General features: G+C 59.7%; 59 protein-coding genes, 4 tRNA genes and 1 rRNA gene (1 of these 64 only partly in view). 59 read left to right on the top strand and 5 right to left on the bottom strand.

All coding sequences use genetic code 11. The features are described from left to right. From rrf to dsbD, 50 genes are all read left to right on the top strand, one after another. A 5S ribosomal RNA gene (gene rrf, locus P3T25_RS21700) occupies positions 1–86 on the top strand; the annotation flags it as partial. A gap of 156 nt (positions 87–242) precedes the next feature. Next, positions 243–328, top strand: a tRNA-Tyr gene (locus P3T25_RS21695). 41 nt (positions 329–369) lie between these two features. Continuing rightward, positions 370–443, top strand: a tRNA-Gly gene (locus tag P3T25_RS21690). A gap of 16 nt (positions 444–459) precedes the next feature. Then, positions 460–534 (top strand) — tRNA-Thr (locus tag P3T25_RS21685). A 63-nt stretch (positions 535–597) separates the two neighbouring features. Further along, positions 598–1788 carry an elongation factor Tu gene (tuf, locus tag P3T25_RS21680; protein WP_063497539.1) on the top strand — a complete coding sequence of 397 codons (1191 nt, stop codon included), beginning with the start codon at positions 598–600 and terminating at the stop codon, positions 1786–1788. A 65-nt stretch (positions 1789–1853) separates the two neighbouring features. Further along, a tRNA-Trp gene (locus P3T25_RS21675) sits at positions 1854–1929 on the top strand. 36 nt (positions 1930–1965) lie between these two features. Further along, positions 1966–2346, top strand: a complete 381-nt coding sequence (gene secE / locus P3T25_RS21670) for a preprotein translocase subunit SecE (RefSeq protein WP_046567533.1) — start codon at positions 1966–1968, stop codon at positions 2344–2346. Between the two features lies 1 nt (position 2347). Further along, positions 2348–2905, top strand: a complete 558-nt coding sequence (gene nusG / locus P3T25_RS21665; RefSeq protein ID WP_007180147.1) for a transcription termination/antitermination protein NusG — start codon at positions 2348–2350, stop codon at positions 2903–2905. A 165-nt stretch (positions 2906–3070) separates the two neighbouring features. Beyond that, positions 3071–3502: a 50S ribosomal protein L11 gene (rplK, locus tag P3T25_RS21660; RefSeq protein WP_025496715.1), complete on the top strand. Its 432-nt coding sequence runs from the start codon at positions 3071–3073 to the stop codon at positions 3500–3502. Continuing rightward, complete coding sequence (gene rplA, locus P3T25_RS21655; protein ID WP_011490061.1) at positions 3503–4201, top strand: 50S ribosomal protein L1; 699 nt, start codon at positions 3503–3505, stop codon at positions 4199–4201. Positions 4202–4503: 302 nt separating this feature from the next. Beyond that, entirely contained in the window at positions 4504–5007 is a 504-nt protein-coding gene (gene rplJ / locus P3T25_RS21650) for a 50S ribosomal protein L10 (RefSeq protein ID WP_054043370.1), read from the top strand. Between the two features lie 63 nt (positions 5008–5070). Next, complete coding sequence (gene rplL / locus P3T25_RS21645) at positions 5071–5445, top strand: 50S ribosomal protein L7/L12 (RefSeq protein WP_054043372.1); 375 nt, start codon at positions 5071–5073, stop codon at positions 5443–5445. A 370-nt stretch (positions 5446–5815) separates the two neighbouring features. Then, the gene (gene rpoB, locus P3T25_RS21640) at positions 5816–9922 is read left to right on the top strand and encodes a DNA-directed RNA polymerase subunit beta (RefSeq protein ID WP_054043374.1); all 4107 of its coding nucleotides are present in this window, start codon (positions 5816–5818) and stop codon (positions 9920–9922) included. Between the two features lie 21 nt (positions 9923–9943). After that, positions 9944–14182 (top strand): DNA-directed RNA polymerase subunit beta', encoded by a 4239-nt coding sequence (rpoC, locus tag P3T25_RS21635; RefSeq protein ID WP_093647725.1) that lies wholly within the window; start codon positions 9944–9946, stop codon positions 14180–14182. Positions 14183–14434: 252 nt separating this feature from the next. Then, the gene (gene recQ, locus P3T25_RS21630; protein ID WP_154566893.1) at positions 14435–16282 is read left to right on the top strand and encodes a DNA helicase RecQ; all 1848 of its coding nucleotides are present in this window, start codon (positions 14435–14437) and stop codon (positions 16280–16282) included. A gap of 221 nt (positions 16283–16503) precedes the next feature. Next, on the top strand, positions 16504–16884 hold the full coding sequence (gene rpsL, locus P3T25_RS21625; protein ID WP_006998493.1) for a 30S ribosomal protein S12: 381 nt from the start codon (positions 16504–16506) through the stop codon (positions 16882–16884). Positions 16885–17078: 194 nt separating this feature from the next. Next, positions 17079–17549 carry a 30S ribosomal protein S7 gene (rpsG, locus tag P3T25_RS21620; RefSeq protein WP_006053291.1) on the top strand — a complete coding sequence of 157 codons (471 nt, stop codon included), beginning with the start codon at positions 17079–17081 and terminating at the stop codon, positions 17547–17549. Positions 17550–17683: 134 nt separating this feature from the next. Next, a complete protein-coding gene (gene fusA, locus P3T25_RS21615; protein WP_054043378.1) occupies positions 17684–19786 on the top strand; it encodes an elongation factor G in 2103 nt (700 codons plus the stop codon). A 47-nt stretch (positions 19787–19833) separates the two neighbouring features. Then, positions 19834–21024, top strand: coding sequence for an elongation factor Tu (gene tuf, locus P3T25_RS21610; RefSeq protein WP_063497539.1), 1191 nt, complete (start codon positions 19834–19836; stop codon positions 21022–21024). 165 nt (positions 21025–21189) lie between these two features. Then, positions 21190–21501 carry a 30S ribosomal protein S10 gene (gene rpsJ / locus P3T25_RS21605; RefSeq protein WP_006998489.1) on the top strand — a complete coding sequence of 104 codons (312 nt, stop codon included), beginning with the start codon at positions 21190–21192 and terminating at the stop codon, positions 21499–21501. A 201-nt stretch (positions 21502–21702) separates the two neighbouring features. Continuing rightward, positions 21703–22362: a 50S ribosomal protein L3 gene (gene rplC, locus P3T25_RS21600; RefSeq protein WP_007180137.1), complete on the top strand. Its 660-nt coding sequence runs from the start codon at positions 21703–21705 to the stop codon at positions 22360–22362. Beyond that, the gene (gene rplD, locus P3T25_RS21595; RefSeq protein ID WP_007180136.1) at positions 22362–22982 is read left to right on the top strand and encodes a 50S ribosomal protein L4; all 621 of its coding nucleotides are present in this window, start codon (positions 22362–22364) and stop codon (positions 22980–22982) included. The genes rplC and rplD overlap by 1 nt, the downstream gene beginning before the upstream one ends. Further along, the gene (rplW, locus tag P3T25_RS21590) at positions 22979–23293 is read left to right on the top strand and encodes a 50S ribosomal protein L23 (protein ID WP_007180135.1); all 315 of its coding nucleotides are present in this window, start codon (positions 22979–22981) and stop codon (positions 23291–23293) included. Before rplD ends, rplW begins: the two co-directional genes overlap by 4 nt. Before the next feature lie 2 nt (positions 23294–23295). Beyond that, complete coding sequence (gene rplB, locus P3T25_RS21585) at positions 23296–24123, top strand: 50S ribosomal protein L2 (RefSeq protein WP_063497538.1); 828 nt, start codon at positions 23296–23298, stop codon at positions 24121–24123. A 10-nt stretch (positions 24124–24133) separates the two neighbouring features. Next, complete coding sequence (gene rpsS, locus P3T25_RS21580) at positions 24134–24409, top strand: 30S ribosomal protein S19 (protein WP_054036552.1); 276 nt, start codon at positions 24134–24136, stop codon at positions 24407–24409. Positions 24410–24416: 7 nt separating this feature from the next. Continuing rightward, positions 24417–24749: a 50S ribosomal protein L22 gene (gene rplV / locus P3T25_RS21575; RefSeq protein WP_197070230.1), complete on the top strand. Its 333-nt coding sequence runs from the start codon at positions 24417–24419 to the stop codon at positions 24747–24749. A gap of 11 nt (positions 24750–24760) precedes the next feature. After that, positions 24761–25567, top strand: a complete 807-nt coding sequence (gene rpsC, locus P3T25_RS21570; RefSeq protein ID WP_011490053.1) for a 30S ribosomal protein S3 — start codon at positions 24761–24763, stop codon at positions 25565–25567. Positions 25568–25569: 2 nt separating this feature from the next. After that, positions 25570–25986, top strand: coding sequence for a 50S ribosomal protein L16 (gene rplP, locus P3T25_RS21565; protein WP_007180131.1), 417 nt, complete (start codon positions 25570–25572; stop codon positions 25984–25986). Between the two features lie 10 nt (positions 25987–25996). Next, positions 25997–26191, top strand: a complete 195-nt coding sequence (gene rpmC, locus P3T25_RS21560; protein WP_007180130.1) for a 50S ribosomal protein L29 — start codon at positions 25997–25999, stop codon at positions 26189–26191. Beyond that, positions 26188–26460: a 30S ribosomal protein S17 gene (gene rpsQ / locus P3T25_RS21555; RefSeq protein WP_007180129.1), complete on the top strand. Its 273-nt coding sequence runs from the start codon at positions 26188–26190 to the stop codon at positions 26458–26460. Before rpmC ends, rpsQ begins: the two co-directional genes overlap by 4 nt. Positions 26461–26750: 290 nt before the next feature. Further along, a complete protein-coding gene (gene rplN / locus P3T25_RS21550; RefSeq protein ID WP_006052212.1) occupies positions 26751–27119 on the top strand; it encodes a 50S ribosomal protein L14 in 369 nt (122 codons plus the stop codon). A 9-nt stretch (positions 27120–27128) separates the two neighbouring features. Next, the gene (gene rplX, locus P3T25_RS21545; RefSeq protein WP_028199569.1) at positions 27129–27437 is read left to right on the top strand and encodes a 50S ribosomal protein L24; all 309 of its coding nucleotides are present in this window, start codon (positions 27129–27131) and stop codon (positions 27435–27437) included. A gap of 17 nt (positions 27438–27454) precedes the next feature. After that, on the top strand, positions 27455–27994 hold the full coding sequence (gene rplE / locus P3T25_RS21540) for a 50S ribosomal protein L5 (protein ID WP_006052214.1): 540 nt from the start codon (positions 27455–27457) through the stop codon (positions 27992–27994). A gap of 7 nt (positions 27995–28001) precedes the next feature. Continuing rightward, entirely contained in the window at positions 28002–28307 is a 306-nt protein-coding gene (rpsN, locus tag P3T25_RS21535; protein WP_006052215.1) for a 30S ribosomal protein S14, read from the top strand. A gap of 14 nt (positions 28308–28321) precedes the next feature. Beyond that, a complete protein-coding gene (gene rpsH, locus P3T25_RS21530; protein ID WP_006052216.1) occupies positions 28322–28717 on the top strand; it encodes a 30S ribosomal protein S8 in 396 nt (131 codons plus the stop codon). 18 nt (positions 28718–28735) lie between these two features. Then, positions 28736–29266: a 50S ribosomal protein L6 gene (gene rplF, locus P3T25_RS21525; protein WP_028199570.1), complete on the top strand. Its 531-nt coding sequence runs from the start codon at positions 28736–28738 to the stop codon at positions 29264–29266. A gap of 12 nt (positions 29267–29278) precedes the next feature. After that, the gene (rplR, locus tag P3T25_RS21520; RefSeq protein ID WP_006052218.1) at positions 29279–29644 is read left to right on the top strand and encodes a 50S ribosomal protein L18; all 366 of its coding nucleotides are present in this window, start codon (positions 29279–29281) and stop codon (positions 29642–29644) included. A 14-nt stretch (positions 29645–29658) separates the two neighbouring features. Continuing rightward, complete coding sequence (gene rpsE, locus P3T25_RS21515; protein ID WP_006052219.1) at positions 29659–30177, top strand: 30S ribosomal protein S5; 519 nt, start codon at positions 29659–29661, stop codon at positions 30175–30177. A gap of 10 nt (positions 30178–30187) precedes the next feature. Continuing rightward, on the top strand, positions 30188–30370 hold the full coding sequence (rpmD, locus tag P3T25_RS21510) for a 50S ribosomal protein L30 (RefSeq protein WP_007180126.1): 183 nt from the start codon (positions 30188–30190) through the stop codon (positions 30368–30370). A 29-nt stretch (positions 30371–30399) separates the two neighbouring features. Beyond that, entirely contained in the window at positions 30400–30834 is a 435-nt protein-coding gene (gene rplO, locus P3T25_RS21505; protein WP_054036556.1) for a 50S ribosomal protein L15, read from the top strand. Positions 30835–30880: 46 nt separating this feature from the next. Continuing rightward, positions 30881–32227 carry a preprotein translocase subunit SecY gene (gene secY / locus P3T25_RS21500; protein WP_063497536.1) on the top strand — a complete coding sequence of 449 codons (1347 nt, stop codon included), beginning with the start codon at positions 30881–30883 and terminating at the stop codon, positions 32225–32227. An 8-nt stretch (positions 32228–32235) separates the two neighbouring features. Then, entirely contained in the window at positions 32236–32454 is a 219-nt protein-coding gene (gene infA / locus P3T25_RS21495; RefSeq protein ID WP_004521905.1) for a translation initiation factor IF-1, read from the top strand. 20 nt (positions 32455–32474) lie between these two features. Further along, positions 32475–32591, top strand: coding sequence for a 50S ribosomal protein L36 (gene rpmJ / locus P3T25_RS21490; protein ID WP_004199844.1), 117 nt, complete (start codon positions 32475–32477; stop codon positions 32589–32591). A 41-nt stretch (positions 32592–32632) separates the two neighbouring features. After that, the gene (rpsM, locus tag P3T25_RS21485; RefSeq protein WP_006052223.1) at positions 32633–32998 is read left to right on the top strand and encodes a 30S ribosomal protein S13; all 366 of its coding nucleotides are present in this window, start codon (positions 32633–32635) and stop codon (positions 32996–32998) included. Between the two features lie 28 nt (positions 32999–33026). Further along, complete coding sequence (rpsK, locus tag P3T25_RS21480) at positions 33027–33431, top strand: 30S ribosomal protein S11 (protein WP_006052224.1); 405 nt, start codon at positions 33027–33029, stop codon at positions 33429–33431. 156 nt (positions 33432–33587) lie between these two features. After that, on the top strand, positions 33588–34211 hold the full coding sequence (rpsD, locus tag P3T25_RS21475) for a 30S ribosomal protein S4 (protein ID WP_007180123.1): 624 nt from the start codon (positions 33588–33590) through the stop codon (positions 34209–34211). A gap of 124 nt (positions 34212–34335) precedes the next feature. Then, positions 34336–35313, top strand: coding sequence for a DNA-directed RNA polymerase subunit alpha (locus tag P3T25_RS21470; protein WP_006052226.1), 978 nt, complete (start codon positions 34336–34338; stop codon positions 35311–35313). Between the two features lie 182 nt (positions 35314–35495). After that, positions 35496–35888 carry a 50S ribosomal protein L17 gene (gene rplQ / locus P3T25_RS21465; protein WP_006052227.1) on the top strand — a complete coding sequence of 131 codons (393 nt, stop codon included), beginning with the start codon at positions 35496–35498 and terminating at the stop codon, positions 35886–35888. Between the two features lie 190 nt (positions 35889–36078). Beyond that, the gene (gene cutA / locus P3T25_RS21460) at positions 36079–36411 is read left to right on the top strand and encodes a divalent-cation tolerance protein CutA (protein WP_168435997.1); all 333 of its coding nucleotides are present in this window, start codon (positions 36079–36081) and stop codon (positions 36409–36411) included. After that, positions 36404–38308, top strand: a complete 1905-nt coding sequence (dsbD, locus tag P3T25_RS21455; RefSeq protein ID WP_154567039.1) for a protein-disulfide reductase DsbD — start codon at positions 36404–36406, stop codon at positions 38306–38308. The genes cutA and dsbD overlap by 8 nt, the downstream gene beginning before the upstream one ends. A gap of 147 nt (positions 38309–38455) precedes the next feature. Here dsbD and hemB read toward each other — a convergent pair whose 3' ends face one another. Together hemB and yihA are read right to left on the bottom strand one after the other, a co-directional pair. Further along, a complete protein-coding gene (gene hemB / locus P3T25_RS21450) occupies positions 38456–39454 on the bottom strand; it encodes a porphobilinogen synthase (protein ID WP_093643376.1) in 999 nt (332 codons plus the stop codon). Between the two features lie 251 nt (positions 39455–39705). Next, positions 39706–40359, bottom strand: a complete 654-nt coding sequence (yihA, locus tag P3T25_RS21445) for a ribosome biogenesis GTP-binding protein YihA/YsxC (RefSeq protein WP_429358921.1) — start codon at positions 40357–40359, stop codon at positions 39706–39708. Between the two features lie 216 nt (positions 40360–40575). Between yihA and P3T25_RS21440 the strand changes: the two genes are divergently transcribed. The 5 genes from P3T25_RS21440 (at position 40576) to msrQ (ending at position 46690) form a co-directional block, all read left to right on the top strand. Then, a complete protein-coding gene (locus tag P3T25_RS21440; RefSeq protein WP_154567036.1) occupies positions 40576–41229 on the top strand; it encodes a c-type cytochrome in 654 nt (217 codons plus the stop codon). A 114-nt stretch (positions 41230–41343) separates the two neighbouring features. After that, positions 41344–43566 (top strand): cytochrome c biogenesis protein ResB, encoded by a 2223-nt coding sequence (locus tag P3T25_RS21435; protein WP_154567035.1) that lies wholly within the window; start codon positions 41344–41346, stop codon positions 43564–43566. A 4-nt stretch (positions 43567–43570) separates the two neighbouring features. After that, positions 43571–44782 carry a c-type cytochrome biogenesis protein CcsB gene (ccsB, locus tag P3T25_RS21430; RefSeq protein ID WP_171926350.1) on the top strand — a complete coding sequence of 404 codons (1212 nt, stop codon included), beginning with the start codon at positions 43571–43573 and terminating at the stop codon, positions 44780–44782. A gap of 199 nt (positions 44783–44981) precedes the next feature. Continuing rightward, positions 44982–45977, top strand: coding sequence for a protein-methionine-sulfoxide reductase catalytic subunit MsrP (gene msrP, locus P3T25_RS21425; protein ID WP_429358920.1), 996 nt, complete (start codon positions 44982–44984; stop codon positions 45975–45977). A 14-nt stretch (positions 45978–45991) separates the two neighbouring features. Then, a complete protein-coding gene (msrQ, locus tag P3T25_RS21420; RefSeq protein WP_429358919.1) occupies positions 45992–46690 on the top strand; it encodes a protein-methionine-sulfoxide reductase heme-binding subunit MsrQ in 699 nt (232 codons plus the stop codon). 82 nt (positions 46691–46772) lie between these two features. Here the strand turns inward: msrQ and lysA are convergent, their stop codons facing one another. Continuing rightward, entirely contained in the window at positions 46773–48035 is a 1263-nt protein-coding gene (gene lysA / locus P3T25_RS21415; RefSeq protein WP_266239769.1) for a diaminopimelate decarboxylase, read from the bottom strand. Between the two features lie 9 nt (positions 48036–48044). Continuing rightward, positions 48045–48380: an LPS translocon maturation chaperone LptM gene (lptM, locus tag P3T25_RS21410; RefSeq protein ID WP_154560930.1), complete on the bottom strand. Its 336-nt coding sequence runs from the start codon at positions 48378–48380 to the stop codon at positions 48045–48047. Positions 48381–48415: 35 nt separating this feature from the next. Between lptM and cyaY the strand changes: the two genes are divergently transcribed. Then, the gene (gene cyaY, locus P3T25_RS21405; RefSeq protein ID WP_429358918.1) at positions 48416–48733 is read left to right on the top strand and encodes an iron donor protein CyaY; all 318 of its coding nucleotides are present in this window, start codon (positions 48416–48418) and stop codon (positions 48731–48733) included. 79 nt (positions 48734–48812) lie between these two features. On the opposite strand, the gene P3T25_RS21400 is transcribed toward cyaY, so the two are convergent. Then, the gene (locus P3T25_RS21400; RefSeq protein ID WP_429358917.1) at positions 48813–51212 is read right to left on the bottom strand and encodes a penicillin-binding protein 1A; all 2400 of its coding nucleotides are present in this window, start codon (positions 51210–51212) and stop codon (positions 48813–48815) included. Positions 51213–51465: 253 nt separating this feature from the next. Here P3T25_RS21400 and pilM point away from each other — a divergent pair, with 253 nt between their 5' ends. The 3 genes in view from pilM to P3T25_RS21385 are tightly spaced (each overlapping or abutting the next) and all read left to right on the top strand, a layout consistent with a single transcriptional unit that may run on beyond the window. Beyond that, positions 51466–52458: a type IV pilus biogenesis protein PilM gene (gene pilM / locus P3T25_RS21395; RefSeq protein ID WP_171926355.1), complete on the top strand. Its 993-nt coding sequence runs from the start codon at positions 51466–51468 to the stop codon at positions 52456–52458. After that, positions 52455–53183 (top strand): fimbrial assembly protein, encoded by a 729-nt coding sequence (locus P3T25_RS21390; protein WP_429358916.1) that lies wholly within the window; start codon positions 52455–52457, stop codon positions 53181–53183. The genes pilM and P3T25_RS21390 overlap by 4 nt, the downstream gene beginning before the upstream one ends. Next, positions 53180–53955 carry the 5' portion of a hypothetical protein gene (locus tag P3T25_RS21385; RefSeq protein ID WP_429358915.1) on the top strand. It continues 148 nt past the right edge of the window, so the window shows 776 of its 924 coding nt (coding positions 1–776); its start codon is at positions 53180–53182; its stop codon lies beyond the right edge, outside the window. The genes P3T25_RS21390 and P3T25_RS21385 overlap by 4 nt, the downstream gene beginning before the upstream one ends.

The following is a 53955-nucleotide window of genomic DNA, read 5'->3' as shown; positions in this document are numbered from 1 at the left end:
CCCCTTCCCATCCCGAACAGGACCGTGAAACGACTCCACGCCGATGATAGTGCGGATTCCCGTGTGAAAGTAGGTAATCGTCAGGCTCCCCTGCAGCATCAGAAACCCCACCCCACAAAGGTGGGGTTTCTGCGTTTACGGTCGGAGCTGGACTCACTATATAAGTGAGAGCTATGAGTTTGGAACGGTCAAGCAAGCCTTGACAGCAAGCGGTTGTTCCCTCATAATCATCAGTTCTCTGCGGAGGGGTGCCCGAGTGGCTAAAGGGGGCAGACTGTAAATCTGTTGGCTTACGCCTACGTTGGTTCGAATCCAACCTCCTCCACCAGAATGCAAGCTGTAGCAGTAGTTGGGAATCCATGGATCCTTGCGGGTGTAGCTCAATGGTAGAGCAGAAGCCTTCCAAGCTTACGACGAGGGTTCGATTCCCTTCACCCGCTCCAGTAACAAAGAAGTAGCGCCCATGTGGCTCAGTGGTAGAGCACTCCCTTGGTAAGGGAGAGGTCGGCAGTTCGATCCTGCCCATGGGCACCAGAAGTACTCGGTGATTGTTTGCGCGCGGCGCAACGTACGGATAAATCCTCTTAGGAGTCGAAAATGGCCAAGGGTAAGTTTGAGCGGACCAAGCCGCACGTGAACGTCGGCACGATCGGTCACGTTGACCACGGCAAGACCACGCTGACGGCAGCGATCACGACGGTGCTGACCAAGAAGTTTGGCGGCGAAGCGAAGGCATACGACCAGATCGACGCGGCGCCGGAAGAAAAGGCACGTGGTATCACGATCAACACGGCACACGTCGAGTACGAAACGGCTAACCGCCACTACGCCCACGTCGACTGCCCGGGCCACGCTGACTATGTGAAGAACATGATCACGGGCGCAGCGCAGATGGACGGCGCGATCCTGGTGTGCTCGGCTGCAGACGGCCCGATGCCGCAAACGCGTGAGCACATCCTGCTGGCGCGTCAGGTTGGCGTTCCGTACATCATCGTGTTCCTGAACAAGTGCGACATGGTGGACGACGCTGAGCTGCTGGAACTCGTCGAGATGGAAGTTCGCGAACTTCTGTCGAAGTACGACTTCCCGGGCGACGACACGCCGATCATCAAGGGTTCGGCCAAGCTGGCGCTGGAAGGCGACACGGGCGAGCTGGGCGAAGTGGCGATCATGAATCTGGCCGACGCGCTGGACACGTACATCCCGACGCCGGAGCGCGCAGTTGACGGTGCGTTCCTGATGCCGGTGGAAGACGTGTTCTCGATCTCGGGTCGCGGCACGGTGGTGACGGGGCGCGTTGAGCGCGGCGTCGTGAAGGTTGGCGAGGAAATCGAAATCGTCGGTATCAAGCCGACGGTGAAGACGACCTGCACGGGCGTGGAAATGTTCCGCAAGCTGCTCGACCAGGGTCAGGCAGGCGACAATGTGGGTATCCTGCTGCGCGGCACGAAGCGTGAAGACGTGGAGCGTGGCCAGGTTCTGGCGAAGCCGGGTTCGATCAACCCGCACACGCACTTCACGGCTGAAGTGTACGTGCTGAGCAAGGACGAAGGCGGCCGCCACACGCCGTTCTTCAACAACTATCGTCCGCAGTTCTACTTCCGTACAACGGACGTGACGGGCTCGATCGAGTTGCCGAAGGACAAGGAAATGGTCATGCCGGGCGACAACGTGTCGATCACGGTGAAGCTGATCAACCCGATCGCGATGGAAGAAGGTCTGCGCTTCGCAATCCGCGAAGGTGGCCGTACGGTCGGCGCAGGTGTGGTCGCTAAGATCCTCGAGTAACGCCAGAAAGTTCTCGTTGATCGGTAGTTTCGGGGTTGGCGGTGTCGTCAACCCCAAAATGGTTTAGGGGTATAGCTCAACTGGCAGAGCGTCGGTCTCCAAAACCGAAGGTTGGGGGTTCGATTCCCTCTGCCCCTGCCAACTCTCGCGCCGTATATGGCGCTTCGTTAAGGTGTTATGGCGAATCCTTCCGTCGAAACTGTAAATACATCCGGCGACAAGCTGATGCTCGTCGCGGGCGTATTGTTGGTCTTGGCCGGGTTCGTGGGGTTCTTCTGGCTCAGCGGCCAGGAATGGTACGTCCGCGGAGCCGCCTTGGCTGTTGGCGCTATCGCGGGTGTTGCAGTCGGTCTTCTCTCCGCGCCTGGCAAGGGTTTCATCGCTTTCGCCAAAGACTCGTACAAAGAAGTTCGCAAGGTTGTCTGGCCGACTCGTAAAGAGGCCACCCAGACGACGCTCGTAGTGTTCGGCTTTGTGTTCGTTATGGCGATCTTTCTTTGGATTAGCGACAAATCCATCGAATGGGCGATTTTCTCGGTGATTCTGGGTTGGAAATGATATGAGCGATACTCCGGCATCCCCGAGCGGCAAACGTTGGTACGTGGTGCACGCCTACTCCGGCATGGAGAAGAGCGTGCAACGTGCGCTTCAAGAGCGCATCGAACGTGCCGGCATGCAAGACCAGTTTGGTCAAATCCTCGTTCCGACTGAAGAAGTGGTCGAGGTGAAAGGCGGTCACAAATCGGTGACCGAGCGTCGTTTCTTCCCGGGCTATGTGCTTGTGGAAATGGAAATGACAGACGAAACGTGGCACCTCGTGAAGAACACGGCCAAGGTGACGGGTTTCGTAGGCGGTGCGCGTAATCGTCCGAGCCCGATTTCCCCGCGGGAAGTCGAGAAGATCATGTCGCAAATGCAGGAAGGCGTGGAAAAGCCGCGTCCGAAGACCCTGTTCGAAGTGGGCGAGATGGTGCGGGTGAAGGACGGTCCGTTCACGGATTTCAACGGCAGCGTCGAAGAAGTGAACTACGAAAAGTCGCGCGTCCGTGTTTCCGTTACAATCTTCGGCCGCGCAACGCCGGTCGAGCTGGAATTCGGCCAGGTCGAAAAGTTGTAATCCAGAATTCTACGGGGCGCACCGGTCGGTGCGTTCCGTATTTCGCGCTTACGGTCCGCGTAATGGCCGTTGAGGAGCGTAAGTAGTCTGTTTTTCGGCGAACGCGCGCTACTACTCACTGAATGTCCGCTTGTACTAGGGCGGCGTTCCTAAGAGGTTTTCAAAATGGCAAAGAAAATCATCGGCTTTATCAAGCTGCAGATTCCTGCAGGTAAAGCCAACCCGTCGCCGCCGGTCGGTCCGGCACTGGGCCAGCGCGGCCTGAACATCATGGAGTTCTGCAAGGCGTTCAACGCGCAGACTCAAGCTATGGAACCGGGTCTGCCGATTCCGGTCGTGATCACCGCGTTCGCGGACAAGAGCTTCACGTTCGTTCTGAAGACGCCGCCGGCTACGGTTCTGATCAAGAAGGCAGCGAAGATCGACAAGGGTTCAGCCAAGCCGCATACCGACAAGGTCGGCAAGATCACCCGCGCTCAAGCTGAAGACATCGCCAAGACCAAGATGCCCGACCTGACGGCAGCTGATCTGGACGCAGCGGTTCGTACGATCGCTGGTAGCGCCCGCTCGATGGGCATCACCGTGGAGGGCGTGTAAATGGCTAAGCTTTCAAAACGTCTGCAAGCATTTGCAGCCAAGGTTGATCGTCAAAAGCTGTACGCGATCGACGAAGCTCTGTCGCTCGTCAAGGAATGCGCAAGCGCGAAGTTCGACGAGTCGATCGACGTTGCAGTGCAACTCGGCATCGACGCGAAGAAGTCGGACCAAGTGGTTCGCGGCTCGGTCGTGCTGCCGGCAGGTACCGGTAAGTCGGTTCGCGTGGCTGTGTTCGCACAAGGCGAAAAGGCTGAGCAAGCTCGTGCAGCCGGCGCAGAAGTCGTCGGTATGGAAGACCTGGCTGAACAAGTCAAGGCTGGCAAGCTGGACTTCGACATCGTGATCGCTTCACCGGACACGATGCGCGTTGTCGGTACGCTCGGTCAGATCCTCGGCCCGCGCGGCCTGATGCCGAACCCGAAGGTTGGCACGGTTACGCCGGACGTCGCGACTGCAGTCAAGAACGCCAAGGCTGGTCAGGTGCAATTCCGTGTCGACAAGGCCGGTATCATCCACGCCACGATTGGCCGTGCTTCGTTCGAGCCGACGGCTCTGCGTAGCAACCTGAACGCTCTCGTCGACGCGCTGCAAAAGGCGAAGCCGGCAACGAGCAAGGGCGTGTACCTGCGTAAGGTTGCACTGTCGAGCACGATGGGCGTTGGCGTTCGCGTCGACCAGGCATCGCTCGCAGCACAGTAATAAATTTCATCGCCTCGATGTGAGTCGAGGCGGTTTTATGGGCTTTGGGCGGTCGCAAGATGGCAGTCTGCATCGAGCGACCGGTTGTCAAAGACCGTTGGCGGGAACGCAGCAGGTAGGCGAACCCTTAATGCAAAGCCAACGCAGATGGCGAACCCGAAAAGGTTTTGTAGTGATGAAACCGTTTGATGTCCGCAGCAATGTGGCCATCGGGCGGTCGAAATACTCCTGACTGGTCGGACGCCGTTATTGAACGCGGTACACAAGGCGCACGCTGCGTGTATCGAATCTGGAGGTTAACCGTGCCACTCAATAAAGAAAGCAAGCAGGCCGTCGTTGCTGAGGTTGCCGCGCAAGTCGCGAAAGCCCAGACCGTGGTTCTGGCTGAGTATCGTGGGATCACGGTTGGCGATCTGACCAAGCTGCGCGCGAAAGCGCGTGAGCAACAGGTTTACCTTCGCGTGTTGAAAAACACGCTGGCGCGTCGCGCTGTTGAAGGTACCCCGTTTGCTTCTTTGGCAGAGCAGATGACCGGTCCCCTGATCTACGGCATCTCGGAAGATGCCATTGCAGCTGCTAAGGTCGTCAACGACTTCGGCAAGAGCAATGACAAGTTGATCATCAAGGCTGGTTCCTACGAAGGCAAGGTGATGGACAAGGCTGGCGTGCAAGCGCTGGCAAACATCCCGAGCCGCGAAGAACTGCTCTCCAAGCTGTTGTACGTTATGCAAGCACCTGTTTCCGGCTTTGCGCGCGCTCTGGCCGCGCTGGCAGAAAAGAAACAAGGCGAAGAAGCTGCTGCGTAACGCACTTCAGTCGAGCGTGATTGATCGCTGGCTGTATCCGAATTCAATTTAGGAGTATTTCAAATGGCAATCGCAAAAGATGACATCCTCGAGGCAGTAAGCTCGATGTCGGTTCTGGAACTGAACGAGCTGGTCAAGGCGTTCGAAGAAAAGTTTGGCGTGTCGGCAGCTGCTGTTGCAGTGGCAGGCCCGGCAGGCGGCGGCGCTGCTGCTGCTGCTGAAGAGCAAACCGAATTCACGGTCAACCTGACGGAAGTCGGCGCGAACAAGGTTTCGGTCATTAAGGCTGTTCGTGAACTGACGGGTCTCGGCCTGAAGGAAGCGAAGGACCTGGTCGACGGTGCACCGAAGCCTGTTAAGGAATCGGTACCGAAGGCTGCTGCTGAAGAAGCCAAGAAGAAGTTGGAAGAAGCCGGCGCGAAGGCTGAAATCAAGTAAGTTTCGGCGCGTTGTGCGAAGGCTGGCGGTTTTCCACCGCCGGCCTTTTTGTGCTTTGTGGGAACCATGTTTTTGTCAGCCGGTTTCGGCAAGAACAGGGGTCCCAGAAGCCAAAGAAAATCGCCTATCGGCAATATTGACCGGCGCTTCTCTTTGTCTTCTGAAGCGACTGCAGAAGGCAAGTTTGGTCGGGTAGCGGGCAACATAGGCATCCGCTGCCGTCAGCCAGCGGTTGGTAGCGGCCAACCACCAAGCTTCTAGGCTCGTTCAAGCCATCGGACGGCCATCGGGTCTCAGTCGGTGAACACTCGGGTTGTCTCATCAAGGTATCCTGCCTCGACAACAATGCCCGCCGTGATTCGGAGATCGTATGCAATATTCCTTCACCGAGAAGAAGCGCATTCGCAAGAGTTTTGCGAAGCGCCCCATCGTTCACCAAGTACCTTTCCTGCTGGCTACCCAGCTTGAATCATTCAGCACGTTTCTGCAAGCAGACACGTCGTCCACGCAACGCAAGCCGGAAGGCCTGCAAGCTGCGTTTACATCCGTTTTCCCGATCGTTTCGCACAACGGTTTTGCGCGTCTCGAGTTCGTCAGCTACATGCTGTCGCCGCCGGCATTCAACATCAAGGAATGTCAGCAGCGCGGTTTGACGTACTGCTCAGCACTGCGCGCGAAGGTGCGCCTGGTGCTGCTCGACAAGGAATCGCCGAGCAAGCCGGTCGTCAAGGAAGTGAAGGAACAGGAAGTGTACATGGGCGAAATTCCGCTCATGACGCCGACGGGTTCGTTCGTCATCAACGGCACGGAACGCGTGATCGTTTCGCAGTTGCATCGCTCGCCTGGCGTGTTCTTCGAACACGACAAGGGCAAGACGCACAGCTCGGGCAAGCTCCTGTTCTCGGCCCGTATCATTCCTTACCGCGGCTCGTGGCTCGACTTCGAATTCGATCCGAAGGACGTGCTGTACTTCCGCGTTGACCGCCGTCGCAAGATGCCGGTCACGATCCTGCTGAAGGCTATTGGCCTGACGCCGGAACAGATCCTCGCAAACTTCTTCGTGTTCGACAATTTCACGCTGATGCCGGAAGGCGCGCAGATGGAATTCGTGCCGGAGCGTCTGCGTGGTGAAGTCGCACGTTTCGACATTACGGACCGTGATGGCAACGTGATCGTCCAGAAGGACAAGCGGATCAACGCCAAGCACATTCGCGATCTCGACAACGCGAAGACGAAGTTCATCTCGGTGCCGGAAGACTATCTGCTCGGCCGCGTGCTCGCGAAGAACGTTGTCGACGGCGACACGGGTGAAGTCATCGCTAACGCGAACGACGAAATCACCGAAACCGTCCTCGAAAAGCTCCGCGAATCGAAGATCAAAGACATCCAGACGCTCTACACGAACGATCTGGATCAAGGTCCGTACATCTCGTCGACGCTGCGTATCGACGAAACCGCGGACAAGATGGCTGCACGCATTGCGATCTACCGCATGATGCGTCCGGGCGAACCGCCGACCGAAGAAGCGGTCGAGGCGCTGTTCAACCGTCTGTTCTACAGCGAAGACGCATACGACCTGTCCAAGGTGGGTCGTATGAAGTTCAACCGCCGTGTCGGTCGCGACGAAATCGTCGGCCCGATGACGCTGCAAGACGACGACATCCTCGCAACGATCAAGATCTTGGTCGAACTGCGTAACGGCAAGGGCGAAGTGGACGACATCGACCACTTGGGCAATCGTCGTGTGCGTTGCGTCGGCGAACTGGCGGAAAACCAGTTCCGCGCAGGTCTCGTGCGTGTCGAACGCGCTGTGAAGGAACGCCTCGGCCAGGCCGAAAGCGAAAACCTGATGCCGCACGACCTGATCAACTCGAAGCCGATTTCGTCGGCGATTCGCGAGTTCTTCGGTTCGTCGCAGCTGTCGCAGTTTATGGACCAGACCAACCCGCTGTCGGAAATCACCCACAAGCGCCGTGTATCGGCACTTGGCCCGGGCGGTTTGACGCGTGAGCGCGCTGGCTTTGAAGTCCGCGACGTGCACCCGACCCACTACGGCCGTGTGTGCCCGATTGAAACGCCGGAAGGTCCGAACATCGGCCTGATCAACTCGCTCGCACTGTACGCGCACCTGAACGAATACGGCTTCCTCGAAACGCCGTATCGCAAGGTTGTGGACAGCAAGGTGACGGATCAGATCGATTACCTGTCGGCGATCGAAGAAGGCCGTTACGTGATCGCTCAGGCGAACGCGGCGGTTGCTGCTGATGGCTCGCTGACCGACGAACTGGTGTCGTCGCGTGAAGCAGGCGAAACGCTGATGGTGACGCCGGACCGCATCCAGTACATGGACGTGGCGCCGTCGCAGATCGTCTCGGTGGCAGCATCGCTGATTCCGTTCCTCGAGCACGATGACGCGAACCGCGCATTGATGGGTTCGAACATGCAGCGTCAGGCTGTGCCGTGTCTGCGTCCTGAAAAGGCCGTGGTCGGTACGGGTATCGAACGCACGGTGGCAGTCGACTCGGGTACGACGGTTCAGGCATTCCGCGGTGGTGTGGTCGATTACGTCGACGCAGGCCGTATGGTGATCCGCGTGAACGATGATGAAGCTGTTGCTGGCGACGTCGGCGTGGACATCTACAACCTGATCAAGTACACGCGTTCGAACCAGAACACGAACATCAACCAGCGCCCGATCGTGAAGGTCGGCGATATCGTGTCGCGTGGCGACGTGCTGGCTGACGGTGCATCGACCGACCTCGGCGAACTGGCTCTCGGCCAGAACATGCTGGTCGCGTTCATGCCGTGGAACGGCTACAACTTCGAAGATTCGATCTTGATCTCGGAGAAGGTGGTTGCGGACGACCGTTATACGTCGATCCACATCGAAGAACTGAACGTCGTAGCTCGCGATACGAAGCTCGGACCGGAAGAAATCACGCGCGACATCTCGAACCTGGCTGAAGTGCAACTCGGCCGTCTCGACGAGTCGGGCATCGTCTACATCGGCGCTGAAGTCGAAGCAGGCGACGTGCTGGTCGGTAAGGTCACGCCGAAGGGCGAAACCCAACTGACGCCGGAAGAAAAGCTGCTGCGCGCGATCTTCGGTGAAAAGGCTTCGGACGTGAAGGATACGTCGCTGCGCGTGCCGTCGGGCATGAGCGGCACGGTCATCGACGTGCAAGTGTTCACGCGTGAAGGCATTCAGCGCGACAAGCGTGCGCAACAGATCATCGACGATGAACTGAAGCGTTATCGCCTCGACCTGAACGACCAGCTGCGTATCGTGGAAGGCGATGCATTCCAGCGTCTCGCACGTATGCTGACCGGCAAGGTCGCAAACGGTGGTCCGAAGAAGCTCGCGAAGGGCACGAAGATCGAACAGGCTTACCTGGAAGATCTCGACCATTACCATTGGTTCGACATCCGCCTCGCGGACGAAGAAGCAGCGGCACAGCTCGAGGCTATCAAGGACTCGATCGAACAGAAGCGTCACCAGTTCGATCTGGCGTTCGAAGAAAAGCGCAAGAAGCTCACGCAAGGCGACGAACTGCCGCCGGGCGTGCTGAAGATGGTCAAGGTGTATCTGGCTGTTAAGCGTCGTCTGCAGCCTGGCGACAAGATGGCCGGCCGTCACGGTAACAAGGGCGTGGTGTCGAAGATCGTTCCGATCGAAGACATGCCGTACATGGCCGATGGCCGTCCGGCTGACGTCGTTTTGAACCCGCTCGGCGTGCCGTCGCGGATGAACGTGGGTCAGGTTCTCGAAGTGCATCTGGGTTGGGCCGCGAAGGGTCTCGGCTGGCGTATTGCAGAAATGCTGCAACGTCAGGCGAAGATCGCTGAACTGCGCGAATTCCTGACCAAGATCTACAACGAGTCGGGCCGCGCTGAAGAGCTGGACAGCTTCACGGACGACGAAATCGTCGAACTGGCGAAGAACCTGCGCGAAGGCGTGCCGTTTGCCACGCCGGTGTTCGACGGTGCGACGGAAGAAGAAATGTCGCGCGCGCTGGATCTGGCATTCCCGGACGACATCGCGAAGAACCTCGGCATGACGCCGTCGAAAAACCAGGTGCGTCTGTATGACGGCCGCACGGGTGAGATGTTCGAACGTACGGTGACTGTCGGCTACATGCACTACCTGAAGCTGCACCACTTGGTCGACGACAAGATGCACGCGCGTTCCACGGGCCCGTACTCGCTCGTGACGCAGCAGCCGTTGGGCGGTAAGGCGCAGTTCGGTGGCCAGCGTTTCGGTGAAATGGAAGTGTGGGCGCTCGAAGCGTACGGCGCATCGTACGTGTTGCAAGAAATGCTGACGGTGAAGTCGGACGACGTGGCGGGCCGGACCAAGGTGTATGAGAACCTGGTCAAGGGCGATCACGTGATCGACGCCGGCATGCCGGAATCCTTCAACGTGCTCGTGAAGGAAATCCGCTCGCTCGGTATCGATATCGACCTCGACCGCAACTAATCGGACTACGGAGAGAAAGCAATGAAAGCTCTGCTCGATCTATTCAAGCAAGTCCAACAGCCTGAAGTTTTTGACGCGATCAAGATCGGTCTGGCCTCGCCAGACAAGATCCGTTCGTGGTCGTTCGGTGAAGTCAAGAAGCCGGAAACCATCAACTACCGGACGTTCAAGCCGGAACGCGATGGTCTGTTCTGCGCGAAGATTTTCGGGCCGATCAAAGACTACGAATGCCTTTGCGGCAAGTACAAGCGCCTGAAGCATCGTGGCGTGATCTGTGAAAAGTGCGGCGTCGAAGTGACGCTCGCGAAGGTGCGTCGCGAACGGATGGGCCACATTGAGCTGGCCTCGCCGGTCGCTCACATCTGGTTCCTGAAGTCGCTGCCGTCGCGTCTGGGCATGGTGCTCGACATGACGCTGCGCGACATCGAACGCGTGCTGTACTTCGAAGCATACGTGGTGATCGATCCGGGCATGACGCCGCTGAAAGCGCGGCAGATCATGACGGAAGAGGATTACTACAACAAGGTCGAAGAGTACGGTGACGAATTCCGTGCCGAGATGGGCGCGGAAGGCGTTCGCGAACTGCTGCGCGCGATCAACATCGACGAACAGGTCGAGATGCTGCGCACTGAACTCAAGAACACGGGTTCGGAAGCGAAGATCAAGAAGTACGCGAAGCGCCTGAAGGTGCTCGAGGCCTTCCAGCGTTCGGGCATCAAGCCTGACTGGATGGTGCTCGAAGTGTTGCCGGTGCTGCCGCCGGAACTGCGTCCGCTGGTGCCGCTGGATGGCGGCCGCTTTGCGACGTCGGACCTGAACGACCTGTATCGCCGCGTGATCAACCGTAACAACCGGTTGAAGCGTCTGCTCGAACTGAAGGCGCCTGAAATCATCGTCCGCAATGAAAAGCGGATGCTGCAGGAAGCCGTCGATTCGCTGCTCGACAACGGTCGTCGCGGTAAGGCAATGACCGGCGCGAACAAGCGTCCGCTGAAGTCGCTCGCTGACATGATCAAGGGTAAGGGCGGTCGTTTCCGTCAGAACTTGCTCGGTAAGCGCGTCGACTACTCGGGCCGTTCGGTGATCGTGGTCGGCCCGACGCTCAAGCTGCATCAGTGCGGTCTGCCGAAGCTGATGGCGCTCGAACTGTTCAAGCCGTTCATCTTCAACAAGCTCGAAGTGATGGGTGTCGCTACCACCATCAAGGCTGCGAAGAAGGAAGTCGAGAACCAGACTCCGGTGGTGTGGGACATCCTCGAAGAGGTGATCCGCGAGCATCCGGTCATGCTGAACCGTGCGCCGACGCTTCACCGTCTTGGCATTCAGGCTTTCGAGCCGGTGCTGATCGAAGGTAAGGCTATCCAGCTGCACCCGCTCGTTTGCGCGGCGTTCAACGCCGACTTCGACGGTGACCAGATGGCTGTGCACGTGCCGCTGTCGCTCGAAGCGCAGATGGAAGCGCGTACGCTGATGCTGGCGTCGAACAACATCCTGTTCCCGGCCAACGGCGATCCGTCGATCGTGCCGTCGCAGGATATCGTGCTCGGCCTGTACTACGCGACGCGTGAAGCAGTGAACGCCAAGGGCGAAGGCCTGACGTTCACCGGCGTGTCGGAAGCACTGCGTGCTTACGAGAACAAGGAAGTCGAGCTGGCCTCGCGCGTCAACGTGCGGATCACGGAAATGGTCCACAACGAAGACAAGTCGGAAGGCGCGCCGGCGTTCGTGCCGAAGATCTCGCTGTACGCGACGACCGTCGGCCGTGCAATCCTGTCGGAAATCCTTCCGCCGGGCCTGCCGTTCTCGGTGCTGAACAAGCCGTTGAAGAAGAAGGAAATCTCGCGCCTCATCAACACCGCATTCCGCAAGTGCGGTCTGCGTGAAACGGTGATTTTCGCCGACCAGTTGATGCAGTCGGGTTTCCGTCTGGCAACGCGCGCCGGTATTTCGATTTGCGTCGACGACATGCTCGTGCCGCCGCAGAAAGAACAGATCGTCGGCGACGCCGCGAAGAAGGTGAAGGAATACGACCGTCAGTACATGTCGGGTCTCGTCACGTCGCAAGAACGTTACAACAACGTGGTCGACATCTGGTCGGCAACGTCGGAAGCGGTCGGCAAGGCGATGATGGAACAGCTGTCGACGGAACCGGTGGTCGATCGCGACGGCAACGAAACGCGTCAGGAATCGTTCAACTCCATCTACATGATGGCTGACTCGGGTGCTCGTGGTTCCGCGGTTCAGATTCGTCAGCTAGCCGGTATGCGTGGCCTGATGGCGAAGCCGGACGGCTCGATCATCGAAACGCCGATTACGGCGAACTTCCGTGAAGGCCTGAACGTGTTGCAGTACTTCATCTCGACCCACGGTGCACGTAAGGGTCTGGCTGATACGGCACTGAAGACGGCAAACTCGGGTTACCTGACGCGTCGTCTGGTCGACGTGACGCAGGATCTGGTGGTGGTCGAGGACGATTGCGGTACGTCCAACGGCGTCGCCATGAAGGCGTTGGTCGAAGGCGGTGAAGTCGTCGAAGCGCTGCGTGACCGTATCCTGGGTCGCGTGACGGTGGCTGACGTCGTCAATCCGGAAACGCAGGAAACGCTGTACGAAACGGGCACGTTGCTCGACGAAGACGCGGTCGAAGAAATCGAACGCCTCGGCATCGACGAAGTGCGCGTGCGTACGCCGCTGACTTGCGAAACGCGTTACGGTCTGTGCGCAGCCTGCTATGGCCGCGACCTGGGTCGTGGCTCGTCGGTCAACGTTGGTGAAGCAGTTGGCGTGATCGCTGCTCAGTCGATCGGTGAACCGGGCACGCAGCTCACGATGCGTACGTTCCACATCGGTGGTGCGGCATCGCGTGCAGCAGTGGCCTCGTCGGTTGAAGCCAAGTCGAACGGTACGGTGCGTTTCACGGCGACCATGCGTTACGTCACCAACGCGAAGGGCGAGCAGATCGTCATCTCGCGTTCGGGCGAAGCGATGATCACCGACGACCATGGCCGCGAGCGTGAGCGTCACAAGGTGCCGTACGGCGCGACGCTGTTGCAACTGGACGGCGCGCAGATCAAGGCCGGCACGCAACTGGCGACGTGGGATCCGATGACGCGTCCGATCATCACCGAGTACGGTGGTACGGTGAAGTTCGAAAACGTCGAAGAAGGCGTGACGGTTGCCAAGCAGATCGACGATGTGACGGGTCTCTCGACGCTGGTCGTGATCGACGTGAAGCGCCGCGGTTCGCAAGCGTCGAAGACGGTGCGCCCGCAGGTCAAGCTGCTCGACGCGAACGGCGAAGAAGTCAAGATCCCGAACACCGAGCACTCGGTGCAGATCGGCTTCCAGGTCGGCGCTCTGATCACCGTGAAGGACGGTCAGCAAGTGCAGGTCGGTGAAGTGCTGGCACGTATCCCGGTTGAATCGCAAAAGACTCGCGACATTACCGGTGGTCTGCCGCGTGTGGCCGAACTGTTCGAAGCGCGCTCGCCGAAGGACGCCGGCATTCTGGCGGAAGTCACGGGCACGACGTCGTTCGGTAAGGACACGAAGGGCAAGCAGCGTCTCGTTATCACGGACCTCGAAGGCAATCAGCACGAGTTCCTGATCGCGAAGGAAAAGCAGGTTCTGGTGCACGATGGTCAGGTCGTCAACAAGGGCGAAATGATTGTCGATGGTCCGGCTGATCCGCACGACATTCTGCGTTTGCAGGGCGTCGAAGCGCTGGCGCGCTACATCGTTGACGAAGTGCAGGACGTGTACCGTCTGCAGGGCGTGAAGATCAATGACAAGCACATTGAAGTGATCGTCCGTCAGATGCTGCGCCGCGTGCAGATCGTCGACAACGGTGACACGCGCTTCATCATGGGCGAACAAGTCGAGCGCTCGGATATGCTCGACGAGAACGACCGGATGGCTGCGGAAGGCAAGATCCCGGCAACCTACGACAACGTGCTGCTCGGTATTACGAAGGCATCGCTGTCGACCGATTCGTTCATCTCCGCGGCGTCGTTCCAGGAAACGACCCGCGTGCTGACCGAAGCGGCGATCATGGGCAAGCGCGACGATTTGCGCGGGCTGAAGGAAAACGTGATCGTTGGTCGTCTGATTCCGGCTGGTACGGGTCTCGCGTTCCACAAGGCACGCAAGAGCAAGGAACTGTCCGACCGCGAGCGTTTCGATCAGATCGCAGCAGAAGAGTCGTTCGAATTCGGTACGCCGGAAACCCCGGCTGCCGAACAGCAGCACTCAGGCGAGTAAGTCCGGGCGGCGCAAGCCGCTTGGGCTGACAAGCCAGCGAAGCCGCTCAGTTTCGACTGAGCGGCTTTTTTTTGTCGACAGGAGTTAGTGCTTTAGCACTTACTCCTGTCCCATGCACCGCGGGCGCCTCATTTTTGTGCGTTTTTTGTGGATTCGTCGGCCGAACGGCTAACGTTGTCGCAAAGCGCGGGCGCAGCACGAATGCGTTGGTAAAATTCGTGTCACCGGCATCACGCTGCTTCTCTCCAATTCATGTCCCGTTCGCTCGAAATCCTCAACGAAGTTTTTGGCTACCCCGCATTCCGAGGACAGCAAGGCGAAATTGTCGAACACGTCGCTGGCGGAGGCGATTGTCTCGTGTTGATGCCAACGGGCGGCGGCAAATCGTTGTGCTATCAGATCCCGTCGCTGGTGCGGCGGGAGGCAGGCTGCGGAGCGGGGATCGTCGTGTCCCCACTGATCGCATTGATGCAAGACCAGGTCGCCGCGCTGAAGGAAGTGGGCGTTAGGGCCGCGTATCTGAATTCGACGCTGTCGAGCGCCGAAGCGATGGCCACTGAGCGCGCGCTGCGCGAAGGCGAAATCGATTTGCTGTACGTGGCGCCGGAACGGTTGATGACGCCCCGTTTCCAGGAATTGCTCGAGCGTACGCGCATCGGGCTGTTCGCCATCGACGAAGCGCATTGCGTGTCGCAATGGGGTCACGATTTCCGTCCTGAGTATATTCAGCTGTCGGTGCTGCACGAGCGCTTTCCGAACGTGCCGCGCATCGCGCTCACCGCGACCGCCGACGCGATCACGCGCGACGAAATCATCCACCGTCTCGCGCTGGATGACGCGCGCATCTTTGTATCAAGCTTCGATCGCCCGAACATCCGCTATCGCATCGTCGAAAAGGACAATGCGCGCACGCAATTGCTCGACTTCATTCGCGCTGAACACTCGAAACCGGACGGTACGACCGACGCCGGCGTTGTCTATTGCCTGTCGCGGCGCAAGGTCGAAGAAACGGCGGAGTGGCTGAAAGAGAAGGGAATGCGCGCGTTGCCGTACCACGCCGGCATGGAGTTCGAAATTCGCCAGAAGCATCAGGAGATGTTCCAGCGCGAGGAGGGCATCGTGATGTGCGCGACGATCGCGTTCGGCATGGGGATCGACAAGCCGGACGTGCGTTTCGTGGCTCACCTTGATTTGCCGAAGAGTGTCGAAGGTTACTACCAGGAAACCGGGCGTGCCGGTCGCGACGGCATGCCGGCGAACGCCTGGATGGCGTACGGTCTGGGCGACGTCGTGCAGCAGCGCAAGATGATCGACGAGTCCGACGCCGACGACGCGCATAAACGCGTGCAGACCGGCAAGCTCGACGCGTTGCTCGGACTGTGCGAAGCGGCGACCTGCCGCCGGGTGCGGCTGCTTGCGTACTTTGGCGAGTCGAGCAAGCCGTGCGGCAACTGCGATAACTGCATCGAACCGCCCGACACGTGGGACGCGACGCGCGAAGCGCAGATGGCGTTGTCATGTGTGTTCCGCGCGCAGCGGGCGAGTGGCTTTCACTTTGGCGCGGGGCACCTGATCGATATTCTGCGTGGCAACCGTAGCGAGAAGATACTGCAGCGAGGCCACGAGAAGCTCACTACTTTCGGGATCGGGGCGGCACTCGGCGAGCCGGAGTGGCGCGCCATTTTTCGCCAGCTCGTCGCATTTGGCTACCTCGCCGTCGACCACGAAGGCTTCGGCTCGCTGGTGCTGACCGAAGCCGCCAAAGCAGTGCTGAAGAGCGAGCAGAACGTAACAATGCGCCGTTACGTGAAGCCGACGCGTACCCGCCAGTCATCCAGCCGCACCAGCGAACGCGCCGACCCGACGATCGGCATGGGCCCGCGCGAGCGCGCCCGCTGGGAGCGCCTGCGCGCCTGGCGCACGGAGACTGCGAAAAGCGACGGCGTGCCGGCCTACGTCATCTTCCACGACGCCACGTTGGCCGAAATTGCCCGCAACGGCCCTGATTCCATTGAGGATTTGCGTGGCATTCCGGGCATGGGCGCCCGCAAACTGGACCGTTTCGGCGACGAATTGCTGGAAGTCGTCGGCGCCGACTAAGCGCCGGCGAGCGCAGTTTGAGGTCGGCAGGCGTGCGAAACATCGCAACCTGTTGACTCCCTTAGCATTTTCGGAATATTATGCTAGGTTCCGGTTCTTGGAATGCCTGTGTGCGAAGTCAATTCGTGCGCCGATCCCTCGGTCCGGAAGTTCGATGCGCAATCGTTTCTGCTTTGCCCGGAAACAGATGCGTCGATTTTGTTCAATTTCAGGAATAAACAATGCCAACCATCAATCAACTGGTTCGCAAAGGCCGCGCGTCGGAAACGACGAAGAGCAAGAGCCCGGCTTTGCAGGACTGCCCCCAGCGTCGCGGCGTGTGCACCCGTGTGTACACCACGACGCCGAAGAAGCCTAACTCGGCACTGCGTAAGGTTGCCAAGGTTCGTCTGACGAACGGCTTCGAAGTTATTTCGTATATCGGTGGTGAAGGCCACAACCTGCAGGAACACTCGGTCGTGCTGATTCGCGGCGGCCGTGTTAAGGACTTGCCGGGTGTGCGTTACCACATGGTTCGTGGCTCGCTGGATACCCAGGGCGTCAAGGATCGTAAGCAGGCTCGCTCGAAGTACGGTGCGAAGCGTGCAAAAGCAGGCAAATAAGCTGGCAAGTAATTAGCCGGCCAGTGTAGTTTCAGGTCGCCTGTAAAGGCGGTAATAGCGGTGGTGCCGGAATCGCCGGTGCTGTCGAGTAAGTGGTCACCCGACCAGGCTGGTAAGTCGTTAGAGATGAATCGGGTTAGTTGGTGGCCGCGGGGCTAAAAAATAGCTCCAACTGAAAAGTTAAAGGAAGAAACATGCCGCGTCGTCGCGAAGTCCCCAAGCGGGAAGTGTTGCCGGATCCGAAGTTCGGTAACGTAGATGTAGCTAAGTTCATGAACGTGCTGATGCTCTCCGGCAAGAAGTCGGTTGCTGAGCGCATCGTGTACGGCGCTTTCGAACAGATCCAGACCAAGGGTGGCAAGGACCCGCTGGAAGTGTTCACGGTAGCGCTCAACAACGTCAAGCCGGTGGTGGAAGTTAAGAGCCGCCGCGTTGGTGGTGCGAACTATCAGGTTCCGGTCGAAGTGCGTCCGTCGCGTCGTATGGCATTGGCGATGCGTTGGTTGCGTGAAGCCGCGAAGAAGCGCAGCGAGAAGTCGATGGCCCTGCGTCTGGCAGGTGAACTCTCCGAAGCGGCCGAAGGCCGTGGCGGCGCGATGAAGAAGCGCGACGAAGTTCACCGGATGGCAGAAGCCAACAAGGCGTTCTCGCACTTCCGTTTCTAAGCTTCCCGAACCCGGGTTTAGCAGAAAAAGCGGAAAGAAATTCCGGGCGGGTGCGCTTACAAAGCGCCTCGCCCGTTTGTGTTACAGCGCGATGGGTATTTTCTCGCATCGCGTCATCCCAATAGAGGATCAAAGTGGCTCGCAAGACACCTATCGAGCGCTACCGTAACATCGGTATTAGCGCTCACATCGACGCCGGCAAAACGACGACGACCGAGCGCATCCTGTTCTACACCGGCGTGAACCACAAGATTGGTGAAGTTCACGACGGCGCTGCCACCATGGACTGGATGGAGCAGGAGCAGGAACGCGGCATCACGATCACGTCCGCTGCTACCACGGCATTCTGGAAAGGCATGGCCGGCGACCGCGCTGAGCACCGCATCAACATCATCGACACCCCGGGCCACGTTGACTTCACGATTGAAGTTGAGCGCTCGATGCGCGTGCTCGACGGCGCATGCATGGTGTATTGCGCAGTGGGCGGCGTGCAGCCCCAGTCGGAAACCGTGTGGCGTCAGGCTAACAAGTACAAGGTTCCCCGTCTCGCGTTCATCAACAAGATGGACCGCACCGGCGCGAACTTCTTCAAGGTCTACGACCAGCTCAAGCTGCGTCTGAAGGCGAACCCGGTTCCGGTCGTGGTGCCTATCGGCGCTGAAGAATCGTTCACGGGCGTGGTCGATCTGCTGAAGATGAAAGCGATCATTTGGGACGAAGCGTCCCAAGGCACGAAGTTCTCGTACGAAGAAATCCCGGCAGAACTCGTCGACACGTGCAATGAATGGCGCGAGAAGATGGTCGAAGCTGCGGCTGAATCGAGCGAAGACCTGATGAACAAGTACCTCGAAGAAGGTGAGTTGACGGAAGCAGAAATCGTCAAGGGTCTGCGCGACCGTACGATCGCTTGCGAAATCCAGCCGATGCTGTGCGGTACCGCGTTCAAGAACAAGGGCGTGCAACGCATGCTGGACGCCGTGCTCGACTTCCTGCCGTCGCCGATCGACATTCCGCCGGTTACGGGCGAACTCGAAAACGGTGAAAAGGCTGAACGTCGCGCGGCTGACGACGAGAAGTTCTCGTCCCTCGCATTCAAGATCATGACCGACCCGTTTGTCGGCCAGCTGATCTTCTTCCGTGTGTACTCCGGCACGACGAAGTCGGGCGACACGCTGCTGAACGCGACCAAGGACAAGAAGGAACGTCTCGGTCGTATTCTGCTGATGCACGCAAACCAGCGTGAAGAAATCAAGGAAGTGCACGCAGGCGACATCGCTGCGGCTGTCGGCCTGAAAGACGCAACCACGGGCGACACGCTGTGCGATCCGCTGCACCCGATCGTGCTCGAACGCATGATTTTCCCGGAGCCGGTGATTTCGCAGGCTGTTGAGCCGAAGACGAAGCCGGACCAGGAAAAGATGGGTCTGGCCCTGAACCGTCTGGCTCAGGAAGATCCGTCGTTCCGCGTTCAAACGGACGAAGAATCGGGTCAAACCATTATTTCGGGCATGGGCGAGCTCCACCTGGAAATTCTGGTCGACCGGATGAAGCGTGAATTCGGCGTCGAAGCAACCGTCGGCAAGCCGCAAGTGGCGTATCGTGAAACGATCCGCGGCAAGGCGGAAGACGTTGACGGTAAGTTCGTCAAGCAGTCGGGTGGTCGCGGCCAGTACGGTCACGCGGTCATTACGCTCGAGCCGAATGAGCAGGGCAAGGGCTACGAGTTCCTGGACGAGATCAAGGGCGGTGTGATTCCGCGTGAATACATCCCGGCAGTCGACAAGGGTATCCAGGAAACGCTGAAGGCTGGCGTGCTGGCAGGCTTCCCGGTCGTTGACGTGAAGGTTCACCTGACGTTCGGTTCGTACCACGACGTCGACTCGAACGAAAATGCGTTCCGCATGGCCGGTTCGATGGCGTTCAAGGAAGCAATGCGCAAGGCTCAACCGGTCATCCTCGAACCGATGATGGCTGTGGAAGTCGAAACGCCTGAAGATTACATGGGCAACGTGATGGGCGATCTGTCGGGTCGTCGCGGCATCGTTCAGGGCATGGACGACATGGTTGGCGGCGGCAAGATCGTTCGCGCCGAAGTCCCGCTGTCGGAAATGTTCGGCTACTCGACCTCGCTGCGTTCGCTGACCCAAGGTCGTGCAACGTACACGATGGAGTTCAAGCATTACTCCGAAGCACCGCGTAACGTGTCGGAAGCGATCATCAACGCCAAGTCGAAGTAATCGCGCGGCAAGTCATTCAACGATTAACTTTTTGAAAGAAGAGAAACATGGCTAAAGGTAAATTCGAACGGACCAAGCCGCACGTGAACGTCGGCACGATCGGTCACGTTGACCACGGCAAGACCACGCTGACGGCAGCGATCACGACGGTGCTGACCAAGAAGTTTGGCGGCGAAGCGAAGGCATACGACCAGATCGACGCGGCGCCGGAAGAAAAGGCACGTGGTATCACGATCAACACGGCACACGTCGAGTACGAAACGGCTAACCGCCACTACGCCCACGTCGACTGCCCGGGCCACGCTGACTATGTGAAGAACATGATCACGGGCGCAGCGCAGATGGACGGCGCGATCCTGGTGTGCTCGGCTGCAGACGGCCCGATGCCGCAAACGCGTGAGCACATCCTGCTGGCGCGTCAGGTTGGCGTTCCGTACATCATCGTGTTCCTGAACAAGTGCGACATGGTGGACGACGCTGAGCTGCTGGAACTCGTCGAGATGGAAGTTCGCGAACTTCTGTCGAAGTACGACTTCCCGGGCGACGACACGCCGATCATCAAGGGTTCGGCCAAGCTGGCGCTGGAAGGCGACACGGGCGAGCTGGGCGAAGTGGCGATCATGAATCTGGCCGACGCGCTGGACACGTACATCCCGACGCCGGAGCGCGCAGTTGACGGTGCGTTCCTGATGCCGGTGGAAGACGTGTTCTCGATCTCGGGTCGCGGCACGGTGGTGACGGGGCGCGTTGAGCGCGGCGTCGTGAAGGTTGGCGAGGAAATCGAAATCGTCGGTATCAAGCCGACGGTGAAGACGACCTGCACGGGCGTGGAAATGTTCCGCAAGCTGCTCGACCAGGGTCAGGCAGGCGACAATGTGGGTATCCTGCTGCGCGGCACGAAGCGTGAAGACGTGGAGCGTGGCCAGGTTCTGGCGAAGCCGGGTTCGATCAACCCGCACACGCACTTCACGGCTGAAGTGTACGTGCTGAGCAAGGACGAAGGCGGCCGCCACACGCCGTTCTTCAACAACTATCGTCCGCAGTTCTACTTCCGTACAACGGACGTGACGGGCTCGATCGAGTTGCCGAAGGACAAGGAAATGGTCATGCCGGGCGACAACGTGTCGATCACGGTGAAGCTGATCAACCCGATCGCGATGGAAGAAGGTCTGCGCTTCGCAATCCGCGAAGGTGGCCGTACGGTCGGCGCAGGTGTGGTCGCTAAGATTCTCGAGTAAAATCGAGGGTTGAAGTTGCAGTAAGTGGTGCCCGGAGCCGGGCGCCAGCACCATGGCGTGTCGATAGGAGTTGGCGCTTCAGCGCTTACTCCTATCCCAGCCCGGCTCTACGTTCTTTTACTATCTGGCGGCGCAATACCGCCTCGCTCTTTCCAAGGAATTGTCATGCAGAACCAGAAAATCCGCATTCGCCTGAAGGCTTTCGACTATCGCCTGATCGATCAATCGGCAGCCGAAATCGTCGACACGGCAAAGCGGACTGGCGCAATCGTTCGTGGTCCGGTGCCCCTGCCGACCCGCATTCAACGTTTCGACATCCTGCGTTCGCCGCACGTCAACAAGACGTCGCGCGATCAGCTCGAAATCCGTACGCACCAACGTCTGATGGACATCGTCGATCCGACGGACAAGACCGTTGACGCACTGATGAAGCTGGACCTGCCGGCTGGCGTGGACGTGGAAATCAAGCTGCAATAAGGCTTCCAGAGGTTGCCTGGCGTGCCGGGCAACGCTAAGTCATTGATTGCTTGCGGAAAACGAAAAGCCTCGCTATAATGCAAGGCTTTTCGCGCATTTGCGCAAAAAAGTCGGTGTGCTGCAGCGTGATTTCACGCCCGAAACGGCACCGGCATTTTGTAAATTAGCCCCGACCAATCGCAGTCGGGAATGGAGAAAACGATGAGCCTTGGACTCGTAGGTCGCAAGGTTGGCATGACCCGTATCTTCACGGCAGAAGGGGATTCGATTCCCGTTACCGTGCTGGACGTGTCCGACAACCGCGTGACGCAGATCAAGACTGTTGAAACCGACGGCTACACCGCCGTGCAGGTTGCATTCGGTACGCGCCGTGCATCGCGCGTGACGAAGCCGTTGGCCGGTCATCTCGCCAAAGCCGGTGTTCAAGCCGGTGAAATCCTCAAAGAATTCCAGATCGATGCTGCCAAGGCTGCCGAGTTGTCGAACGGCACCGTGGTCGGTCCCGACCTGTTCGAAGTAGGCCAGAAGGTCGACGTGCAAGGCGTGTCGATCGGTAAGGGCTACGCCGGTACCATCAAGCGTTACAACTTCGCATCCGGCCGTGCATCGCACGGTAACTCGCGCTCGCACAACGTGCCGGGTTCGATCGGTATGGCGCAGGATCCGGGTCGTGTTTTCCCGGGTAAGCGCATGACCGGTCACATGGGTGACGATACGGTAACCGTGCAAAACCTCGAAATCGCTCGTATCGACGCTGACCGCAAGCTGTTGCTGGTCAAGGGCGCCGTTCCGGGTGCGAAGGGTGGCAAGGTATTCGTTACGCCGGCCGTGAAGACGCGTGCCGTGAAAGGAGCGAAATAATGGAACTTAAGCTCCTGAATGCCAATGGTCAGGAAGGTGCAGGCGTTAGCGCGTCGGACGTAGTGTTCGGCCGCGATTACAACGAAGCCCTGATTCACCAGGTTGTGGTGGCGTATCAAGCGAATGCCCGTAGCGGCAACCGCGCGCAGAAAGACCGTGAGCAAGTCAAGCACACGACCAAGAAGCCGTGGCGCCAGAAGGGTACGGGCCGCGCCCGTGCCGGTATGTCGTCGAGCCCGTTGTGGCGCGGCGGTGGCCGGATTTTCCCGAATTCGCCCGAGGAAAACTTTTCGCACAAGGTCAACAAGAAGATGCATCGCGCAGGTCTCTGCTCGATCTTCTCGCAGCTGGCCCGCGAAGGCCGCATCTCGGTGGTCGACGAGCTGACGCTCGAAGCGCCGAAGACGAAGCTGCTGGCCGAAAAATTCAAGGCGATGGGTCTCGACTCCGTGCTGGTGATTACCGACACGGTTGACGAAAACCTGTACCTCGCGTCGCGCAACCTCGCCCATGTGGCAGTTGTCGAGCCGCGTTACGCCGACCCGCTGTCGCTGATCTACTTCAAGAAGATCCTGATCACGAAGGCTGCGGTCGCCCAGATCGAGGAGTTGCTGTCATGAGCGAGATTCGCAAGAACGATCATCGTTTGATGCAGGTCCTGCTCGCGCCGGTGATCTCCGAAAAGGCGACGCTGGTGGCCGACAAGAACGAGCAAGTTGTGTTCGAAGTCGCGCCCGATGCCACGAAGCAGGAAGTGAAAGCTGCAGTCGAGCTGCTGTTCAAGGTGGAAGTCAATTCCGTCAACGTGCTGGTCTCGAAGGGCAAAGCCAAGCGCTTTGGCCGCTTCATGGGCAAGCGCAAGGACGTGAAGAAGGCGTACGTCTGCCTGAAGCCCGGCCAGGAAATCAACTTTGAAGCGGAGGCCAAGTAATCATGGCAATCGTTAAAGTTAAGCCGACTTCGCCGGGTCGCCGTGCGATGGTCAAGGTGGTCAACAAGGATCTGCATAAGGGCAAGCCGTTCGCACCGCTGCTCGACTCGCAATCCACGACCGCCGGCCGTAACAACAACGGCCACATCACCACGCGTCACAAGGGTGGTGGTCACAAGCATCACTACCGTGTCGTCGATTTCCGTCGCAACAAGGACGGCATTCCGGCAAAGGTCGAACGTCTTGAGTACGATCCGAACCGTAGCGCGAACATCGCGCTGGTTCTGTACGCAGACGGCGAGCGCAAGTACATCATCGCTCCGAAGGGTGTGACGGTTGGCCAGCAACTGATGTCGGGTTCGGAAGCTCCGATCCGGGCAGGCAACACGCTGCCGATCCGCAACATTCCGGTCGGTACGACGATCCACTGCATCGAAATGCTGCCGGGCAAGGGCGCGCAAATGGCGCGTTCGGCTGGCACGTCGGCGATGTTGCTGGCTCGTGAAGGCATCTACGCACAGGTCCGCCTGCGCTCTGGTGAAATCCGCCGCGTTCACGTTGAATGCCGCGCGACGATTGGTGAAGTTGGCAACGAAGAGCACAGCCTCCGTCAAATCGGTAAGGCTGGCGCGAACCGCTGGCGCGGTATCCGCCCGACGGTGCGTGGCGTTGCAATGAACCCGGTCGATCACCCGCACGGTGGTGGTGAAGGCAAGACGGCTGCAGGTCGCGATCCGGTGAGCCCGTGGGGCACGCCTGCTAAGGGCTATCGCACCCGCAGCAACAAGCGCACGACGAGCATGATCGTCCAGCGCCGTCACAAGCGTTAAGGAGTAGGCAATGGCACGTTCTGTAAAAAAAGGTCCGTTCTGCGACGCCCATTTGCTGAAGAAAGTTGAGTCGGCAGCCGCTGCGCGTGACAAGAAGCCGATCAAAACATGGTCGCGTCGTTCGACGATTCTGCCGGATTTCATCGGTTTGACGATTGCTGTGCACAACGGCCGTCAACACGTTCCGGTGTACATCTCGGAAAATATGGTCGGCCACAAGCTTGGCGAGTTTGCATTGACCCGGACGTTCAAGGGTCACGCAGCCGACAAGAAGGCTAAGAAATAAGGGGCTCATGATGGAAGTGAAAGCAATTCATCGCGGTGCCCGCATCTCGGCGCAGAAAACGCGCCTTGTGGCTGACCAGATCCGCGGTTTGCCGGTCGACAAGGCGCTGAACGTTCTGACGTTCTCGCCGAAGAAGGCTGCGGGAATCGTGAAAAAGGTCGTGCTGTCGGCGATCGCGAATGCGGAGCATAACGAAGGCGCCGATATCGACGAGCTCAAGGTAACGAGCATCATGGTCGACAAGGCTGCATCGCTCAAGCGTTTTACTGCGCGCGCTAAAGGCCGCGGTAACCGCATCGAGAAGCAATCCTGTCACATCACTGTGACGGTCGGGAATTAAGGGGTCATACGATGGGACAGAAAATTCATCCGACTGGCTTCCGTTTGGCCGTCAGCCGCAATTGGGCGTCGCGTTGGTACGCGAACAACAACAATTTCGCGGCGATGTTGCAGGAAGACATCGGTGTTCGTGAATACCTGAAGAAGAAGTTGAAAAACGCTTCGGTTGGTCGCGTCGTTATCGAGCGTCCGGCGAAAAACGCGCGCATCACGATTTATAGCTCGCGTCCGGGTGTCGTCATCGGTAAGAAGGGCGAGGATATCGAGCTGCTGAAGTCGGAACTGCAACGCCGCATGGGCGTTCCGGTCCACGTCAACATCGAAGAAATCCGCAAGCCGGAAACCGATGCACAACTGATCGCTGACTCGATCACGCAACAACTCGAGCGTCGGATTATGTTCCGCCGCGCGATGAAGCGTGCGATGCAAAACGCAATGCGTCTGGGTGCTCAAGGCATCAAGATCATGAGCGCTGGCCGCCTGAACGGTATCGAAATCGCTCGTACGGAATGGTATCGCGAAGGTCGCGTGCCCCTTCATACGCTGCGTGCTGATATCGACTACGCAACTTCGGAAGCGAAGACGACGTACGGCATCATCGGCGTGAAGGTGTGGGTCTACAAGGGCGACACGCTCGGCCGCAACGACGCACCGGTGGTTGAAGAAGTCGCCGAAGAAAAGCGTCCGCGCCGCAACGCACGTCCGGGTGGCGATCGTCGTCCGCGTCGGGATGGTGAAGGTGGTGGCCCGGCAGGTGCACGCCGTGGCGCTCCCCGTCGTGCTGGCGGTGCCGGCGACGGCGGGAAGACTGGAGAATAACGATGCTGCAACCGAAACGCAGAAAATATCGCAAAGAGCAGAAGGGTCGTAACACCGGTATCGCTACCCGCGGCAACGCGGTGTCGTTCGGTGAGTTCGGCCTGAAGGCTATCGGTCGTGGTCGCTTGACCGCGCGCCAGATTGAAGCGGCACGTCGTGCAATGACGCGTCACATCAAGCGTGGTGGCCGCATCTGGATCCGCATCTTCCCGGACAAGCCGATCTCGCACAAGCCGGCTGAAGTACGTATGGGTAACGGTAAAGGTAACCCTGAGTACTACGTCGCGGAGATTCAACCGGGCAAGATGCTGTACGAAATGGACGGCGTAACCGAAGAGCTGGCACGCGAAGCGTTCCGTCTGGCTGCAGCTAAGCTGCCGCTCAAGACGACGTTTATCGTGCGTCAGCTCGGCGCCTAAGGAGTAAATGATGAAGGCTTCCGAACTTCACCAGAAAGATCAGGCCGCGCTCAACAAGGAGCTGTCGGACCTGTTGAAGGCGCAATTCGGCCTGCGCATGCAACTCGCGACCCAGCAGCTCACGAACACGAGCCAACTGAAGAAGGTTCGTCGCGACATCGCACGTGTGCGGACCGTCCTGACTGAGAAGGCGAACCAGAAATGAACGATAGCGTAAAAACCTCGCTCAAGCGGACGCTGGTCGGCAAGGTCGTCAGCAACAAGATGGACAAGACGGTCACCGTGCTGGTTGAGCACCGCGTGAAGCACCCGATCTACGGCAAGTACGTTGTGCGTTCGAAGAAGTACCACGCGCACGACGATGCGAACACGTACAACGAGGGTGACCTCGTTGAAATCCAGGAAACGCGTCCGATTTCGAAGACGAAAGCTTGGGTTGTGGCTCGCCTGGTCGAGGCTGCTCGCGTCATCTGACGCCGCAAAGTTGTAGGAATAGTTGAAATCGCAGTAAGTTTCGCTTGCAAGACCGAGATTATCAGTTATAATCTCGGTCTTCCCTCTTTTATGGGAGCCCCGTCGCGGGCGAAGTTGGTGGGGGAAGCGGTTCAGGCGCCAGTCTGTTCCGAAGGATTCACCGGATTGCGATGGCGGGTTTCGTTTGCCGTCGCTGCTGTTCATACCCAAGCAGCCGATTGGCTGACGGGACCAAGACTGACCGGGTACGCCATGGTGGTGTGACCGGATTAAGTTGGGATAGATAAACCATGATCCAGACCGAAACTCGGCTTGAAGTGGCCGACAACACCGGTGCGCGTGAAGTCATGTGCATCAAGGTTCTCGGCGGCTCGAAGCGTCGTTATGCCAGCATTGGCGACATCATCAAGGTGACCGTCAAAGAAGCAACGCCGCGCGGGCGCGTGAAGAAAGGCGAAATTTACAACGCCGTGGTGGTTCGCACCGCCAAGGGCGTGCGCCGTCAGGACGGCTCGCTGATCAAGTTCGATGGCAATGCTGCAGTGCTGTTGAATGCCAAGCTCGAACCTATTGGCACCCGTATTTTCGGGCCTGTTACGCGCGAGTTGCGCAGCGAACGATTCATGAAGATCGTTTCGTTGGCACCTGAAGTGCTGTAAGGAGTCGCGATGAACAAGATTCGCAAAGGTGACGAAGTTATCGTCATCACCGGCAAAGATAAAGGCAAGCGCGGCGTCGTGCTGTCCGTTGGCGAAGACAAGGTAATTGTCGAGGGCATCAACCTCGTCAAGAAGCACGTCAAGCCGAACCCGATGAAGGGTACGACGGGTGGTGTGGAAGCCAAGACGATGCCGCTGCAAATTTCGAACGTCGCATTGGTCGACGCGAATGGCAAGGCGTCGCGTGTAGGCATCAAGGTCGAGGGAGACAAGAAAGTCCGTTTCCTTAAGACGACCGGTGCCGTGCTGAGCGCCTGACGCTGCGGAGTAAAAAAATGGCTCGTTTGCAAGAGTTTTACAAAGAGAAGGTTGTACCCGGCCTCATCGAGAAGTTCGGTTACAAGTCCGTGATGGAAGTGCCGCGCATCACCAAGATCACCCTGAACATGGGCCTTGGCGAAGCGGTTGCTGACAAGAAGATCATCGAAAACGCCGTTGGCGACCTGACGAAGATCGCAGGCCAGAAGCCGGTGATCACGAAGGCACGCAAGGCAATCGCTGGCTTCAAGATCCGTCAGGGCTATCCGATCGGTGCAATGGTCACGTTGCGTGGTCAGGCAATGTACGAATTTCTGGACCGTTTCGTGACGGTTGCGCTCCCCCGTGTGCGCGACTTCCGTGGCGTGTCGGGTCGTGCGTTCGATGGTCGCGGCAACTACAACATCGGTGTGAAAGAGCAGATCATTTTCCCCGAAATCGACTACGACAAGATCGACGCACTGCGTGGGCTGAACATCAGCATCACGACAACTGCGAAGACCGACGACGAAGCAAAGGCTCTGCTCGCCAGCTTCAAGTTCCCGTTCAGAAACTGAGGTTACCGTGGCTAAACTGGCACTGATCGAACGTGAAAAGAAGCGTGCTCGCCTGGCCGCTAAGTACGCTCCCAAGCGTGCTGAGCTGAAAGCGATCATTGGCGATATGAGCAAGTCGGACGAAGAGCATTACGCAGCACGTCTGGAACTGCAACAACTGCCGCGCAACTCTAACCCGACCCGTAAGCGCAATCGTTGCGCAATTACCGGTCGCCCACGTGGCACGTTCCGTAAATTCGGGCTGGCGCGTAACAAGATTCGCGAAATCGCGTTCCGCGGCGAGATCCCTGGCCTGACCAAGGCGAGCTGGTAATAGGAGAAACGTAAATGAGCATGAGTGATCCTATCGCCGATATGCTGACTCGCATCCGCAATGCGCAGATGGTTGAGAAAGTTTCGGTGACAATGCCCTCGTCGAAAGTCAAGGTTGCGATTGCGCAGGTCCTGAAGGACGAAGGCTATATCGATGATTTCGCAGTGAAGTCCGAAGGTGCGAAGTCTGAATTGAACATCGTGTTGAAGTACTACGCTGGCCGTCCGGTGATCGAGCGCATTGAACGCGTTTCGAAGCCTGGTCTGCGTGTGTACCGCGGCCGTAACGACATCCCCGTGGTCATGAATGGCCTCGGCGTGGCAATCGTGTCGACGCCGAAGGGCGTGATGACGGACCGCAAGGCGCGTGCAACGGGCGTTGGCGGCGAAGTCATCTGCTACGTCGCTTAAGGCCGAAAGGAGAGAAACATGTCTCGAGTAGGTAAAAGCCCGATCGCGCTGCAAGGCGCAGAAGTGGCCCTGAGCGACGAACGCATTACCGTCAAGGGCCCGCTGGGTACGATTTCGCAGGCTGCAAACAGCCTCGTGAAGGTGGTGAACGACAACGGCACGCTGAAGTTCGAGCCGGTGGACGAAAGCCGCGAAGCGAATGCGATGTCGGGCACGATGCGCGCACTGGTTGCGAACATGGTGAACGGCGTGACGAAGGGTTTCGAGCGCAAGCTGACGCTGGTTGGCGTCGGTTACCGCGCACAGGCGCAAGGCGACAAGCTGAACCTGTCGCTGGGTTTCTCGCACCCCGTGGTGCACCAGATGCCGGAAGGCGTCAAGGCTGAAACCCCGACGCAAACCGAAATCGTGATCAAGGGGATCAATAAGCAACAAGTTGGCCAGGTCGCTGCAGAAGTGCGCGGCTATCGCCCGCCGGAGCCCTACAAGGGCAAGGGTGTGCGTTACGCCAACGAGGTTGTGATCCTCAAAGAAACGAAGAAGAAGTAAGGGTGCGCAATCATGGATAAGACTCAATCTCGCCTGCGCCGCGCTCGTCAGACGCGTATCAAGATCGCTGAGCTGCAGGTCGCGCGTCTCGCCGTGCATCGCACGAACACGCACATCTATGCGCAAGTGTTCTCGCCGTGCGGCACCAAGGTGCTCGCCAGCGCGTCGACGCTCGAAGCCGAAGTGCGTGCGCAACTGGCTGATCAGACTGGCAAGGGCGGCAACGTCGCTGCTGCGACCCTGATCGGTAAGCGCATTGCAGAAAAGGCTAAGGCTGCCGGCATCGAATCCGTCGCCTTCGACCGTTCGGGTTTCCGTTACCACGGCCGCGTGAAAGCGCTGGCTGATGCGGCGCGCGAAGCCGGACTCAAGTTCTAAGGGAAGAATTCGTCATGGCAAAGATGCAAGCGAAAGTTCAGGCTGACGAACGCGACGACGGCCTGCGCGAAAAGATGATTTCGGTCAACCGCGTGACCAAGGTTGTGAAGGGCGGCCGGATTCTCGGTTTTGCCGCACTGACCGTGGTTGGTGACGGTGATGGCCGCGTCGGTATGGGCAAGGGCAAGGCGAAGGAAGTGCCGGTCGCTGTTCAGAAGGCGATGGAACAGGCTCGCCGCAACATGTTCAAGGTGCCGCTTAAGAACGGTACCCTGCAACACGAAGTGCACGGTAAGCACGGCGCATCGATGGTCCTCCTCGCTCCGGCGAAGGACGGTACCGGTGTGATCGCTGGTGGCCCGATGCGCGCAGTGTTCGACGTGATGGGCGTGCAGAACGTTGTGGCCAAGAGCCACGGTTCGACGAACCCGTACAACCTCGTTCGTGCAACGCTCGACGGTCTGCGTAAGCAGTCGACGCCGGGTGATATCGCGGCGAAGCGCGGCAAGTCCGTCGAAGATATTCTGGGCTAAGGTGGACACCATGTCTGATAAAACTGTCAAGGTCCAGCTCGTCAAGAGCCTGATCGGCACCCGTGAAACGCACCGTGCAACGGTGCGTGGCTTGGGCCTGCGCCGACTCAACTCGGTTAGCGAGTTGCAGGACACGCCGGCTGTGCGCGGCATGATCAACAAGGTTTCGTACCTCGTTAAGGTCATCAGCTAAGCGGCTGACCAGGACTCAAGGAGTTGATAATGGAATTGAATAACCTGAAGCCGGCTGAAGGTTCGAAGCACGCTAAGCGTCGCGTCGGCCGTGGCATCGGCTCCGGTCTGGGCAAGACGGCTGGCCGCGGTCACAAGGGTCAGAAGTCGCGTTCGGGCGGCTTTCACAAGGTTGGCTTCGAAGGCGGTCAAATGCCGCTGCAACGTCGCCTGCCGAAGCGTGGCTTCACCTCGCTGACGAAGGAATTCGTCGGTGAAGTGCGTCTCTCTGATCTGGAAAAGCTGCCGGTCGACGAAATCGATCTGTTGGCTCTGAAGCAAGCCGGCCTGCTCGGCGAGCTGATCAAGAGCGCCAAGATCATCGCGACGGGCGAGCTTAAGCGCAAGATCGTTGTGAAGGGTCTGGGTGCGACGAAGGGTGCGCGCGCTGCTATTGAAGCAGCCGGCGGCTCTTTTGCCGAGTAACGCGCAAGTTATTTGCCGTCACTAGCATTTGCATCGGAGAAGGTACTTGGCTAACAGTCCGAGTCTCGCAAAACCCGGTCGCAGCGCGGCGAAGTTTGGCGATCTGCGTCGGCGTGCAGTGTTCCTGCTGCTGGCGTTGATCGTCTACCGTATCGGCGCGCACATTCCGGTGCCGGGTATTGACCCGGACCAGCTGGCAAAGTTGTTCCAAAGCCAGTCGGGCGGCATCCTTGGCATGTTCAACATGTTCTCGGGTGGTGCACTTTCGCGGTTCACGATTTTTGCGCTGGGGATCATGCCGTACATTTCGGCGTCGATCATCATGCAGTTGCTGGCGATTGTCTCGCCGCAACTCGAAGCGCTGAAAAAGGAAGGGCAGGCGGGGCAACGGAAGATTACGCAGTACACGCGTATCTTTACGGTCCTGCTGGCGACGTTCCAGGCGTTCGGCATCGCCGTCGCACTGGAAAATCAGCCGGGCCTGGTGATCGATCCGGGGATGGTATTTCGGCTGACGACGGTCGTGACGCTGGTGACCGGCACGATGTTCCTGATGTGGCTGGGTGAGCAGATCACGGAACGCGGGCTTGGTAACGGTATCTCGATCATCATTTTCGGCGGTATTGCGGCGGGTTTCCCGAACGCAATCGGTGGTCTTTTCGAACTGGTGCGAACTGGCTCGATGAGCATCATCTCGGCGATTATCGTGGTCGCGCTGATTGCCGGTGTGACGTATCTGGTGGTGTTCATCGAACGCGGCCAGCGCAAGATTCTTGTGAATTACGCCAAGCGGCAAGTCGGTAACAAGATTTACGGCGGACAGTCTTCACATCTGCCGCTGAAGTTGAATATGTCGGGCGTGATTCCGCCGATCTTTGCATCGTCGATCATTCTCTTCCCGGCAACCATCCTGAACTGGTTTAGTTCGGGGTCGCGTACCAGCTGGTTCGCAGACACGTTGCACAACGTGGCCGAAGCCCTTAAGCCCGGTCAACCCGTGTACGTGTTGCTGTACGCGTTGGCGATCGTCTTCTTCTGCTTCTTCTACACCGCACTGGTGTTCAACAGCAGAGAAACGGCCGACAACCTGAAAAAGAGTGGCGCTTTCGTCCCAGGCATCCGCCCGGGCGATCAAACGGCGCGATACATCGACCGCATCCTGACGCGTCTGACGCTGGCTGGTGCGATCTACATCGTGTTTGTTTGTCTGCTGCCTGAATTTTTGGTACTGCGCTGGAACGTGCCGTTTTATTTTGGTGGAACGTCGCTGCTGATCATTGTCGTCGTCACAATGGATTTCATGGCGCAGGTGCAGTCGTACGTTATGTCGCAACAGTATGAATCGCTGCTGAAGAAAGCTAATTTCAAAGGCGGCGGCGTCCCGATGCGTTGAAAGGACTTATGGCCAAAGACGATGTTATCCAGATGCAGGGTGAAGTCATCGAAAACCTGCCTAACGCTACCTTTAGGGTGAAGCTGGAAAACGGCCATGTCGTATTGGGACACATATCCGGCAAGATGCGGATGCACTACATCCGAATCTTGCCGGGCGACAAGGTAACGGTTGAATTGACGCCTTACGATCTGTCGCGTGCGCGGATCGTGTTCCGGGCGAAGTGATTTGAAAAAAGGGTAATATCATGAAAGTGATGGCATCGGTTAAGCGCATTTGCCGCAATTGCAAGATCATCAAGCGCAAAGGCGTTGTGCGCGTGATTTGCAGCTCTGATCCGCGCCACAAACAGCGTCAAGGCTGAACGCCGCGCTTTTTGCTGCGCTTTTTGTTTGAGGAAAAACAATGGCTCGTATCGCAGGGGTTAACATCCCGAATCACCAGCATACCGAAATCGGCCTGACGGCAATTTACGGTATCGGCCGCACGCGCTCGCGCGACATCTGCGTCGCTGCTGGTGTGGCATTTTCGAAGAAGGTCAAGGACCTGAACGACGCAGACCTCGAAAAGCTGCGTGAAGAAGTCGGCAAGTTCATCGTTGAAGGCGATCTGCGCCGTGAAACGACGATGAACATCAAGCGCCTGATGGATCTCGGCTGCTACCGTGGCGTGCGTCATCGCAAGGGCCTGCCCCTGCGTGGCCAACGCACGCGTACGAATGCCCGTACGCGCAAGGGTCCGCGTCGTGCAGCGCAATCGCTGAAGAAGTAAGCGGAACTGACAGTTACAGGAAAACGTAATGGCTAAGGCTTCGAACAACTCCGCGGCGCAACGCGTTCGCAAGAAGGTCAAGAAGAACGTCGCCGAGGGCGTGGTTCACGTTCACGCGTCGTTCAACAACACCATCATCACGATCACCGATCGTCAAGGCAATGCACTTGCCTGGGCAACGTCGGGTGGTCAGGGCTTCAAGGGTTCGCGTAAATCGACCCCGTTTGCAGCCCAGGTGGCAGCCGAATCGGCTGGCCGCGTGGCGATGGAATACGGCGTGAAGAACCTCGAAGTGCGTATCAAGGGCCCCGGCCCTGGCCGCGAATCGGCGGTGCGCGCGTTGCATGGTCTTGGCATCAAGATCACCGCGATCTCCGACGTGACGCCGGTCCCGCACAACGGCTGCCGTCCGCCGAAGCGTCGTCGTATCTAAGACGCTGTTTTCGCTAGCGCCTGTCGCCGCCGGGGTTCAAGCCGGCGACCACAGGCTGCTTGCGCTATTGAATTGACTAAGCCCACCGTTCGACCCAAAGGGTTCGGACTAGCGCGAGTGCATGCATTCGTGTGATCAATCATAGAAGGAATCAACGTGGCACGTTATATCGGCCCTAAGGCCAAGCTGTCCCGCCGTGAAGGCACTGACCTCTTCCTGAAGAGCGCCCGTCGTTCGCTCGCTGACAAGTGCAAGCTTGACAGCAAGCCTGGCCAGCACGGCCGCACGTCGGGTGCACGTACGTCCGACTACGGCACGCAGCTGCGCGAAAAGCAAAAAGTGAAGCGCATCTACGGTGTCCTCGAGCGTCAATTCCGCCGTTACTTCGCTGAAGCCGACCGCCTGAAGGGCAACACAGGTGAAAACCTGCTGCAATTGCTCGAATCGCGTCTCGACAACGTCGTGTATCGCATGGGCTTCGGCTCGACGCGCGCTGAAGCACGTCAGCTCGTGAGCCACAAGGCGATCACGGTGAACGGCGTGGTGTCGAACATCCCGTCGATGCAAGTGAAGGCAGGCGACGTCGTCGCAGTGCGCGAACAAAAGAAGAAGCAGGCGCGTATTCTCGAAGCGCTGTCGCTGGCTGAGCAAGGCGGTCTGCCGAGCTGGGTCGCTGTCGATTCGAAGAAATTCGAAGGTACGTTCAAGCAGAAGCCGGAACGCAGCGACATCGCTGGCGATATCAACGAAAGCCTGATCGTCGAATTGTATTCGCGGTAATCGGATTAACGGCCGGGGCACCCCGATTGCGTTGCGCAAGGGGGCGTCTCGGCTGTTTATTTTCAGGTTGTTACCGGTCAGCCTTATCGGTGTAACGAGCCGAGGGTATTGAAAAGGAAAACCTATGCAAACCAGTTTGTTGAAGCCCAAGATCATCGCTGTTGAATCGCTTGGTGAGAGCCACGCGAAAGTGGTCATGGAACCGTTTGAACGCGGTTACGGCCACACCTTGGGTAACGCGCTTCGGCGCGTGCTGCTGTCGTCAATGATCGGCTACGCGCCGACCGAAGTGACGATCGCAGGCGTCGTACATGAGTATTCGACGCTCGACGGTGTGCAAGAGGATGTGGTCAACCTGTTGTTGAACCTGAAGGGCGTAGTGTTCAAGCTGCATAACCGTGACGAAGTGACGGTTACGCTGCGCAAGGAAGGCGAAGGCGTTGTCACCGCTGGCGACATCGAACTCGCGCACGATTGCGAAGTGATCAACCCGGATCACGTGATTGCGCATTTGTCGAAGGGCGGCAAGCTCGACGTGCAGATCAAGGTCGAAAAGGGCCGTGGTTATGTGCCGGGCAATGTGCGTCGTTACGGCGAAGAGTCGGCCAAGATCATCGGCCGTATCGTGCTGGACGCGTCGTTCTCGCCGGTTCGCCGCGTGAGCTACGCCGTTGAAAGCGCGCGCGTCGAACAGCGTACCGACCTCGACAAGCTCGTGATGAACATCGAGACCAACGGTGTGATCTCGCCGGAAGAAGCGATCCGTCAATCGGCGCGTATTCTGGTTGATCAACTGTCGGTGTTCGCTGCACTGGAAGGCACTGAAGCAACGGCGGAAGCGCCGTCGCGTGCGCCGCAGATCGATCCGATCCTGCTGCGTCCGGTTGATGATCTCGAACTGACGGTTCGTTCCGCGAACTGCCTGAAGGCCGAGAACATTTACTACATCGGCGACCTGATCCAGCGTACGGAAAACGAGTTGCTCAAGACCCCGAATCTGGGGCGCAAGTCGTTGAACGAAATCAAGGAAGTACTGGCGTCGCGTGGTTTGACGCTCGGCATGAAACTCGAAAACTGGCCGCCGGCAGGTTTGGACAAGTAAGTCGAGAAGTAATCTCGGGATAAGACCCCGCTGCTGCACTGGCAAAGACGCGGATTTTCCTTTAAAATCCGCGTCTTGGCTTTTTTCACTACCGGCCCGTGCACTCATCACCGTTGGGAAACCGAGGGTAGACCGAGCGCGATAGAAGAGCTGGACCAAAACTTTGAATCAAAGGAATTAACATGCGTCACCGTCATGGTTTGCGGAAACTGAACCGCACGAGCAGCCACCGTCTGGCAATGCTCCGTAACATGTCCAACTCGTTGATCGAGCACGAAGTCATCAAGACGACGCTGCCGAAGGCGAAAGAACTCCGTAAAGTCGTCGAGCCGCTGATCACGCTCGGCAAGAAGCCGTCGCTGGCAAATCGTCGTCTGGCGTTCAACCGCCTGCGCGATCGTGACTCGGTCACGAAGCTGTTCGAAGTCCTCGGCCCGCGTTACGCTACCCGTCCGGGCGGCTACCTGCGCGTCCTGAAGTTCGGCTTCCGCGTCGGCGACAACGCACCGATGGCACTGGTCGAATTGCTGGACCGTCCGGAAGTCGAAGAAGTTGAAGTGCAAGAAGCTGAGTAAGCTTTTTAGCATCGAAGAAAAAGCCAGGCGCCAAGCCTGGCTTTTTTGTTTATAGCGGCGAATTTCACTGCGGCATGTCGATCGCGGCGGCCAAATGCCGCATGCTTGCTGCGTAGGCGTCTGCGGCACCGCGAGGCTAGGTGATACGATATTGGCACTTGAATCGTGTCTGTCTGGAGCCTTCGTGAGCGTGAGCTTGAATGTGACCTTGATTCTGACCACGGTACCGGATGCTGCCGTTGCTCAGAAGCTCGCCGCGGATGCGTTGGCCGCGCGGCTATGCGCCTGCGTCACGCAGTTGGGCACTGTGCAGTCCAGCTATCACTGGCAGGGCGCCGTCGAAACGACGCAGGAGATCCAATTGCTGTTCAAGACCAGCGCGGCACGCGCGCTCGAGCTCGAGCAGTACATTCAGGCCCACCATCCCTACGACACGCCGGAAATCCTCTCGTGGCAAGCTACGGCATCGGTCGCGTACGGCCAGTGGATTGCTGCTGAAACCCAACGTCCTCTCCATGTTTAACGGTCTAAATCGACGTGCGCGTCACGCGTTGCGCGTAGTCTTCTTCCTGTTCGGCTGCCTGATATTCGCGCAGTTCGGCACGCTTGCCCGCGCTGCGGACGACTTCCTCGATCCCGCCGTCGCCTTCAAATTCAGCGCGACCGAGAAACCGGGCGAAGTCGACGTCACGTACAAGATCGCGGACGGTTACTACATGTACCGTGAGCGCTTCGCGTTCGCGACCCGCAACGGCACGACGACGATTGGCGAGCCCCAATTGCCGGCTGGTCATGTCAAGTTCGATCAGACCTTCAACAAGAACGTCGAGACGTATCGCAGTGAGCTGACGATCCGCATCCCGGTGAAACAGGCCCAGGGGCCGTTCGACCTGGCCGTCACGTCTCAAGGCTGTGCCGATGCAGGCATCTGCTATCCGCCGATGGAGCGCGTGTACCACGTGAGCGGCGAGGCTTTGCAGCCGGCCGGCAGTGCGGCGGCTACCGGCGGCGGCTCTACGCAGCAATCCGCAGCAGCCGGCGCGCCGTGGTATGAGCGCGCCACCAGCGCCGACTATGCGCAATCGCTGCTGCAAGGCGGTGGCTTCTTCGCGATCATCGGGCTCTATTTCGTGGCCGGCGCCGTGCTCAGCCTGCTGCCGTGCTCGTATCCGATGATCCCGATCCTGTCGGCGATCATCATTGGCGAAGGCGCGCGGGTGACGCGTGCCCGCGGCTTTGCGTTGTCGCTGGCCTATGTGATCGGCATGGCGCTCGTGTACACGGCGCTTGGCATTGCGGCCGCGCTCGTTGGGCAGAGCCTCGGCGCGTGGCTGCAGAACCCGTGGGTACTTGGTACGTTCGGCGTACTGCTGACCGTTTTCGCCTTGACGCTGATCGCGGGCTTCGACATCGCTTTGCCGCAGCGCTGGCAGGACGGCGTGTCGCGCGCGTCGACCGGACGTTCCGGCGGCAAGTTTGCCGCTGTGGCGGTAATGGGTGCCCTGTCCGCGCTGGTGGTCGGGGCCTGCATGACCGCGCCGCTTTTTGCCGTGCTGGCATTCATCGCGCATACGGGCGACGCGTTGCTCGGCGGCGCGGCGCTGTTCTCGATGGGACTCGGTCTCGGTGTACCGCTCCTGATTATCGGCCTTGGCGCTGGTACCTTGCTGCCGCGCGCCGGCGCTTGGATGGACGGCGTCAAGGTGTTTTTCGGTGTAGTGTTGCTTGCGGCGGCCCTGTGGATCGTCTGGCCGGTGCTTGGTGCGACCGCGACCATGCTGTTGAGCGCGCTGTGGTTGCTGATCGCTGCAGCCGGGCTTGGTCTTTTCTCGGCCTCGACGGCGGGCGCTTCGGTGTGGCGCCGGCTCGGCCGTGGTATTGGCGCAGCGCTGGCAATCTGGGCGGCGGTGCTGCTGGTCGGCCTTGCTGCGGGTTCGTCCGATCCGCTGCGTCCGCTAGCGGTCCTGGCCGCACGTGGGGGCGGGGAAGCAAGCGTGGCAAACACCTCTAACATGCCGAATACAGCGCCACAGAGCGATCTGACGTTCGCTTCGGTGCGTTCCTCGACCGAGCTCGACGAGGCCGTCAAAACGGCTGCGCAGCCCGCTATGCTCGATTTTTACGCAGACTGGTGCGTGAGCTGCAAAGAGATGGAGAAGTTCACGTTCAGCGATCCGCGCGTTCAGGCGAAGTTGAAGCAGATGAACCTGCTGCGCGCCGACGTCACCGCGAATAACGCCGACGATCAGATGCTGCTCAAGCGCTTCAGCCTGTTCGGCCCGCCCGGCATCATCTTTTTCGACCAGGGCGGCAAGGAAGTGCTGCGCGTCGTCGGCTACGAGTCCGCAGACAAGTTTTTGCGCACCCTCGATCGCGCGAACGCGCCCCGGGGCGTAACGCAAAGCAGCTCGCCCGCCTGAGCGGGCAAAGAAACCCGCGCCGACACGCCCGTAGAAGACGCACGCCAGAACACGCATAAAAAAACGGAGGCACGACTTAAAAAGTCGGCCTCCGTTTATTTGGGGCGCTTTCAAAGACTAGCGCCGCCGGCAAAGCGACACGTTAAATCACTTCTGTGAGCGCAAAATCCGCGCGGCATCCAGCGCGAAGTAGGTCAGCACGCCATCCGCGCCTGCGCGCTTGAACGCCAGCAGCGATTCCATCATCGCCTTGTCGTGATCGAGCCAGCCATTTTGCGCGGCCGCCTTCAGCATCGCGTATTCGCCGCTGACCTGATACACGTAGGTCGGGAACTTGAACTCGTCCTTCACACGACGCACGATGTCCAGATACGGCATGCCGGGTTTGACCATCACCATATCCGCGCCTTCTTCGATGTCCGCTTGCACTTCGCGCAGCGCTTCATCCGAATTGGCCGGATCCATCTGGTAGGTCATCTTGTTGCCCTTGCCGAGGTTCGTCGCGGAACCGACGGCATCGCGGAACGGGCCGTAAAACGCCGACGCGAACTTGGCCGCGTAAGCCATGATGCGCGTGTGGATATGTCCCTCGCTCTCGAGCATTTCGCGGATCGCGCCAATGCGGCCGTCCATCATGTCCGAGGGCGCAACGATATCGACGCCCGCTTCAGCTTGCACACGCGCCTGTTCCACGAGGATCTCGACGGTCTCGTCGTTGATCACGTAGCCCGCTTCGTCCAGCACGCCATCCTGGCCGTGGCTCGTGTACGGATCGAGCGCGACGTCGGTTAGCACGCCGAGGTCGGGAAAGTTCTTTTTCAGTTCGCGAACCGCGCGCGGAATCAGGCCAGCCGGGTTGGTCGCTTCGCGGCCATCAGGCGTCTTCAAGGAAGGATCGATGGCCGGAAAGAGCGCCAGTACCGGCACGCCCAGCTCGACACATTGCTCGGCCACGCCCATCAGCAGATCCACCGACACTCGCTCGACGCCCGGCATCGACGGTACGGCTTGCCGCACGTTGGTGCCTTCGACGATAAACACGGGATAGATCAGATCGTTGGTGGTAAGGATGTTTTCTCGCATCAGACGGCGCGAGAAGTCGTCACGGCGCATGCGGCGCGGACGGTAGTGCGGAAAGAAGCTCATAACCGAATCGAAGAAACGTGGATGTGTGGAGTGGACAAGTAGCGCCTGCCTCCGCTCCCGGAAACTTTTCGAGACAATGGTATATCATACCGATCGAGCAAGGCGCCCTGCGCTGACCTCCCCGCTTCTCCTCCCTGAGCGGGTGCCTGTCGTTTTTTCGATTAGGCTGTTTGACCCGCCGTTAAAGCGGCGGGTTTTTTTATGGGCGGCCGGAATGGCGTTTTTTGCCTGGGCTCGTACCCGCCGCGAGATTACTGCGGCGCGTCTGCTTCGCCCTTAGCCTCGGGGATCAGCCAGCTTTCGATCAGTTCGTGCGCTTCGTCGATGCCAACGCGCTTGAGCGCCGAGAACAACTGTGCGGTCAATTCGCCCTGGTAGCCGGCGGCGCGATATTCGGCCAAACCTTTCTGTGTCGCGCGCAAGGCGTTGACGCTTTCCTGGCGCGTCAATTTGTCGCATTTCGTCAGCAGCGTGTGGATCGGCTTGCCGGTCGGCGCGAACCATTCGATCATCCGCTGGTCCAGATCCGTCAACGGACGGCGCGAGTCCATCATCAGGATCATGCCGCGCAGTTGCGAGCGCGACTGCAGGTAGGTGGAGAGCAGCGCTTCCCAGTGGGCCTTGGCCGCGCCCGGCACTTCCGCGTAGCCGTAGCCCGGCAGGTCGACCAGATGCGCGGTTGGCTCGTCCTCCTTGCCCACCGAGAAATAATTGATGTGCTGCGTGCGGCCAGGCGTCTTACTGGCGAACGCGAGGCGCTTCTGATTGCAGAGAATATTGATGGCCGTGGACTTGCCTGCATTCGAGCGTCCCGCAAAGCAGATCTCAGGTTGCGCGGTGGCCGGCAGATCACGTAAGTGATTGACGGTCGTGAAAAAGCGGGATTGGTGGAGCAGGAAGGACATGATCAGGCCGGTATTCGAGACGCCGGGGAACCCGGAGTGGGGACGGGTCAAGCCCGACTGGCGTCTTAGCGATTAGCGAGTTATTGTACAATACGATGGTTTACTGAAAACCTGAGGGGGCCAGCCCGCGTGCCTTGGCGGCTCTTTGCGGTCACTCAGTCGCTGTCGTATCTTGCAAAACCTCTAAAATCCCACAAGACGAGACAGGGTGTGCGAATGAATCGACTGTGCAAGACTCTGATGGTGCTTCAAGTAGCGGCAGGTCTTTCAGGTTTGGCAATTCAGGCACGAGCAGCAGATCCGGCAAAGCCGGACGTCAATCGGGGGCAGGCAATCGCAGTGCAGGTTTGCGCGTCATGTCACGGTGCAGACGGCAACAGTGCTGGTGGTGCGTATCCGAAGCTGGCAGGTCAGCATCCCGAGTATCTCGTCAAGCAACTGATGGATTTCAAAACGCAGCCGGGCGCCAAGCAGCCCGCGCGCAACAATGCGATCATGGCGGGCATGGCCGCGGCGCTGTCCGATCAGGACGTGGTCAACGTGGCGGCTTATTTCTCGACGCAGACCCCGAAACCAGGTTACGCGCATAGCAAGGACACCGTCCCGCTCGGTCAGAAGATTTATCGCGGTGGGATTGCGGACAAGGGAGTACCGGCGTGCGCGAGTTGCCACGGACCGACCGGTCAGGGGATTCCGTCGCAGTATCCGCGTCTGTCGGGGCAGTGGGCCGAATACACGGTGGCGCAGTTGACCGCGTTCACGCAGGGCTCGGGCGCACGTAACAACAATGAGGCGATGCACGCCGTTGGATCGCGTCTGTCGGACAGCGAGATCAAGGCTGTAGCCGATTACATCGCGGGCTTGCACTAAGAAGTCCGCACGCAAGCAACCGGCCCGGCGAGGCCGGTACAAAACAAGAAAAGGGTGAGGGCGTCGTGTCTACGACAGCCCTTCACCCTTTTTTGCTGTTCAGTCGGAGTATGAATGAGCTTCACCACGTCGGGTTTGCAGTCGAAGTCGGGCAATCGCTTCACGCGCAGCATCATCGAGGTATTGAGTTCGATGCGCTTCGCGATCTCGTTGCTCGTGATCCTGTCGATCGCCAGTATTATCGGCACCGTCCTCACGCAGGACGATCCGTATCCCAACTACGTCAATCAGTTCGGCCCGTTCTGGGCGGACATCTTCCGCTCGCTGAGCCTGTACACGGTGTACAGCTCGTGGTGGTTCATGCTGATTCTCGGCTTCCTGATGGTGTCGGTGTCGCTGTGCGTGATCCGCAATGCGCCGAAAATGGTCGCGGACGCCAAAAGCTGGAAAGACAAGGTCCGCGAAGGCAGCTTGCGCGCGTTCCATCATAAGGGCGAGTTCGCGGTGCACGGCAAGCGCGCGCAGACCGCGGCGGTACTCGCCAAACTCTCGGCCAAGCTCGGCTACAAGTTCGTCACACGTGAGTCGGACGGTGCAACGCTGATCGCAGCGAAGCGCGGCGCGCTGACCAAGTTCGGCTACATCTCGGCGCACATTGCGATTGTGGTGATCTGTCTGGGCGGCCTGCTCGACAGCAATCTGCCGATCAAGCTGCAAATGTGGCTGTTCGACAAGTCGCCGATCCGCGCCAACACGGTGATCAACGACATTCCGCCGGAACATCGTCTGTCGCAATCGAACCCGACTTTTCGCGGCTATGCGTGGGTGCCGGAAGGGCAGCATGTGTCGACGGCGATCCTTAACCAGCCGGACGGCTCGCTGATCCAGGACCTGCCGTTCTCGATCGAGCTGAACAAGTTCATCGTCGACTACTACTCAACGGGCATGCCGAAGCTGTTTGCGAGCGACATCGTCGTGGTCGACCATAAGACGGGCGCACGCGTGCCGGCACGCGTCGAAGTGAACAAGCCGTTCACCTACGACGGCGTGTCGATCTATCAGTCGAGCTTCCAGGACGGCGGCTCGCAGATGCAGATGACCGCGTATCCGATGTCCGGCGCGAGCGCGAAGACCGCGCCGTTCGGCGGTACGATCGGCGGCAACGCACCGTTGGGCACGGCCACGCCGCTGGCTGACGGCCAGACCGTCGAATTCACCGATTTCCGCGCGATCAACGTTGAAAACGTCTCCAATGGCAGCGGCCAGAACGATGCACGTGGCGTCGCCGCGCATCGGTCGCTGAAAGAAGCGTTTGACGAGCGCCTCGGCTCCGGTGCCAAGAGCTCGAAGCCGCTCGATCTGCATAACGTCGGTCCGTCGGTGCAGTACAAGGTGCGCGACAAGGACGGCCAGGCGCGCGAGTACAACAACTACATGCTGCCGGTGGACGTCGCGGGCGAAAAGATGTTCCTCGCCGGCATGCGTCTGAATCCGGACGATCCCTTCCGCTACCTGCGGATTCCCGCCGACACCGGTGGGACCGTCAAGGAATGGATGAACCTGCGCGCCACGCTTGAAAATCCGGCCATGCGCGCGACGGCCGCTCACCGTTTCGCGCTGCGCTCGGTGCCGGGTTCGAATACCGAACTGCAACAGCACCTGGAAGAAAGCGCGTTGCGTGTCCTGACCCTGTTTGCGGGTGCGGACAACGGTATCAAGATGCCGAACGGCCAGACGGTCGGCGGCTTCCAGGCGGTCGCCGGGTTCATCGACCATTCGGTGCCGAAGGGCGAGCAGGAAAAAGCCGCGGGCCTGCTGCTGCGCATGCTGGAAGGCGCGACGTGGGACCTGTGGCAACTGTCGCGTGAGCAGCTGGGCGAGCCGGACGCGCAGGCCAATGCGGACGCCAGCCGCTTCGTTCAGAGTTCGATCAATGCGATATCCGACAGCTTTCTGTATGGTTCGCCGGTCTATTTGCAGCTTGACTCATTCAAGCAGGTGCAAGCTTCGGTATTTCAGTTGACGCGCGCGCCGGGCAAAAAAGTCGTGTATCTTGGCAGCCTGCTCCTCGTGTTGGGCATCTTTTCGATGTTCTACGTCCGCGAACGGCGCCTCTGGTTCTGGCTCAAAGATACCGATCACGGCACGAATGTCGTGATGGCGATGTCGAGCGCGCGCAAAACGCTCGATTTCGAAAAGGAGTTCGTTCAAACGCGCGACGCTGTGGGCGCCGCGTTGGGCGCCAAACTCACTGAAGCATCCGACGCCGCCGGCGCCTCCGACAAACCCGGCCATGCCGGCGCGCCGTCCGCACGCTCACAAGATTCGACCCGGTAAGATCATGGACTTGACTCAGGTTTCTTCATCCTCCTCTTCACCCTCGCGGCCGCAGAAGTCGTTCGCGAACGAGGCACTCAACGTTGCTGAGTATGACGAGCGGCCGTTTCTGAAACGGCTCGGCATCGTCGACTGGCTGTTCGCCGTCGTGATGGTCGCGGGCGCGGGGTTTGCGCTATCGCGCTATCACCCGTTCATGAACTACTACGACAAACTGGTGCTGTGCCTGGCCGTGCCGGTGTTCGTCGTACTCGGCTGGCGCTGGAAGCCGGTGCGTCCGCTGATGGTGGGCATTGCCGCGCTGTCGTTGCTGGCAATCCAGATCTATCAGGGCGATCTGTCGCGCGCGGATAGCGCGTTCTTCCTTAAGTATTTCCTGTCGAGCCAGTCCGCGATTCTGTGGATGAGCGCGCTCTTCGTCTTCGCCACCGTCTTCTACTGGATCGGCCTGCTGTCGCGCTCGCCGACCGGTGCCGCGATCGGTTCGAAAATGACGTGGGCCGCGGTGGTGATGGGCTTTGTCGGTCTGATGGTGCGCTGGTACGAGTCGTACCTGATCGGCGCGGACGTCGGCCATATTCCAATCTCGAACCTGTACGAAGTGTTCGTGCTGTTCAGCCTGATCACCGCGCTGTTCTATCTGTACTACGAGCAGCACTACAACACGCGTGCGCTCGGCGCATTCGTGCTGCTGGTGATCAGCGCGGCGGTCGGTTTCCTGATGTGGTACTCGGTCGCGCGTGACGCCCAGCAGATCCAGCCACTCGTGCCGGCGCTGCAGAGCTGGTGGATGAAGATCCACGTGCCGGCCAACTTCATCGGCTATGGCAGTTTCGCGCTGTCGGCAATGGTCGCGGTCGCGTATCTCGCGAAAGAGCGCGGCGTGCTGGCAGACCGTCTGCCGCCGCTCGATGTGCTCGACGACCTGATGTACAAGTCGATCGCCGTCGGCTTCGCGTTCTTCACGATCGCGACGATCCTCGGCGCGTTGTGGGCCGCGGAAGCGTGGGGCGGCTACTGGAGCTGGGACCCGAAGGAAACGTGGGCGCTGATCGTGTGGCTGAACTACGCGGCCTGGCTGCATATGCGCCTCATGAAGGGCCTGCGCGGCGCGGTGGCGGCATGGTGGGCACTGACTGGCCTGCTGGTGACGACCTTCGCGTTCCTCGGCGTCAACATGTTCCTGTCGGGGCTGCATAGCTACGGCAAGCTGTAAGATCGGCCGTTCTGAGCCGACTAAAAACCGCCGAGTGCTTCGCACCGGCGGTTTTTTTACGTCCGGCGGAATATTTGCAGCATCCAGTGTGTTTGTTAGATCAGCACCCAAGGATGGCTGGGCGAGTGGCTAAACGAGCCGATTCATCAATATGGCCCCGTAAGATAGACAACCCGATGGGCCGGCAAGGAGCAGCACGATGTGGATCAAGCGAAGCGATAGAACTCAACTCGTCGGCGATGACATCGCACGCAGCGAAATCACGCCCCAGCGTTTATTCGAGAACCGGCGGCGCGTGTTGCAGGCAGCGGGTGCGCTGGCGCTCGGCAGTCTGATCGGCGTGAACGGCGAAGCGCTGGCAGCCTATTCGTCGCCGGATCCGAAGGCGCAAAAGCTCGCCGCGAAGACCAACGCGAAGTTCGTCGCACCCGACAAGATCACGCCGTACAAGGACATCACCACGTACAACAACTACTACGAGTTCGGCACCGACAAGGCGGACCCCACGCACAACGCCGGTACGTTGCGTCCGCACCCGTGGAAGGTGAGCGTCGAGGGCGAAATCAAGAATCCGAAGGTGTACGACATCGACGAATTGCTGAAGCTCGCGCCGCTCGAAGAACGCGTGTACCGGTTACGTTGTGTCGAAGGCTGGTCGATGGTGATACCGTGGATCGGCGTGCCGCTCTCGGAGTTGATCAAGCGAGTGCAGCCGACCGGCAACGCGAAGTACGTGCAATTCATCACGCTCGCCGATCCGTCGCAAATGCCCGGGCTGTCGACGCCGGTACTCGACTGGCCGTACACCGAAGGTCTGCGAATGGACGAAGCAATGAACCCGCTGACGTTCCTGACGATGGGCCTCTACGGCCAGGTGTTGCCGAATCAGAACGGTGCGCCGATCCGTGTGGTGGTGCCGTGGAAGTACGGCTTCAAGAGTGCGAAATCGCTGGTGAAGATCCGCTTCCTCGACAAGCAGCCGCCGACAAGCTGGAACACGTACGCTTCGAACGAATACGGTTTCTATTCGAACGTGAATCCGAACGTCGATCACCCGCGCTGGAGTCAGGCCACCGAGCGGCGCATTGGCGAAGATGGATTCTTCACACCCAAGCGCAAGACGTTGATGTTCAACGGCTACGGCGATCAGGTCGCGTCGCTGTATCAGGGCATGGATCTGAAGAAGAACTTCTAAGCGACGGCGCGATTATGGCTTCCGATACTCAACCCGTTACCGAGACCTCACGCACAACGCTGCGTGCCAAAGCGCCGGCGTCGGCGACGACAAAGCGGGCTGCCACCGGTGCGCGCTGGGTCGTGCCCGCGAAAATCGTAGTGTTCATTGCGGCGTTGTATCCGCTCGCGCGCATCGTGTTGTTCGGCATGACCGATCGACTGGGCGCGAATCCGATCGAGTTCATCACACGCTCGACGGGCCTGTGGACGCTCGTCTTTCTTTGCATCACGCTGGCGGTGACGCCGTTGCGGCGACTGACCGGCATTACTGCATTGGCCAGGTTCCGCCGGATGCTAGGTTTGTATGCATTCTTCTATGCGACGCTGCACTTCACCACGTACCTGTGGTTCGACAAGTGGTTCGACGTCGCCGCGATTCTCAAGGACATCGGCAAGCGGCCGTTCATCACTGTGGGTTTCGCGGCGTTCGTGCTGCTGATCGCATTGGCCGTTACGTCGCCGCGCGCGATTGTGCGCAAACTTGGGCGGCGCTGGCAGACACTGCATCGCGCGATCTATGCGATCGGCGGGCTCGCGATCCTGCACTTCTGGTGGATGAAGGCGGGTAAGCACGACCTGATCTTGCCGAAGATCTACGGTGCGATCATGGTCGCGTTGCTGGGGTGGCGTTTGCTCGTATGGCTGCGCGAGCGGAGGGTAAAGACACGCTGAGCATCGGGTGCGGCGCGCAAATAAAAAAGGCGATGCCGCAGTGGCTTCGACTTTTTTATTGAGGGGCTCCAGGCTTTGACGTTTACGCCGGCAAGATTGTCTCGCCCGCAAACAGCTGCTTTACCTCTTCACGTGCGCGGACCACATACGCTTGTGTACCATCAACCATCACCTCGGCCGCACGCGGACGGGTGTTGTAGTTCGAGCTCATCACAAAGCCATAGGCGCCAGCCGAGCGAATCGCCAGCAGATCGCCCGGCTCGACCGCCAGCAGACGCTCACGACCCAGCCAATCGCCGCTTTCGCAAACCGGGCCGACCACGTCGTACACGTGGGCGGGCACGTCGCGCTTAACGACAGCCTCGATCGCGTGATACGCCTCGTACATCGCCGGCCGCGCGAGATCGGTCATCGCCGCGTCGACGATGGCGAAGTTCTTTTCCGCGCCAGGCTTCAGAAACTCGACGCGTGTGAGCAGTACACCCGCATTGCCGACCAGCGAACGGCCCGGCTCGAAATACACTTCACGATGCCCATGACCGCGCGCTTCGATGCGATCCAGCACGGTGCGCACGAAGTCGCCGATTTCCGGCGGCGTTTCGTCGTCGTACGTGATGCCGAGACCACCACCTACGTCGATGTGGCGAATCTTCACGCCGTCCTGCTCGATCTGTTCGACCAGTTCGAGAACCTTGTCGACTGCGTCCAGATACGGTGCGACTTCAGTGATCTGCGAGCCGATATGGCAGTCGATGCCGACCACGTCGAGATGCGTCATTGCCGCGGCGGCGCGATACGTAGCGCGTGCATCTTCGAACGCGACACCGAATTTGTTCGACTTCAGGCCGGTGGAAATATATGGATGCGTTTTCGCGTCGACGTCAGGATTCACGCGCAGCGAGACGGGGGCCTTTTTGCCCATTTCCGCCGCCACCGCATTCAGGCGGTCGAGCTCGGGAATCGATTCGACGTTGAAGCACTTGACGCCGGCCGCGAGCGCCTGACGCATCTCGTCCGCATGCTTGCCGACGCCGGAAAACACGGTGTTTTCCGCTTTGCCGCCAGCGGCCAGCACGCGCGCCAGCTCACCGCCCGACACGATGTCGAAGCCCGCGCCAAGGCGCGCGAATACGTTCAGCACCGCGAGATTGCTATTGGCCTTGACGGCGACGTGCACGGTCGCACGGCGGCCGGCGCAAGCGCCTGCGTAGGCATTCCACGCTTCGGTGAGTGCAGCGCGCGAATAGACGTACAGCGGCGTGCCGAACTGTTCGGCGAGTGAGGCGGCGGACACGCCCTCGGCGTGCAACACGCCGTCGACGTAGTCAAATGCGGATCGAGTCATGCGAAAGTCTTATTGAGCGGGAGTGACGGCGGAAGCAGGCTGCGCTGGCGTCGCAGCAGATGCGGGAGGTGCGGCGAGTTCGCTTTCCGGCGACAACGAGAGCGGTGCGCCAGAAGTATCCGGTACGTCACCCATCGGGGAGGGGGTTCCCACACCCGATTTCACTTCATCCGGCGACGGCGGTTGCGTGCGATCGATCGGCTTGGCCGGTAGCGGCGGCACGGTGGGCAAATAGAGCGAACCGCGTTGCCCGCAGCCGGCAAGTGCACAACCTGCGAGAATGGCTAAACCCGCTACAATCGCGCGGCCGGGCGCCGCCGCGCGCATCCGAGATACGACTCGCATGACTGTCCCTGAATAAATAATCGATGGAGTTTAGCATGTCCGATAGTGATTACCTGACCCGCGCGGAAGCCGCGCTAGCCGCCATCGAACGCGCGCTCGACGACACGGAAGCCGACATCGAACTCGAGCGCAGCGGCAATGTCCTGACCCTCGAATTCGAGAACCGCACGAAGATCATCGTCAACCTGCAGCCGCCGATGAGCGAGATCTGGATCGCCGCGAAAGCGGGTGGTTTCCACTTCCGTTTCATCGACGGTGAATGGCGCGACACGCGCAGCGGCACGGAGTTTTTTGCTGCGCTGTCGGAGTACGCGACGCAGCAGGCCGGCGAGCCGGTTCACTTCCAAGCGTAAAGCGCTTGATAAAAACCGCCGCGCATCGAGCGCGGCGGTTTTTTTCTGGCGGACGTTGCCGCCTCTTCTGAGCGCGTCTTTAGTGCCCGCGGAACAGATTCATGATGTCCTGCTTTTCCTGTTCGCCGACTTGCTCGGGCGCGGCCGCGGACGCGCCGCTCGCCTCGGCATCCAGCGCTGCCTGGCTGATACCGACCGTCGAGACGAAACCGTGGCCTGGCGTGAAATCGTCGAAATACAGTTCTGAACCGAGCTCGGTCACGTCGTCGGGCATCGGCATCTTGTAGTCCGGCACGCCTTTGAGGGCGCGCGCCATGTATTCGATCCACACCGGCAACGCGAGGCCGCCCCCCGTTTCCTTATCGCCGAGACTGCGCGGGTTGTCGTAGCCTATCCACGCGATGGCCGTAAGCGTGTGCTGATAGCCGGCGAACCACGCATCGCGCGAATCGTTGGTCGTGCCGGTCTTGCCGCCGAGATCGGTACGCTTCAGCACGTTGCTCTTCGCGCCCGTGCCACGTTGCGCGACGCTTTGCAGCAGGCTGTTCATCACATACGCGTTGCGTGGTTCGATTGCGTGCGGCGCACTCTGCTCGGCGACCAGCGGTTGCGCGTGCGCCACGACGATGCCGCGCTGATCGGTGACTTCCGCGATCAGATACGGGTTGATGCGATAGCCGCCGTTAGCAAACACCGAGAATGCGCCAGCCATCTGCAAGGGGGTAACGAGTCCCGCGCCGAGCGCCATCGGCAGATAAGCCGGGTGGCGATCCGCGTCGAAGCCGAAACGCGTGATGTATTGCTGCGCGTACTTGGTGCCGATGTGGTTCAGAATGCGAATCGACACGAGGTTCTTCGACTTCTGCAGCGCGGTGCGCATGGTCATCGGACCATCGAAACCGCCGCCGTAGTTCTTCGGCTCCCACGCCTGGCCGCCCGTCTCCGCAGCGCTGAAAAAGAGCGGTGCATCGTTGATCACGGTGGCCGGTCCGAGTCCCTTTTCGAGCGAGGCCGAATAGATGAACGGTTTGAAGCTCGAACCCGGCTGGCGCCATGCCTGGGTCACGTGGTTGAACTTGTTCTTGTTGAAGTCGAAACCGCCGACCAGCGCGCGAATCGCTCCGTCTTGCGGGATCACTGAAACGAACGCGCCTTCCACTTGCGGCAACTGCGTGATCGACCAGTTGCCGTCGTCATCCTTCACGACGCGAATGATCGCGCCGGGCCGCACGCGTTGATTCGGCTGCGCGCGCGTACCGAGCGCGAACTGCGCGAAGCGCAGGCCGTCGCCCTGAATGGTCGCGACGTTGCCGTCGATGAAGGTGGCCTGCACCTGCTTCGGGTTCGCCGCCGTAACCACCGCGGCGATGATTTCACCGTTGTCGGGATGTTCGAGCAACGCGTCGTCGATGGCCTGTTCGCGGTCGTCCGCATCGGACGGCAAATCGATGAAGGCTTCGGGCCCGCGATAGCCGTGGCGCCGTTCGTAGTCCATCAGACCTTTGCGTAGCGCCCGGTAAGCGACGTCCTGATCGGCCGAGTCGATGGTGGTCACGACGTTCAGGCCGCGCGTGTACGCCTCTTCGCGATACTGCGCGTACATCATCTGCCGCACCATTTCCGCGACGTACTCCGCGTGCACGCTGAATTCCTTGCCCGCGCCCTTGACGATCAGCGGCTGCCTGCTTGCCTCGTCGTATTGTTCCTGAGTGATGTAGTGCAGTTCGTACATGCGCTGCAGGATGTACTCCTGGCGGATCTTCGCGCGCTTCGGATTGACCACCGGGTTATACGCGGACGGCGCCTTCGGCAAACCCGCCAGCATGGCGGATTCCGCCAGGGTCAGGTCCTTCAGATCTTTCCCGAAGTACACCCGCGCCGCGCTCGCGAAGCCATACGCGCGCTGACCGAGATAGATCTGATTCATGTACACCTCGAGAATCTGATCTTTCGACAGCTTCGACTCGATTTTGTACGCGAGCAGCATCTCGTAGATCTTGCGCGTGTAGGTCTTTTCACTCGACAGGAAGAAGTTGCGCGCCACCTGCATGGTGATCGTGCTGGCGCCTTGCGTGGCGTGGCCGTTGGTCAGTGCGACGAAGCCGGCTCGCGCGATGCCTGTGAGGTCGACGCCGCCGTGATCGTAGAAGCGCGCGTCTTCGATTGCCAGCACGGCTTTCTTCAGGCTATCGGGCACGTCCTGGATATGGACGATGTCGCGCCGCTCTTCACCGAATTCGCCGATCAGCACGTGGTCAGCCGTATAGATGCGCAATGGCACCTTCGGCCGGTAGTCGGTCAGCGCATCGAGCGACGGCAGGTTCGGCGTTGCTACCACCAGCGCATAACCGAGCACCAGCAGCACGCACAGGATGCCTGCAACGATCAGACCCACAAAGCCGATGATGAGCTTGAGCCACAAGGGGCGTTTGCGCTTCTGCGGCGCGGGCGGCGGAGACGTAGGAGACGTGGATTGCATATGGGCACCAAAAAACAGTCCCGCGATTATAGCCGCCTCGCTTTTCAGCTTTCGGCATGCTTACTGACAGTTCTTGACAAGTCTGCACACCGCGCGGGAATGACTTCACTGTAGACGCTTTGATGGCAGAGAGCGCGCGCGTCGCGCAACGTTAGCCATTCGGCTGAGTGTCGCGCGGCGACGCGGCTAAGCACAATCCTCCCTCGCTACTCGCGTTCGAATGGTTCGTCGCGTGAGTCTGAGGGAGGGCGTGATGACGTTCAAAAGTTCGTGGCTTCAAGGTGTGCAACTCGGTGCGCAGCGTTTTGCTGCGGGAATCGATGTGGGTTCGCAGTCCGTGCGGCTGGTCGTGGTGAGTCAGCATTCGCGCGCACGTGCCGCGCTGCATATCGAACATGCGAGCACTGTGCCGCTCGGCGCAGGCGCAATGGCCGGCACAGAGATCGCCGACCGGCATGCGGTGGCGCGTGCGTTGCGCGACGCATTCGCGGGGCTGCCGCGCGTGTGTGCGACGCATGCATTGCGCTGCGCGATGGCGCTGCCTGCCTCGGCCACGTTGACCACTACCGTGCCGCTCACACGGCTAGCCGCGCTCGCCGGTTGCGTGGGAGACGGCGGGCATGAACTCGCCGAACTCGAGCCGGCGGTGATGAACGAAGTCGAGCGCATCGCAGGCCTCGAGCGGCATGCGTTGGCTGTCGACTGGTTCGTCGACGAAACGCGTTCGCCGATCCGTTCGGTGACGATCGCCGCAACCGCGCGCCAGCATCTCGAAGCGCGTATCGAATGCGCAGCGACCGCCGGCATCTCGCTCACCGCGATCGATGGCGAGCCGCACGCGGCTTTGCGTGCAATGCGCTACGCGGCGAGTCACGAACTCGATCCGCACGAGCCCTATGTCGCGCTCTGGATCGGCACGGACGGCGTGTATGGCTGGCGCATCGTCGACGACTGCCTGGTCGGCGAAATGCGCTACCCGGCGCCCGAACACGCCGATCTCGCCGACGCGTTGCGTGATCTCGTCCACGGCCCGGTACTCGATTGTGCGTTGTTGAGCGGCGAGGTCGATCTGCTCGACAGCGTGGGTTTCTCGATTGCGGATATCGCCGACGTGTTGGGCTGCACTGTGCTGCCGTTCGAGTGTGCGGCGCTGGGTGGGCGTGCGCGTCAACTGCACGATCCGCTGTTGCACGAGCCTGCCGCCGCGGTCGCATTCGGACTTGCGCTGCGCGGAGTACTCGAATGATGCGCGGTCTGCAGCCTCATTTGGATCCGGCGGACCCGGACACGCGGGCCTCTACGCGTGGCGCGCGCTTAGCACGGCCGTGGCTCGGCGGCTTCAATCTGCTGCCGTACAGGCAACGCAACGCTCGTCTCGCGCGCCGGCGGCGTTTGCTCGAATGGTTTGCCGCCGCGCTCGCCGGCTTTGCGGCCGTGTTCGCGTTAGTCGGATGGCAGGCATTCGAAAGGGCGCGGCTGGATGCGCAGCGCGCGACGATCGAACAATCGCTTGCGCAACTGGCCGAACCGCTCGCCGAGCACGCCAGATTGCTGCGGGTGCAGGACGAACAGCGCAAAGGCGCGGCGCGTGCGATGAACCTGTCCGAGCCGCTTACGCATTTGCGCGATTTGCTGGATGCGTTGAGTTTTGAACCCGGTGACGGCGTGGTGTTGCAGCAGATGCGGCAGCGCGAGCATGAGACGGAGTTGCTCGCGACCTCGCGCGGACATATCGCATCGGCCGAGTGGCTCAAACGCTTGAGTGCGATCCGCGGCGTGAAGGGCGCCGAGGTGAGCGATCTGCGTCGCTCGGCGCCACGCAGCAGTTCGGTGGCGGCGGCCAGCGTGACCGGCCCGATCGAATTCGGAGCGCATCTGCGCTGGGGCGACCCGCCGAAGAAAACGGCCTATACGTCGGGCTTGGCCGCGCAACGTCAGATGAAATCTGAACAATCAGGAGATACGAAATGAGTACGACTTTTGTCGGGTTCGGCGGCGCGGCAAGCGCGCGGCCCGCTTTTTCCCAGTGGATGAAGCGCGCACGTGTGCCGCTCGCTGCCTGGAGTCGCCGGCGCCGTTGGGCGGTCGCATTGCTGATCGCAGCGGTGGTGTTCGGACTTGGCACGCATGGCTGGGTTGTGGCCGATCTCGGCGGGGTCGAGGCGAGCCGTACGGCATTGGAGGCGGCCACGCGGCATCTCACGGACGCGCACCGTGCGCCGACGCAATTGCCCGCGCTGCGTCGGGACGTTGCCGCCATGCCAGGCGCACAACTGCCTGCGTCATGGACCTCCGCGGACGACGTGCGGATCGTATCCGAACTCGCGGCGCAGAATAGCGTCTCGTTGCTCTCGTTGGAACCGGGCGCCGCCAGCGGCTCAGGTGTCGAAAGCATGCGCCCTGTACAGTTCACCGCGCACACAGATTTCGTCCACCTGATGGCATTTCTGCGCGGCCTATCGGATCTGCCGGTGCTGATCGTGCCCGTCGACGTGACGGTCAAGCGCGATGCCGATTCGTTAGCGGTGAGGGCAACGCTGCACGTATTCAGCGCGCTGAGGCCGCTGCCTTCAACTGCGACCGCGGACGCGTTTGCCGACGAAAGCCTAGATTCGGACGACGAAGAAAACATCGTGTTCTTCGACCCGTTCTCGCTTCCGCAGATGCCCGCGTCCGGCGAGCCGCCGCCTGATGCTTCGCAATTGCGCCTGGTCGGCTTGCTGCACGATCGCACACGCGGACT

This window comes from Paraburkholderia sp. GAS32 (genome assembly GCF_050434225.1).
Lineage (GTDB): Bacteria > Pseudomonadota > Gammaproteobacteria > Burkholderiales > Burkholderiaceae > Paraburkholderia > Paraburkholderia madseniana.
The sequence above is the reverse complement of the archived record's forward strand: the minus strand, read 5'-3'. Positions and strand labels throughout refer to the sequence as shown.

Coding starts and splice junctions, on each gene's coding strand:
- tuf (WP_063497539.1), top strand. CDS start 598: ATGGCCAAGGGTAAGTTTGAGCGGACCAAGCCGCACGTGAACGTCGGC.
- secE (WP_046567533.1), top strand. CDS start 1,966: ATGGCGAATCCTTCCGTCGAAACTGTAAATACATCCGGCGACAAGCTG.
- nusG (WP_007180147.1), top strand. CDS start 2,348: ATGAGCGATACTCCGGCATCCCCGAGCGGCAAACGTTGGTACGTGGTG.
- rplK (WP_025496715.1), top strand. CDS start 3,071: ATGGCAAAGAAAATCATCGGCTTTATCAAGCTGCAGATTCCTGCAGGT.
- rplA (WP_011490061.1), top strand. CDS start 3,503: ATGGCTAAGCTTTCAAAACGTCTGCAAGCATTTGCAGCCAAGGTTGAT.
- rplL (WP_054043372.1), top strand. CDS start 5,071: ATGGCAATCGCAAAAGATGACATCCTCGAGGCAGTAAGCTCGATGTCG.
- rpoB (WP_054043374.1), top strand. CDS start 5,816: ATGCAATATTCCTTCACCGAGAAGAAGCGCATTCGCAAGAGTTTTGCG.
- rpoC (WP_093647725.1), top strand. CDS start 9,944: ATGAAAGCTCTGCTCGATCTATTCAAGCAAGTCCAACAGCCTGAAGTT.
- recQ (WP_154566893.1), top strand. CDS start 14,435: ATGTCCCGTTCGCTCGAAATCCTCAACGAAGTTTTTGGCTACCCCGCA.
- rpsL (WP_006998493.1), top strand. CDS start 16,504: ATGCCAACCATCAATCAACTGGTTCGCAAAGGCCGCGCGTCGGAAACG.
- rpsG (WP_006053291.1), top strand. CDS start 17,079: ATGCCGCGTCGTCGCGAAGTCCCCAAGCGGGAAGTGTTGCCGGATCCG.
- tuf (WP_063497539.1), top strand. CDS start 19,834: ATGGCTAAAGGTAAATTCGAACGGACCAAGCCGCACGTGAACGTCGGC.
- rpsJ (WP_006998489.1), top strand. CDS start 21,190: ATGCAGAACCAGAAAATCCGCATTCGCCTGAAGGCTTTCGACTATCGC.
- rplC (WP_007180137.1), top strand. CDS start 21,703: ATGAGCCTTGGACTCGTAGGTCGCAAGGTTGGCATGACCCGTATCTTC.
- rplD (WP_007180136.1), top strand. CDS start 22,362: ATGGAACTTAAGCTCCTGAATGCCAATGGTCAGGAAGGTGCAGGCGTT.
- rplW (WP_007180135.1), top strand. CDS start 22,979: ATGAGCGAGATTCGCAAGAACGATCATCGTTTGATGCAGGTCCTGCTC.
- rplB (WP_063497538.1), top strand. CDS start 23,296: ATGGCAATCGTTAAAGTTAAGCCGACTTCGCCGGGTCGCCGTGCGATG.
- rpsS (WP_054036552.1), top strand. CDS start 24,134: ATGGCACGTTCTGTAAAAAAAGGTCCGTTCTGCGACGCCCATTTGCTG.
- rplV (WP_197070230.1), top strand. CDS start 24,417: ATGATGGAAGTGAAAGCAATTCATCGCGGTGCCCGCATCTCGGCGCAG.
- rpsC (WP_011490053.1), top strand. CDS start 24,761: ATGGGACAGAAAATTCATCCGACTGGCTTCCGTTTGGCCGTCAGCCGC.
- rplP (WP_007180131.1), top strand. CDS start 25,570: ATGCTGCAACCGAAACGCAGAAAATATCGCAAAGAGCAGAAGGGTCGT.
- rpmC (WP_007180130.1), top strand. CDS start 25,997: ATGAAGGCTTCCGAACTTCACCAGAAAGATCAGGCCGCGCTCAACAAG.
- rpsQ (WP_007180129.1), top strand. CDS start 26,188: ATGAACGATAGCGTAAAAACCTCGCTCAAGCGGACGCTGGTCGGCAAG.
- rplN (WP_006052212.1), top strand. CDS start 26,751: ATGATCCAGACCGAAACTCGGCTTGAAGTGGCCGACAACACCGGTGCG.
- rplX (WP_028199569.1), top strand. CDS start 27,129: ATGAACAAGATTCGCAAAGGTGACGAAGTTATCGTCATCACCGGCAAA.
- rplE (WP_006052214.1), top strand. CDS start 27,455: ATGGCTCGTTTGCAAGAGTTTTACAAAGAGAAGGTTGTACCCGGCCTC.
- rpsH (WP_006052216.1), top strand. CDS start 28,322: ATGAGCATGAGTGATCCTATCGCCGATATGCTGACTCGCATCCGCAAT.
- rplF (WP_028199570.1), top strand. CDS start 28,736: ATGTCTCGAGTAGGTAAAAGCCCGATCGCGCTGCAAGGCGCAGAAGTG.
- rplR (WP_006052218.1), top strand. CDS start 29,279: ATGGATAAGACTCAATCTCGCCTGCGCCGCGCTCGTCAGACGCGTATC.
- rpsE (WP_006052219.1), top strand. CDS start 29,659: ATGGCAAAGATGCAAGCGAAAGTTCAGGCTGACGAACGCGACGACGGC.
- rpmD (WP_007180126.1), top strand. CDS start 30,188: ATGTCTGATAAAACTGTCAAGGTCCAGCTCGTCAAGAGCCTGATCGGC.
- rplO (WP_054036556.1), top strand. CDS start 30,400: ATGGAATTGAATAACCTGAAGCCGGCTGAAGGTTCGAAGCACGCTAAG.
- infA (WP_004521905.1), top strand. CDS start 32,236: ATGGCCAAAGACGATGTTATCCAGATGCAGGGTGAAGTCATCGAAAAC.
- rpmJ (WP_004199844.1), top strand. CDS start 32,475: ATGAAAGTGATGGCATCGGTTAAGCGCATTTGCCGCAATTGCAAGATC.
- rpsM (WP_006052223.1), top strand. CDS start 32,633: ATGGCTCGTATCGCAGGGGTTAACATCCCGAATCACCAGCATACCGAA.
- rpsK (WP_006052224.1), top strand. CDS start 33,027: ATGGCTAAGGCTTCGAACAACTCCGCGGCGCAACGCGTTCGCAAGAAG.
- P3T25_RS21470 (WP_006052226.1), top strand. CDS start 34,336: ATGCAAACCAGTTTGTTGAAGCCCAAGATCATCGCTGTTGAATCGCTT.
- rplQ (WP_006052227.1), top strand. CDS start 35,496: ATGCGTCACCGTCATGGTTTGCGGAAACTGAACCGCACGAGCAGCCAC.
- dsbD (WP_154567039.1), top strand. CDS start 36,404: ATGTTTAACGGTCTAAATCGACGTGCGCGTCACGCGTTGCGCGTAGTC.
- hemB (WP_093643376.1), bottom strand. CDS start 39,454: ATGAGCTTCTTTCCGCACTACCGTCCGCGCCGCATGCGCCGTGACGAC.
- yihA (WP_429358921.1), bottom strand. CDS start 40,359: ATGTCCTTCCTGCTCCACCAATCCCGCTTTTTCACGACCGTCAATCAC.
- P3T25_RS21440 (WP_154567036.1), top strand. CDS start 40,576: ATGAATCGACTGTGCAAGACTCTGATGGTGCTTCAAGTAGCGGCAGGT.
- P3T25_RS21435 (WP_154567035.1), top strand. CDS start 41,344: ATGAGCTTCACCACGTCGGGTTTGCAGTCGAAGTCGGGCAATCGCTTC.
- ccsB (WP_171926350.1), top strand. CDS start 43,571: ATGGACTTGACTCAGGTTTCTTCATCCTCCTCTTCACCCTCGCGGCCG.
- msrP (WP_429358920.1), top strand. CDS start 44,982: ATGTGGATCAAGCGAAGCGATAGAACTCAACTCGTCGGCGATGACATC.
- msrQ (WP_429358919.1), top strand. CDS start 45,992: ATGGCTTCCGATACTCAACCCGTTACCGAGACCTCACGCACAACGCTG.
- lysA (WP_266239769.1), bottom strand. CDS start 48,035: ATGACTCGATCCGCATTTGACTACGTCGACGGCGTGTTGCACGCCGAG.
- lptM (WP_154560930.1), bottom strand. CDS start 48,380: ATGCGAGTCGTATCTCGGATGCGCGCGGCGGCGCCCGGCCGCGCGATT.
- cyaY (WP_429358918.1), top strand. CDS start 48,416: ATGTCCGATAGTGATTACCTGACCCGCGCGGAAGCCGCGCTAGCCGCC.
- P3T25_RS21400 (WP_429358917.1), bottom strand. CDS start 51,212: ATGCAATCCACGTCTCCTACGTCTCCGCCGCCCGCGCCGCAGAAGCGC.
- pilM (WP_171926355.1), top strand. CDS start 51,466: ATGACGTTCAAAAGTTCGTGGCTTCAAGGTGTGCAACTCGGTGCGCAG.
- P3T25_RS21390 (WP_429358916.1), top strand. CDS start 52,455: ATGATGCGCGGTCTGCAGCCTCATTTGGATCCGGCGGACCCGGACACG.